The sequence below is a fragment of the Sphingobacterium sp. HSC-15S19 genome (assembly GCF_050433745.1).
Taxonomy (GTDB): domain Bacteria; phylum Bacteroidota; class Bacteroidia; order Sphingobacteriales; family Sphingobacteriaceae; genus Sphingobacterium; species Sphingobacterium siyangense.
In genome coordinates, this window is the sequence record NZ_JBNPWQ010000022.1 from 1 (window position 1) to 57,671 (window position 57,671).

A 57,671-nucleotide genomic window follows, 5' to 3' on the forward strand; every position below is an offset into this window, starting at 1 on the left:
TTGATGATCTGTGACTCGCTGAATTTGCTTTTTTTCATTGTCCCTAATTTATAAAACTACATTAATAATCGTAGCTATTTTTAGGGGAGATTACAGGTAGTTTTCTGATATTGGTAAACAAAGAATTTATGCCAAATTCTGTCACTTGGGGGAATTACTTTATTCAATTGGTCTTTTTAGCCTCTATTATCGGAGCTATTTTGGGTATCTTCTCTCTACTCTATTTTATTCGAAAAAAAGAACAGATGAAAGGAAGTGATGATGAGTTGTTGGCTCCTTGGCATACCACAAAAGGAGAAGTGCAAATTAGTTAACTATACTTTTTTATGATATTCTATTTATAAAGATGAAAACAAATACATATGATTTAATTATTGTTGGGGGTGGGATTTTAGGGACCTTTCATGCCTATCATGCGTTACAAATGGGATTACGCGTGCTCCAACTCGAAAAAGATAATTTCCCCGTGGGATCTACTGTTCGTAATTTCGGACAGGTAGTGCCATCGGGGATGGCAGGCGAATGGTTTGATTATGGTGTGCGAGGACTTGAAATATATCAGTCTATTCAGAAAGAGATGGATATATCCGTTAGAAATAACGGCAGCATCTATATTGCTTCGGATAGTGATGAAGTTCAGGTGCTTCACGAGCTATCTAAGCACTATCAGGGAAAAGGATATGATCATGAACTTTGGTCAAAGGAGCAAGTTCTATTGCAATATCCCGTAATGAATGCTGATTATGTTAAAGAGGCTATCTTTTTTCCGCAGGAACTCAGTGTAGAGCCCGAGTCAATGATTAGACAGCTGCATATTTATATGCAAAATAAGTTTGTGGACTATACGTTGAAATACGATACGACAATTGTGGCCTGCGAGGATAAAAATAATGCTGTTGTTGTCACGAGCAGTACGCTAGAAAACTTTGAAGGGAAGAAATTGCTTATCTGTAATGGATACGAGTTTAAAATTTTATATCGTTCCTTGTTTGATAATAGCGGGCTTGAAATTAGCAAGCTGCAAATGATGCGTACAAAGCCTTTGGCTCATATTTATCTTCCTGGGAATATCTTAACTGGGTTGACCATTCGTCGATACGAGAGTTTTGAAGAATATTGCCCTTCGTTTCAAACAATTCCAATGCCTGATTACTACCAGGAGCTGCGCAATTATGGAATTCATATCCTATTTAAACAGGCCACGGATGGTAGTATTATTATCGGTGATTCGCATGAATATGCAACGGGAAACAGACTGGATGAACTGGGCTTCTCAGTAAGCTCCTATATCAATGAATTGATGATTGCGGAAGCCAACCGTATCATGCCAATGGACCGTACCTGGATTTCATCTTCTTGGGCAGGTTATTATTCGCAGCACAAAGATCATATTCTTGAAATCGACGTTAGCCCAAGAATACATGTTAGAACCGGTATTGGAGGGAAAGGAATGACAGCAAGTGCTGGCTATGCCGAACAGAGTATTGAAAAACTTTTTTAATTTAGACATATTGAAGAGCCCCGCTATCACATCTAGCGGGGCTCTTTCGTTTTTAAGCTATTTATTTGATCAGTTTGTACAGACTTCCTAAAACGTACAGTTTGTCTTTCTTAATAAGGTCAAGCTTTATAAAATTCAATTAGTAAATAACTAAATTATGAAGAGGATGTCTGGTAAATCTTTTTATTGCATCAACTAATTGACCAGTTGTTTGTTCTTTATAAAACATTATCTGATCAATATTTCCTTATTGTTTAGGCGTTAAATAATGTTTTTATTAACTTCACGGTCACAATAAACCAGATCTAAATATTAGAAGTGAATGGCAAATAATGTTTTTCCTGAAAATGAGTTAAGAAGGATAGAAAAATTAAAGTCCTATGAGTTAATGGGACTCGGGAAAGACCCTGAGCTGGATGTTTTTGCGCAGGCAGCCTGTCTGATTACAGATTGTCCTGCAGCTTTAATTGCCATGATGGAAGAAGAAACACAACGTATTCAAAGTTGCGTTGGGATGGAGCTGGATACCGTTGAAAGGAAGAATACGGTCTGTCAATACACCATAATGAGTAAGGAGGTCCTTGTTATTGAAGATACTTTTGAAGATTCACGCTCGTCTTCCAATCCATTGATTCGCGAAGGAAATATCCGTTTTTATGCCGGAGTTCCTCTTTTGGATGATGATGGTGATGCTCTTGGGACAATCTGTGTCATTGATTTCCATCCGAAAAAGCTTTCGGATAAACAAAAAGACTCGTTGGAGGAGCTTGGCAAGGCGGTGACCAAAATATTATTGGGGAAAAAACGAAAAGTACAGGCTGGTTATTTCTCCGAAATTTTTCACCTGACGAACAATATTATTTGTGTATTGGATGAGGCGCGCAAGGTAAAAGAAGTTAACCCTGCATTTAGTAAAGTCTTGGGATTGTCCAGATCGAATAGTTTAGGCAAATCTATTTTTACATTATTGGGGGACACTGAAAGGGAGTTAGTGTCGGACTTAGGTCGAGTTGAGGAAACAAAGTACGGCGTTCAATCTACGAGTAGGACTAAAATAGAAAATGGTCAAGTTGTCGAAATTGAATGGCATTTCAAATATGATCCGATAAATCATGATATTCTGGCCTTTGGCAGAAACGTAACAAAAGAGCGCGAAGAAAAACTCAAGTTGGAGAATTCCGAACGTAGATTTCGTAGCTTTTTTGAAAATGCGATTGGCCTCATGAGTATGCATGATTTGGACGGTAATATTCTATCCGTCAATGAAAAAGGAAGAGAGGTGTTGCGGTATGCCAAAGAAGAGGTAAAAGGACTTAACCTCAAGAAATTGGTTCCGTCTCATCATGTGGGTCTGGTTGAAGAATATCTCAAGCGCATTGCCAGCAATAAAGAGGATTCTGGAATGATGGTTCTCCAAACAAAAGATGGTGAAGATATTTCTTGGCTATACCACAATATGTTGGAGACGGATGAGAATGGACGATCTTATGTTGTCAGTACAGCCTTGAATATGACGGATCGATTGCGACTTGAAAATGATCTTTTGCATACCAAACAGATCCTGGAGCAGACCAATGCTGTCGCTCAGGTTGGCGGATGGGAGGTCAACTTAGTTGAAAACAAGGTCTATTGGTCCGAGTCCACGAAGCTAATTCATGGTGTGGCTTCTGATTTTACACCTGATTTTGAACATGCAATCGGATTTTATGAGCCGGAAAGCCAGGTTATTTTGCGTGAAATTTTTGAAGACGCCATTACATCAAGAACACCTTACGATACCGAATTGCGCCTATTAAAGCAAAATGGCGAATCAATTTGGGTACGGGTAAAAGGTATTCCCGAATTTGAAAACGATGTGTGTAAGCGTGTTTTTGGAATTATTCAGGATATCGATCAAAGTAAATCGCTATTCTTGGAGCTGAAACGCAAAGAATCGATGTTACGTGCGTTTGTGGATTATGTTCCTGCTTCGGTTGCTATGTTTGACCGAGACTTTAACTATATTTCGGTCAGTAATCAATGGTTAGAAGATTTTCACGAAGGGGTAAGCTTGCCGCCAAGTAGTAACTTTTTCAATCTGTTTCCAAATATCCCAGAAAATAGAAAAAAAATCTACCTTGATGCGCTGGAGGGAATACCTTATAAGAATACGGATGAGGTCATACAGGCTGGCGGACTTGCCGAAGCGCAACATTTCAATTGGGAGGTAAGACCTTGGCATCTTGCTGATGGAAGTATAGGTGGGATCATTATTTTTACACAAAATATCACGGATTCGGTAAAAATAAATGATGAATTAAAGTTAGCGAAGGAACTGGCCGATCTGGCGAGTAGAGCAAAGTCCGAATTCCTCGCCAATATGAGTCACGAAATTCGAACGCCTTTAAACGGTGTGATCGGATTCTCCGATTTGTTGTTAAAAACACCATTAAATGATACACAGGTCCAATACCTCGGCTATATCAATGAATCAGGAAATAGCTTACTCAATATTATTAATGACATTTTAGACTTTTCAAAAATTGAATCGGGTAAACTCGAACTATTTGTTGATAAGTATAACGTATATGATGTAGCCAATCAGGTTATTAATGTTGTTCTCTATCAAGCACAACGAAAAGAAGTCGAACTGCTTTTGAACATTGAGCAGGGACTGCCGGCTTTTGTTTGGATTGATGAGGCACGTATTAAGCAAGTGCTGGTGAATTTATTAGGTAATGCAGTTAAGTTTACGGAAAAAGGCGAAATCGAATTTAAGATCAGTAAACTTCGCAATGATGAGAATAAATTAACCTTACGTTTTGCGGTTAGAGATACGGGGATAGGAATTCCGCCAGAGAAGCAACAACGCATCTTTGATGCCTTTACGCAAGAAGATAGCTCGGTAAGTAAACGATATGGGGGCACGGGACTCGGTTTGACCATCTCCAACAACCTCTTGAAATACATGGGAAGTAAATTGAATCTGGAAAGCGAACAGGGTGTCGGGTCGACGTTCTATTTTGATATCGAGGTCCGATGTGAAGAAATGGAGGATGAAGATACAGCTTTACCTTTAAATCGTGTCCTCGTTGTCGATGACAACGCTAATAATCGGATCATCCTGCAACATATGTTGGCCTATAAAAACGTCGAATCTGTCCTCGCAGAAAACGGCATGGAAGCCTTACAGTTGTTGATGAAAGGGGAACGTTTCGATGTTATTTTAATGGACTACCATATGCCGATCTTATCGGGCCTCGAAACAATAGAAAAAATCAAAGAACTCTTTAGAAAACAGGAAGAAGGTATCCCCTTGATTGTGTTGCACACTTCGTCAGAAGAGCATGAGGTGATTTCAGCATTTAGACAAGAAGAGCGGTCATTCTGTCTACTTAAGCCGATTAAATCCGAGGAACTGTATTCGACTTTAAGAAGGGCGATACAACAGAATAGGGAGGATGCAGTACAATTAAAGGCGAATGCAAACTTATCGTTATCATCGGATCCGTACGGTCAAGACGTTCAGGTGCTGTTGGCAGACGACAATGCCGTTAATATGGCCCTTAATTTACGCATGATGGCAAGTATAATGCCAGGGGCACTCTTAACCGAAGTTTCTGACGGAGCACAAGCCATTCATGCTTGCAAAGAAAAACAATTTGATTTTATTTTGATGGATGTTCAGATGCCCGAGGTCGATGGGATCGAAGCAACCAAACAGATCCGGCAAATGGCAGGTTATGCTGAAACACCTATTATCGGTGTTACCGCCGGTAATATTTCAGGCGAAAAAGAACGCTGTCTCGAAGCGGGGATGTCTGACTTTCTAGCTAAACCTATTCGGCAACAGGATTTATTCAAAGCCTTGGAAAAAGCGATGTTATCGGTGAAACCTAGTGCTGCCGAAGCTTCAGATCTGGAGGATTTGGATGAGCATTTGGATATGCAGCGCCTCGAAGAACAGGCGGGTGATGATCCTGCATTTTTAACCTTTTTTCTGGATTTGGTCGTTCGGGAAATCACGGGGTCCAGAAATCAGTTAAAGGAGGCAATTGATACAAACGATATTGTACGCATCAAAGAACTCCTTCATAAGTTACGGGGAACTTCATCGACAGCCGGACTGATCAAGTTGGCCCAAATGACCAAAGACTTGGAGACCAGCCCAACGATTGAAACTGAGCTCGCGACCGCTTTTGTGGCAATCGAACAAGAAATGGATATAGGATTGGAATTAATTACAAAAATCTTAAATAAATAATGATATGTTGATTTTAATAGCGGAAGACGACGAATTGATACTGCGTACTGTTGAACACAAATTAGTGAAAGAAGGACACGAAGTGGTGCTGACCAGAAATGGCCGTGAAGCCATCGAGAAGATTAATGAGCTAGATTTGGATTTAGTTGTAACGGATATTATGATGCCTTTTGCTTCTGGTATTGAAATTCTTTCGGCAATAAAGCGTATTGGAAAGAAAATCCCTGTCATCGTATTATCAAGTATGGGGCAAGAGGAGGTCGTGGTTGATGCATTTGATTTAGGCGCATCTGATTTTATGGTTAAGCCATTTAGTCCAAACGAACTGATTCTTAGAATAAAACGCCTAATAAATAAATAAAATTATGCATCACCATATCGAGCTACATGAGCTTATTCTGGCGATTGTTATCGTATTGATTTTAGTACTATTGTTGATTATCACGGTACTGGGATACAGCTTTTATAGCTATAGAATCCTTCATAATAGGCAATCGTGGCGACAGATCATCGAGTACAAAATTATGGAGACTATTGTCGGTGGCGATGAGAATAGCGATCGAGATTTGGAGTTTGCGGAGTATTTGAAAGAACCGTCTTTTCGAGCTCTTTTTTTAGATGTATTAGTTGACTCTGATAGAAAATTTTCTGGTGGAGCTAAACAATCGATCAATAGGTTGTTTCATGATTTTAAATTGGAGGATGAGGCTTGGCGGAAGCTTCGGCATAGAAAAGCTTATTTGGTTGCCGGTGGGGTTCAGGAGCTTGCTGCAATGAATGTCGAATCAGCAATCCCAGAGATAACAGCCAAGCTTAATGATTCCCGTACCGCAGTATATCAAGAAGCACAATATGCAATTGTAACTTTCAAAGGGTATGAGGGGCTTGGTTTTTTGGATCATTTCGATCGTCCCTTATCAGACTGGCAACAATTACGTTTATTGTTTTCTATTCATGAAATACCGGAACTTTCAGAGTTACACGTTGATACCTGGCTTAAGAGTTCAAATGATTCTGTTGTCATATTTACGTTGCGCTTGATCCGAAAATTTAGATTGATGACTTTTTATACGGAAGTTTTTAACCTATTGGATCATCTATCTACGAAGGTTCGTATACAAGCCATACGGACATTGCAGGCCATTGAGAATAGTGGGACGATTCAGCAATTTATACAAAATTTTGATCTGCAACCAATCGAAGTTCAGATAGAAATCCTTAAAGCGATGAAAATTGCCAAAAGTAGAGAAAGTGAGCATTTTCTGAAGGATCAACTTTGGAATCATAGTCAAGTGTCAATTAAAATTTCTGCCGCAGAAGTACTCGTTGTGCTAGGAGAAGAACAGTATCTGCGTGAAATTTCACAACGTGAAGATACATACGACGAACTTACACAAATTATTAAACACGCATTGCAAGAGAAAAAATGTTAGAGTTTTCCCATATCGTATACGAAATTATAGTTTGGTTATTTTTGCTTTATTCGGCAGCAGTATTCATTATCTATACTTGGATAGGGCTATACGCTTATGGAGCGGTGTTTCGTTACAAACATAATAATACGTTTACGGACTATAGTATTATTGCTACCAACCCCAACGCGCCTACATTCAGTCTGATTGCTCCAGCTTACAATGAGGGGATGACCATCGTTGAAAATGTACGTTCTTTATTGTCGCTATATTATCATAATCTGGAAATTATCATCGTCAATGATGGTAGTAAAGACGACTCAATTTTGAAATTGATCGCCTCTTATGAACTTGAACCCACGTCTTTTTTTGTTCAGGGAAATATTGAGACCAAGGATATAAGAGGGATCTATAAGAGCAAAAATCCGGCGTTTAAGAAGCTGATTGTTGTTGACAAGGAAAATGGCGGTAAGGCTGATGCGCTCAACGTCGGTGTTAATATTTCTTCTGGAGATTATATCGTCTGTATTGATGTAGACTGTATTTTGGAACAGGATGCTATTTTAAAATTAGCAAAGCCATTTTTGGAACAGACCGACAAACGCGTTATAGCCTGTGGCGGAGTTATACGTTTGGCCAATAACTGTAATGTCGTGAATGGTTCTGTCGTGGACGTTAATCTTCCAAAATCATGGTTGGGGCGTACGCAGGCTTTAGAGTACATCCGTGCTTTTATTTTAGGTCGAATGGCTTGGTCAAGGGCTTCGGGTTTAATTCTTATTTCCGGGGCATTTGGCGCTTTTGACCGGGAGATCGTATTGGCTTGTGGGGGGTATGACCGAAATACGGTGGGAGAAGACATGGAGCTTGTTGTTCGTATGCGCCGCTATATGGAGGAGCAAAAGCAAGCCTACGAGGTGGTTAACATTCCTGATCCATTGTGCTGGACCGAAGTACCCGAGTCAAAAGAAGTATTACGTAAACAGCGTAATCGTTGGATGCGGGGTACTATGGAAACCTTATGGAAACATCGAAAACTCATGTTCAATCCGAAATATGGCCGTTTTGGTATGGTCAGTATGCCTTATTGGTTTTTCTTTGAGTTCCTGGGGCCTATTGTCGAATTTACGGGCTATATTGTTTTTATAATCTTTTTTATTCTGGGAATCATCAACTGGCCATTTTTCTTTGCGCTATTTGCATTGGTGATTGCTTCCGGAATTTTGTATTCGATCTATGCGATCTTGGTTGATCTTGTTAGTCATCAGGTTTATTCTAAGAAACGAGATCTTTCCACCCTAATAACTACGGCGATACTAGAACCTTTATACTTTCACCCCATTGTTGTTAAAGCCGGGGTACAGGGGGTTGTTGATTACTTTCGAAAGCAGCATGGCTGGGGAGAAATGACACGACAAGGCTTTCAACAAAAAGATGCGAATGAGTCGGTTTGGAAATACCTCGGTCAGCGATTAAATCTTTCGTTACAGAGCTTAGGACCTGTTATGTTGGTTGTTTTTGCCTTGTATATGTTGTCCGTTGGTGTAGAATGGTGGTGGTACGGTCGTCGATTTGTTCAGCTTTCGGAGTCACATGCCGGGAAATACCTGTTTTTGGATAACGTCTTGTTCATCTTTCAAGCCTTGGCCTGTTTGGGAATCGGCTATTTATTGCTTCAGTTCATAAGCAGTTTTTGGGCGAGACTTCTTATGGTTATATCGTTCTCGTTTATTGTCGTTATGCAATTCATCTTGTTTCTGTATTTTGGCGAATCCAGAAATTTGCTTGGAGCTGATATGTTCTATTACAGTTCGGAAGAGATGAAGCAAATTTTGGAGGCTAGCGGTATGTTGAGTTTTACCAATATTGCTTTACTTTTATTATTGATCGTAATTTCTTGGGTTCCCCTTTGGATTGCCAATAAACAGACATTCAAAAAGCCCTATGCTAGTATTGCACTGTTATTTTTGGGGATTATATCGTTTTTCATCTCCTCGGCTTCGTTTTTGGGGGGTAGCGCTGAAAAAGATGAATTCGTAGCCAATGCAAGTCGGAGTAAATGGCGTTATTTTTTTGATTCTAATTTATCCAATTACGTGGATGATCACCCCGGGATGTTCGCTATGTTCAATAAAGACGATGATGATGCAAAAGTGTTGGATACTAAATTTCCTTTTTTGAAAAAAGAGGATACGAAAGATTTCCTGGGGACATACATGCAAAAAACGGCGAAAGTACCTAATTTGGTCATTCTTGTTATCGAAGGTTTAGGACATGCCTATAGTGCTGAAAATGGCTATATTGGCAACTTTACACCTTTTATAGGTACATTGAAGCAACAGTCTTTGTATTGGGATAATAATATGAGTTCCTCGGGTCGGACATTTTCCGTTTTACCGACCATAACAGGTTCGTTGCCTTTTGCGACACATGGATTCCTGGAACAAGACACCTTGCCAGACAACTTCAATTTATTTAATATTCTGAAGAGTAATGGATTCAATACTGGATTTTTCTATGGTGGTCATTCTAATTTCGATTTCATGAAAAAGTTCATGGATTATAATAAAATAGATATGCTCATGGACCAAGCGGCATTCGGACCTCCTTATAAAAAATTGCCCGAAAAGGGAGGGGAGAGCTGGGGATATGAAGATCAGGCTGTCTTTAGCAAACTTCTTGAAGTACAGAAAGTACAGGAACACCCTTATTTCCATGTGCTTTTGACGCTATCAACCCACAATCCGTTTTTGATTAATAATGCGGCTCATTATGAGCAATTGTTTGATCAACGTATAGCAACATTGAACCTTACACCGGAACAAAAAAAGTGGGCTTTGGAGAACCGTACCCAACTTGTTTCGGTACTGAATTTGGATGATGCGATGGAGCAGTTCTTTAAAGAATATAAAAAGAGACTAGATTTTGCGAATACTATTTTTGTCATAACTGGAGACCACGCGATGCCTGAGATACCATTGCAAAGCAAAATCGATCGTTTTCATGTTCCCTTGTTGATTTATTCACCACTTTTAAAAGGGCCAAAGACTTTTCATAATTTTGTTAGCCATTTTGATGTCGCGCCTACTATATTGGCCTACTATCGTGAAAATTTTGGGCTTAAAACTCCTAGCCAAGTTACATGGATCGGTGAAGGGCTCGATAAGGGGGCTTCGACACAGGGAGATGGTATAGCCATGATGCAGAGTAAAAATCAATTGATTGATTTTGTGAAAGGCAGTTACCATCTTTCCGATGGACAACTGTATAAACTGGATGGTGTGCTCAATGAAGATGCCGCTGCTGATAATGCGAAAGAAGAATTGTCCAAGCGCTTTGAATTATTTAAGCGCAAGAACAAACTTTTTTATACGCAAAAGCGACTTCTTCCGGATAGTGTTTATACAAATTACTTTAATCGAACAGAGAAGAACTAGAATTTTCGAATATAACCAAGGATGATGTCCAATTGATTTCCTCGCTCTTTCGGCCTGAATTCTTGGTTATAATAGGTGCCCGAAATTGAAAATAAGTTACTTTGCTTAACGGAGAAATTATACTCGGCACCTACTTTGAATGTTTTTAATTTATAGGAAGCGTTGTCCAATAGATTATTTCGGTTTTCCTCGGGGCTCAGACCCGTTCCGGCACTAAATCCGAAGTAATCATTTGCTCCTTTTGTATAATAGCGGACTGTTCCGGTATAGGATTGGGAAATATTCTTTTCGCCCGGTGTAAGGTAAGTCCTCAGATTGAACCAAAAGTTTTGGTAATATTTTCCGACTGAAGCCGTGTACATCCAGATGTTGTCACTAAAATAAAGCTGACGATATCCGATTTCCCCCTCAAAGCTGTTCGGAAGATTGGCATAGAGAGACACACCAGTTCTATATTTCGCAAAAATCCCCACATTATTGGAATATCCAGCACCGACATATAAGTAAAATATCTTTGAAATACGTGGGTAAGCCTCCATCTCAAATTGGACGCCATTTTCTGCAAATTTATTCGCATAGTTCGTTCTGAAAATAACTGATCCTATTGGTGTTGCCCGTTTATAACTTAATCCAACAATGTGCCAATTATGATCAAACTGTTTGTCAAAATAGACGAAATTATACGTCAGACCGATTGCATTTTTAGCCGTATATTCTTCAATATTTTTTGCCAGCGCTCTTGCTTCCGTATTTTTGGGATTAATTGCCAATAAATTATTAATTGCCTTTTCGGCTGCCTCATAATGATCATTGCCATAACTTATTTTACCTTTTAAAAGAAGTAAATCCTGAGACCGCGGATGTATGCTAAGCCCTTTGTCTATAATTGCAATCGCTCTGTCGGTCTGATCATTCCAATATTCCAATGAGGCGTAGGCTAAAAAGAAATCTTCATCACTTGTATTCTTTTTATCCAGTTCTGTAAAAATGGTTCGTGCCGAATCAATTTTATCCGACCAGGTATAAAGACGTCCGAGAAAAATGCTAATATCCGTGTAATCTGGTGCTTGAAGTAGGGCCTGTTTAGATAATTGAATGGCTTGCGGATAATCTTTTGAATCAAAAGCTACTTTTCGCGCTTTTACAAATAGATCATCAGCGGTGAGTTTCGTCTCTTGCGCGACAGAAAATAAGGGTAATAAAGAGAGGGAGAGTAATGGATAAATTACTTTTTTCATTCCAGATCGTAAATTTGACATTTAAGCTTGCTAATATATAAACTAAAATTAGGAAATTTTGTTTGTCGCTAGTTGTTTTAAAATAAATTTTTGAACTCTTTTAAAGCATTCTAACGATCATTTCGGAATGCATTCCGAAATGATCGTTAGAATGAAAGTTTTGAAAAACGCCAATGGAATGTGTCAACAACCGTTAACTGGTTGCTATCTACGGGTAATCCGGTTACTATTTTAAGTACCTGCATCGCCATCATGCTGCCGATAATACCGGGCAAGGGGCCCAGCACCCCATTTTTATCGCAATTTGGAACCTGCTCCGGATCGGGGGGCGTTGGAAAGATATCTAATAGGTTTTTACTACCCTGATAGTTAAAGACAGCCAGCTGCCCTTCAAAACCATAGATGCTACCGTATACCAAAGGTTTATCGAGTTGTAGGCACGTATGATTAAGCAGGTAGCGTGTCGTAAAGTTATCACAGCAATCGACAATGATATGATAGGGAGCGAGCATTGCTAGCGCGTTGTCAGCATCTATTTTTACCTGAAAGGGTTCAAAATCAATTGTGCTATTGTGCTGTCGTATATAGGCTGCGGCACTTTCTGTTTTTGCTTGGTTTATATTATCTTCGGAATGAATGATCTGTCTATTTAGATTGTGGATTTCAACCTGGTCAAAATCAATCAGGCCAAGTTTGCCTATACCGGCCGCGGCTAAATATTGAACGACAGGACTCCCGAGTCCGCCTGCACCAACGACCAATACCTTGGCATCCATAATCTTCCGTTGTCCGGCAACGCCAATCTCTTCGATAAAAATCTGTCTGCTATAGCGATCAAAAATGTTATCTTTTTTCATGTATTTAACGTACAATACCCGCGTAATTGCTTTCCCAGTCTTTCATCACTGGAGAATAGCCCATTTTTCGGATTTGATTTTTTATTGTTTCCATATCTCTTTCATCACTTACTTCAAATTGTTCCAAAGCTTGGGGATCGACAACATAGCCTCCCGGATTGGTTTTTGAAGCGGCACTCATTGTGGTTACGCCAATAGGTATGATATGATCTCTGAAGGTTTCGTTCTCTCGGGTAGAAATAGAGATTTCCAAATTTTCATTCCACAGACGATATGCGCAGATCAACTGCAGCAGATCACGATCTGCCAAATGAAAATTTGGCTCAACAGAACCCGCGGCTGGTCGTAAGCGCGGAAAGGAAATGGAATAGCGTGTCTGCCAATATTGTTTTTGCAAGTAGGAAATGTGTGCCGCGGTGAAAAAGCTGTCCACCCGCCAGTCCTCTAGCCCAAGTAATACCCCCAGTCCGATTTTATGGATTCCGGCCCGGCCTATACGGTCAGGCGTATCCAAACGATAGTCAAAATTGGACTTCTTTCCTTTCGGATGATATTGTTTGTAAACTTCCCGATGGTAGGTTTCCTGATAGACCAAAATTGCATAAACCCCTGCGGCCTGTAGTAGTCGGTACTCGGATTCTTCCAGCGGCTGTACCTCAATGGATATCTGTGAAAAATGAGGTTTTAAAAGCCGAATAGCGTTTAGGAAATAATTGATCTCGACCGTTTTGTTGGCTTCTCCGCTAACGAGTAAAATGTGGTTGATTCCCATGGTTTTGAGTGCCATTGCCTCCAGTAATAGTTCTGTGTTGTTAAGTGTTTTGCGTTTAATTTTATTGTCCATGCTAAAACCGCAATATGTACAGATATTTTGGCACTCATTACTCAGGTAAAGAGGGGCATAGAGCTGTATGGTTTTACCGAAGCGACGTTGCGTGATTTGTTGTGTTTTTTGTGCCATTTGTTCTAGATACGGTGCTGCAGCCGGTGAGATGAGTGCCCTAAAGTCAGCGAGTGTTAAATGGTCTTTTTCTAACGCATGTTGTACATCCTGATTGGTAGCGTCATAAATCTGCGTGTGGACGTCATTCCAGGAGTATTCATCGAGAATCGTTTTGAAATCTGTCATAAGAGAATCATCAATCAAATAAAAATGAAGTTAAGGGACTCGAACCGATTGCTTTTGATCCGATCTTTCCTAAACCGGCCTCATAAGCCTTTCGTCCCGCAATAACAGCCTCTTTGAATGCTTCGGCCATACGTATCGGATTATTGGAGACCGCAATTGCCGTATTGACCAAGACTGCATCGGCTCCGATTTCCATGGCTTTGGCGGCATCGGATGGAGCTCCGATCCCAGCATCTACAACCACAGGGACATTACTCTCCTCAATAATAATTTCGAGAAAGTCTAGTGTGCGAAGCCCTTTATTACTACCAATAGGAGCACCTAAAGGCATAACAACTGCAGTACCTGCATTTTCCAATCTTTTACAAAGTACTGGATCTGCGTGAATATAGGGCATGACAACGAAACCCAGTTTGGCCAGCGATTCAGTTGCACGCAGGGTTTCAATAGGATCGGGCAGTAAATAACGAGGGTCGGGATGAATTTCCAGCTTTACCCAGTTGGTTTCCAGTGCCTCCCGTGCAAGTTGGGCTGCGAGCACAGCTTCTTCAGCAGTTCGTGCTCCCGAAGTATTGGGAAGCAAATCGATTGCCGCCAGGTCGAGTGCACTGATGAGACTGTCGTCTGAGCTGGTCTGGTCGATTCGTTTGAGGGCAACGGTGACCAATTGGGAGGCCGAAGCCACAATGGCATCGCTCATTTCTGTGAGATTACCGAATTTGCCCGTACCCAGAAATAATCTGGATTCAAATACGCGATCGGCTATATGTAGGTTGTTCATAATAAAATTTTATTGATGGATGAAACAATGTTTGGAGTCTTGGTTACGATTCCGGAGAGTGCTACACCGTAAACTCCAATTTCTAATAGCTGTTGGATATCTTCAAGTTGGCTTATACCGCCAATTGCGAATATTGGAATAGGGGGCAAGTCTTCTAGGTGGACTTGTCGGATGATGTTTTCATATCCTGCAATCCCCAATAGGGGACTTAGTTTTTGTTTTGTTGTGGTATAGTTGAATGGTCCGAGTCCAATATAGTCACAATGTTCACTTATTCTTTGTTTTACATCCGCAAAGCTATTGGCAGTACCGCCGATTATTTTTCCTGCCCCCAATATGTTCCGGGCAGCTGTGACGCTGCAGTCATCCAGTCCCAAGTGCACTCCATCAGCATCTACAGCCGCTGCAAGCAAAGGATGGTCATTGATAATACAGCTGGCACCAAATTCGGAACAGGTTTGCTTGATCTGTTCTGCAAGCAGGTAGCGGCTCTTTTCATCGGCGTCCTTCCATCTGATCTGTATCCATTTGGCCCCCGCATCCAGCGCTTTCAGTATGTTATTTTTTTGTTCAGTTAATGTTTGTCCCTGCGATATATATTGGAGTTTTTCCATAGTTTTTGTTTGCATGCTATAAAATTTTGAACGGGATCAGGGTGCTTCCATAAAGTACCATATAAGGCAATTCCATCTGCACCTTGCTGCATCGGGATAAGACAGTTGCCTTGGTTTATCCCTCCAAGACCGATGAGACCAACAGTAAAGTTGGAGCGTGACGGGAGCTGATCCAACCTTGCATTATACACTCCATACCCCACTTTTGAGATGCTTGGAAATAATGGACTTAGAAAAGCATAGGCCCAACATTCATCAAGGTTATTGAATTGATCGATATCATGCACAGATGTCGAACAGATTGCTGTAGACAGCATTTGATTTGTAGATCTATCCTTTCTATTCTTTTCGTTCATATGAATACGTGCGATTCCGAGCTCAGCCGATAGGTGAGGGTGGGAATGTAGGACCAATCTGTCCAGGTACGTTGAATCTATAGATTCAACGTACCTGGACATTTGTAGGTCCGTAAAATGATACTTGCGCAAATGCAGGATATCAAGTCCTTCTTTGAACAAAGCATTTATAATCCCTTTTTCAGAAGGGATCGTTTCTGCTGCTGTCAAAGCGATGATCATAAATAGATCTCTTTTCCTTGTGCGATGAATTCCTGCGATTTTTCCAGCATTCCTTGTGCGGCACTATCTCTGATTTCCTGCGTAATTTTCATCGAACAAAATTTGGGGCCGCACATGGAGCAGAAGTGTGCCACTTTGGCCGCATCTGCAGGCAACGTTTCGTCATGATACTCCCGTGCGGTATCTGGATCCAGGGAAAGGTTGAATTGATCTTCCCACCTAAATTCAAATCTCGCTTTACTCAAGGCATTATCACGGTATTGTGCACCCGGATGTCCTTTGGCCAAATCGGCCGCATGGGCAGCTAGTTTATAGGTGATTACACCGTCTTTAACGTCTTTTTTATTTGGTAGGCCCAGATGTTCTTTGGGCGTCACATAGCAAAGCATCGCACATCCATACCAACCGATCATCGCAGCTCCAATGGCCGACGTGATATGGTCATAACCTGGAGCGATATCAGTTGTTAAGGGACCCAAGGTATAAAATGGAGCTTCGTCACAACAAGCCAATTGCTTGTCCATATTCTCTTTGATCAATTGCATAGGAACATGCCCTGGACCTTCGATCATCACCTGAACATCATGTTTCCAGGCGACCTTGGTGAGTTCGCCCAGTGTTTCGAGCTCAGCAAATTGAGCCGCATCGTTGGCGTCCGCAATGGCTCCTGGACGGAGACCATCGCCAAGTGAAAAAGCAACATCATATCGCTTCATAATCTCACAGATCTCCTCAAAATGGGTATAGAGAAAGTTCTCTTTGTGGTGGAAAAGACACCATTTGGCCATGATAGACCCACCTCTGGAGACAATGCCCGTTACTCGAGAAGCGGTGAGATGGATATAACGAAGCAGTACGCCGGCGTGTATGGTAAAGTACGAAACACCCTGTTCGGCCTGTTCAATCAAGGTATCTTTGAATATTTCCCAGGTAAGGTCCTCGGCCACCCCCTTCACTTTTTCGAGCGCCTGATAGATCGGTACCGTACCGATTGGAACGGGCGAGTTACGGATAATCCATTCGCGGGTTTCGTGAATATTTTTGCCAGTGGATAGGTCCATGATGGTATCGGCTCCCCAACGACAGGCCCATACCGCTTTTTCAACTTCTTCCTCTATACTTGAACTTACGGCGCTATTGCCAATATTGGCATTAATTTTAACAAGAAAGTTGCGCCCGATAATCATGGGTTCACTTTCAGGATGATTTATATTATTGGGGATGATCGCTCTTCCGGCAGCGATTTCCTCACGGACAAATTCTGGTGTAATAGCTTTATTATGTGTTCTAGCGCCAAAGTTTTGCCCTTTATGCTGATGATCCATTCCGGGGGTACTGGCCGTGAGCTGCTCGATACGTTGGTTTTCACGGATAGCAACGTACTCCATTTCTGGGGTAATGATGCCTTGCTTTGCATAATGTAATTGGGTGACATTCCTGCCGGCAGAGGCTACTTTCGGTTTATGGCTATACGCAAATCGGAGTTCATCTAACGTTGAATCAGAAAGGCGTTTTTGTCCATATTCAGAGCTTATGCCAGCTAGCTGTATGACATCCTGACGATCCAAGATCCACTGATCGCGAAGGCGAGGGAGGCCTTTTCGGATATCGATATGGACGGTATCATCCGTATAAGGTCCAGAAGTATCATAAATTGTTACCGGCGGATTAATTTCTACTTCTCCATTCGTTAATTTGGTTGGACTCAAGGTGATTTGACGCATGGCGACTTGAATAGGAAATAGTTTTCCGGATACAAAAATTTTCTTTGCATTTGGAAAGGGTGATTGCGTAATTGTTTCAGCTGTCATTTTTTTCTGTATTGGGTGAATTACTCGGTTGATTTTTTGGAAATGGCTATCCGCCCTGAGATGCGGTAATTAAGATAATCTGATCGTAAGGTTTAAGTGTTGTCGTAGCCCAGTCCTTTTTGGGGATGACTTTGTTGTTGATGGCTACAGCCACACCCTGAGTTTTGCCAGATAATTCCAAAAGCAACAAGCCTTCAAGTGAAGTAAGTGTGGGATCGAAAAATCGAATCTGATGGTTTATTGTAAGTTCCATTCCTTAATTTTTTTGGTAAAACTTTAGGAATGGCTACACAAAGGCACAGCAATGCACCTTGTAGACAGCTCACTTTTCCCTACGCCAGTATGATCCGGATCAGGTTCTAAGGGTAAAATCTCAGCCTGCACGAGCAGACACCCCTAAAGTTGCGACTAAGATAAGGTTATTTTTATGAAAGTTGCAAGAAATTTATTTTACAGACTTAGGCATATTGTGCAGGAAAGTACAGGTCAGTATGTGGGAAATATTTGATATATTAGTTTTTTGAATCAGCTAAAACAATTTAACAACCACCAAGAATAGTATCTTTTAATGCGTAGGATTTTATTGACAACACTGTTGTGTATCGCTAGCAACACTTATGCCCAACCTAAACACAACTGCAGCGCCGTGCAGTTGACATGCGAACATTTGGTCAATCCGTTGGGTATTGATGCAATTCACCCGAGACTTAGCTGGCGACTTGAGGACCAACGTAAAGGTGCGGTACAACAAGCTTATCAGATCCTTTTAGGGCAAGATTCGCTGGCATTACTGAAAGAGACAAAAGATAGCTGGGATAGTGGCAAACAGTTCAGCTCGGCTATGTTAGTGTCCTATAACGGCGCACAGTTAAAGCCACAGACTAAGTACTACTGGAAGGTTAAAATATGGGATAAGGATGGTGTATCAACACGTTCTGAAATAGCATCTTTCGAAACAGGAATGATGGGAATGGACCTTTGGAAAGGAAAATGGATCAGCGACAATAAGGATATTCATGCACGGGAAACGCCTTATTTTAGAAGAGAATTTAAGGCAAATAAGCAGATAAAATCTGCCCGCGCGTATATTGCCACAGCGGGATTATATGAACTTTCCATTAATGGCCAGCGCGTTGGCGACCACCGTCTGGATCCAATGTATACACGATTTGACCGACGCACGTTGTATGTCGTGACGGACGTAACCCAGCAGCTTCAAAAAGGAGAGAACGCTATTGGCGTTGTTTTGGGGAATGGCTGGTATAATCATCAACCAATGGCCGTTTGGAACTTTGATAAAGCACCATGGCGGGCCCGGCCAACATTCTGTTTAGAACTGAAAATTGTTTATACAGATGGAACGACGGAAACCATTGTTTCGGATAAGCAGTGGAAGACTGCTTCGGGGCCAATCACCTATAATAATATTTACACTGGTGAGCATTACGATGCAAGACTGGAAATACCTAACTGGGATAAACCAAAATACGATGATTCGGCCTGGCCGGCTGTTCAGTATAGAAATGCGCCATCAGCGCATATCGTTTCCCAACAGATGGTACCGATTCGGCTCGTAAAGTCCTATAAGCCAAAATCAGTGACAAAGATAGACCAACGTACCTATGTGTTCGATATGGGCCAGAATATGGCCGGGATTACAAAAATTAGAGTGAAAGGAGCTGCGGGTACTATGCTGCGTATCAAGCATGGTGAGCGATTGCAGGCCGATGGGCATCTTGATCAGTCCAATATTGATGTTTATTATCGCGGCGATAAGGAAAAGGAGCCTTTTCAGACCGATATATTGACCTTAAGTGGCCGCGAGGATGAGTTTATGGCCAAGTTCGGTTACAAAGGGTTTCGTTATGTCGAGGTTAGCAGCAGTGCCGCAATTGCATTGGATAGTTCGGCTGTGACCGCCTATTTTATGCATAGTGATGTGTCTGCTATTGGACAGCTCAAGACATCATCAGCGTTGGTCAATAAACTATGGACAGCGACCAACAATGCCTACTTGTCCAATTTGATGGGCTATCCTACAGACTGTCCGCAACGGGAAAAGAACGGCTGGACAGGGGATGGGCACCTTGCGATTGAAACAGCTCTATACAATTTTGACGGGATAACAGTTTATGAAAAATGGATGGCGGATCATCGTGATGAACAACAGGAGAATGGTGTCTTACCCGATATTATTCCAACTGGCGGATGGGGCTACGGTACCGCAAATGGTTTGGATTGGACAAGCACCATTGCCATCATTCCATGGCAGATCTATCAGTTTTATGGAGATCCACGTGCATTAGAAGAATGCTACCTAAATATCAAACGCTATGTCGATTATGTAGACGGAATCAGCCCGTCTGGATTGACAACGTTTGGGCGTGGAGACTGGGTGCCGGTGAAGTCACAGTCCAATCTGGAGTTGACCTCATCTGTTTATTTTTATGTGGATGCGACCATCTTGGCTGCTGCGGCCAAATTGTTTGGATACACAGCAGATCAACAAAAATATGAACTGCTAAGCGAAAAAATTAAGACGGCCATCAACGCTAAATTTTTAGATGCTTCCAAGGGTGTTTATAGCAATGGAACACAGACCGAACTGAGTGTACCACTCTATTGGGGGGTTGTACCCAATGAAATGAAAGCCCGTGTTGCAGCCAATCTGAATAAGAAAGTGGAAGAGACCAACTTTCATTTGGATGTAGGCGTATTGGGTGCTAAAGCATTATTGAATGCGTTAAAAGATAACGGTTATGCAACGACAGCCTATAAGGTCGCGGTACAAGATACCTACCCGTCTTGGGGATGGTGGATTGTAAATGGAGCGACAACATTGTTGGAGAACTGGGATTTAAAAGCAACACGGGATATTTCAGACAACCACATGATGTTTGGCGAAATCGGTGGTTGGTTTTTTAAATCTATCGGCGGGATTCTGCCAGATCCTGAACAACCTGGATTTAAACATGTACTCTTAAAACCTATCTTCCCCCAGGAACTGAAAGAATCTTCTATTTCTTACGATTCACCCTACGGTAAAATTGTTTCTGAATGGAAGTTAAAGGATAAAATGATCGTATATAATATCCAAATACCTGCTAATGCGACGGCAACATTTTATCCACCGGATAATGTTAGAGGCAGCGATATCGTCCAATTGGAGGCTGGTAAACACAGGCTGGTGCTGGAACTCAAGTAAGCATAGGCCCCGACTTGTTGTTTCGTTGTCTTGACTGTTGGTTTTATTCTTTTATGTTATAATCTATTGGAGGGCTTTTGCGAGTTTACCAAGCTGTTTTAACTTTAAGGCGAGTTCATTGCTCCAGGGTAAGCCAATACAGAGACGCATGCAATGGTGAAATTGATCCTGCAAGGTGAAGATCCTTCCCGGTGAAATGCTAATCTGTAGTTTAAGCGCATAGTTGTATAGTTTGCCTGTATCGATGTGTTTTGGAAATTCAACCCATAGGGCGAGTCCGCCCTGTGGGCGGCTTATTTTAGTACCTTCCGGAAAATGGTCCGCGATGATAGCGGCATACTGCCGGTAGTTTTCTGTTAATGATCTACGGAGTTTACGTAGGTGATTTTCATACTTTCCTGTTAATAGAAAATTTCCCACTGCCTCGTTGATGATCGCTGTAGATGATAGGGAATGGATCAGTTTTAGTTTGATAATCTGTTCCTTGTATTTTCCAGGAGCGACCCATCCGACACGGAAGCCCGGAGCCAATGTCTTTGAAACTGACCCGCACCAGAGTACATTGCCATCTAGGTCAAAAGATTTGCAACATTTGGGGCGTTGGGTGCCAAAATGGAGGTCGCCGTAAGTGTCATCTTCGATCAGCGGGATATGATGTTTTGCTAGCAGTGATACAATTTCCCGCTTGTTCTCATCCGGCATACAATAGCCCAAAGGGGTGTTAAAATTGGGAACCAGTAAGCAGAGTTTGATTTCGGGCAATAGCTTTTTGAGGGCTTCAATGTTTATTCCCGTAATGGGGTCCGTGGCTATTTCCAGCACCTTAAGTCCCAGGCTAACGGCAAGTTGGAGGATACCCGGATAGCAGGGGCTTTCAAGAGCCAGTGTATCTCCAGGTTTGGTTAAGGCCATCAGACATAAAACCAACGCATTCATACAGCCGTTGGTGGTAACGACCTCATCTTCGTTTAGATTTCCACCCCAGGCCAATGAACGTACAGCTACCATACGACGTAATTTTATATTGCCCTGCAAGGGCTCATATGCTGTGCCACCATCGCTGAGCTCCTGTGTAGCGAGAACGATTTCTTTTTTCAATTTTGCGGTAGGCAGGAGACTTCCCGAAGGAACACCGATGGAAAATAAGGTTAAATCCCGGCGCCCCATGGTTGAATACACCTTATTCATTAATTGATCTGGTTCTCGGTTATTGGCGATTGGAATAGGTTGACTGGCTGCGGCCAAAGGAAGCTGCAAATAGTTTGGAGGACTAACGAAGTAGCCGGACTGAGGTTTGGACCGTATAAGTGAACGTCCTTCAAGCTCTAAAAATATCCTTTTTGCGGTATTTATACTGATACCGTGTTCAGCACTTAGATTTCTCACTGAAGGTAGTTTCTCGCCAGCTTTTAAGACACCTGAATTAATCTTATTCGCAATATTGTCTGCTATTTCATTATACAAATAATCTTTTTTCATAAAATAAGGATTAATATCTGTCTTCAAAGGTAACTGTGTCCATTGAATTATCAAAAACTGTGACTGTGCTTAGTTCTTGTAATGGACGAACTTTGTGTAAAAGGTTGAAACATGGCAGAATTAAGTATAAGTAAATTACAAGAAAATACCGCAAGCGGTTGGTTAAACGGTTTTATTGGGGTGGTATTATTTAGTGGTTCGTTGCCGGCAACACGAATGGCGGTTTTAGCATTTGACCCCGTATTTGTGACGCTAGCCAGAGCTTCGATTGCAGGTATATTGGCACTGGTAACATTGATCGTTTTTAAGGAAAAACGCCCAGAAAGAAAACAATTGGGTTCGCTATGCATCGTTGCAATAGGATGTGTCGTTGGATTTCCCTTACTGAGTGCTTTAGCCCTGCAGCACATCACGTCTGCGCACTCTATCGTTTTTATCGGTATTTTGCCCGTATCGACAGCCGTATTTGGTATTATACGCGGTGGCGAGCGTCCGAAGCCAATCTTTTGGCTGTTCTCTGCTTTAGGGAGCCTACTGGTGATCGGCTATGCGCTGGCACAAGGACTAACAGCCTCACCTTTAGGTGACGTTTTAATGATTTTATCGGTCATTCTCTGTGGTTTGGGCTATGCTGAAGGCGCTAAATTGACCAAGACACTGGGTGGTTGGCAGGTCATTTCCTGGGCCCTGGTTTTGTCGCTGCCGCTGATGTTGCCACTTACTTTTATCTATCTTCCATCCACTTTTGATGCTGTACCTATGGGCGCCTGGGCTAGTTTAGCCTATGTTTCTTTGTTCAGTATGTTTATTGGCTTTGTTTTTTGGTATAAAGGACTTGCCCAAGGTGGCACGGCGACTATCGGACAGTTACAGTTATTACAGCCATTCTTTGGTTTGGCTTTAGCCGCCTGGCTTCTTCATGAACAAGTCAGTGTTGGCATGCTTGCTGTAACAGTTGGTGTTATCCTCTGTGTCGTAGCGACGAAGAAATTTGCCCAATAAATGCATTAGAAAAATAGAACTGGTTTATAGGTTCTCTCGGAAAACCATAAATTTATTAACTTTAACTTTTAGGGCATCGTTCGAGGTGTATTTGATCGAATGATGTCTATTATCTTGTATTGACAAAGACAATAGCGTATGATTTTACCGTTTGAACCTTATAATCCGATATGGAAAGCGAATTTCGACAGCATTCAAAATGAACTTCTTGCATTGTTGAAACCTATAAGGTCGAGGGTAGATCACATAGGCAGTACGGCCGTTGAGGGATTGTCTGCCAAACCAATCATTGATATATTGATCGGTCTTGAGGAAGAAAATGACCTTGATCGCATTCCGTTCCTGTTGCAGGGTAAATGCTATGTATATTATGAAAAATATAATGAGGATATGCCTTACAGACGTTTTTTTGTCGCCCTGATTGATCGGCCTGAAGTATTGGGGTTGCCAGAGCACATTGCACCCGACGATGAAATTCCAGTACGATTGCATGATCATTCGCTACGGATAGCGCATATTCACAGCATACCGTTGCAATCAGAACACTGGTTGCGCCATATCGCGTTTCGCGATTATCTGCGTGTACATGAAGAAGTAAGAGATCAGTATCAGGCGATCAAAGAAAAGTTGGTACTCCAGCAATGGAAAGATGGGAACGACTATAATGACGCCAAAGATGAATTTTTGAAAGAGCACGAAGCAAAAGCTGTGGAATGGTACAAAAAAGTTTACGGAACAATAAAATAGTAGAACAATGGAACGTTGCACAATAGCGTGGAGGCAAGGGATTACATTGTTAAGAAATTAGTGCAATAAGAGATAGATTTAGGTATGAGTACATTTTTGTCAGAATTTGAGGATATTATCCATGATTTTACCCAGCAAATTATGGAATTAAACGAGGACGATTTTAATATGAAATTGGGACAAAATAAGTGGAGTAAAAAAGAAATTCTAGGTCATTTAGTCGATAGCGCTTTTGTAAATTACGGACGGTTTATAAGAGCTCAATTTGAAGAAAATCCAAAAATATACTATGATCAGGTAGCCTACTGTTCATCTGCTGACTATCAACATGCTGAGACCGTTAAATTATGCAATCTATGGCGATCGGTAAACGAGCAATTGTTGTTTTTGTTTCAGCATATAATTGCGAATAAACTGACACAAAGGACTTGTAATGACCATAGCCTCGAATTTTTAATGCATGACTATGTGATGCATTTGAAGCATCACAGAAATCAGATTTTGCCTGAATGATGAAATTTAATCCCTGATGAGTGGTGTCCTTACTTCTCAAGGACCTTTTTGATAATATCAATTAAGAATTAAAGTATTTCTTTTATAATTAATAACTGCAAAACAATTGTCAGTGTAAACTTGTTGTCTAATAGGTGGTTCTATAGTTTTTACGCTAAGACTACCCAAAATAGATCGATGTACTGGCATATCCCACGAAAATACGAAGAGACTCTCTGCTACACTTCAAAAGGACACTAATTTTTAAAATATATGAAATCGAAGTCATTTTTAACCGCAATTGTCTCAAGCTTCTTATTGTTGGCTTGTAGTACCTCCACAAGGATAACAGATGTCTATAAAAATAGAGATCTGACTCCAAAACAATACCAAACAATATTCATTATTGCGATGACAAACCATGCTAAAGCACAGGAAGTCATTGAATCCAATTTGGCTGAAGCGGCTTCCATGCATGGCTACAAGGCTATTAAAAGTACTGATGTTTTTAAACGCACGTTCACCAAAGATGAAAGTCAAAATAGAGATTTAGTGATGAAAGCAGTACACAGTCTGAATGCGGATGCTATTTTTACTGTTACCCTGATCGACAAAACCAGCGAAACCCGATATGTACCGGGAAGTGGACCTTATATGCCTTATCCGAGGTTTGGATGGTATGGTAATTTTTGGAGCTATTACTCCCATTGGTACCCGATTGCATACGATCCTGGATATTATACCACGGATAAAATGTACTATCTGGAAAGCAATCTATATGACGTTAGTTCCGAACAACTGGTTTGGAGTGTGCAGTCTGAAACAATCAACCCTTCCAGCTTAGCTGATTTTTCTAAAAGTTATACGAAAGCCCTTATTAAGGCTCTAGAAAAGGATATGTCCACTAAATAACCATCGATAAAAGTATATTTAAAAGCTAGCTTTAAATTAAATCGTTATATTGGTATATAATTATTCTTTATGATAATAATATAGCCTCGTTAAATGTTTTTTATAGTATATTTGTAAACTAATTTGTGGTAGTGTTGTTATATTGACAAGCAATAAAGTTAGTTCAAATAAGATGAGGTAATGAGGTACAAAATATATAGAGAACAACAATTGGCCTGCGATTTGGATACCGCTTGGTCTTTTTTTTCTTCACCCATGAATCTTTCAGAAATTACACCAAAAGATATGGGGTTTGTTGTCGTCTCAGACTTTCGTCGGCAAGAAATTTCTGAGGGAATGATCATTGATTATTTGGTATCTCCGATCCTTCGGTTTCCGCTGAAGTGGAAGACCAAAATAACGCAAGTGGAAAAGAATAAAAGTTTTACTGATTTTCAACTAGAGGGACCTTATGCCTATTGGAATCATTTTCATGAGTTTATTCCGAATGAAAAAGGAGTGCTCATGAAAGACAGGGTAGATTATGAATTGCCTTTGGGAATTCTAGGCACAATTGTGCATGGAGTTTTTGTTAAAAAAAAGTTGGAGCAAATCTTCGATTACCGTTATCAGGTTTTAGAAAAATTATTTAATCAAACTAAGAATTAGTGATAACGAGTCTATTGCAGTTCACGTGACCGGCGGAAGGAGGTCAAATGAGCTTTTAAACATATTTTATGCTGTATACAATGAAGAAAATCTATCAAATAACCAATGGAGTTGCTTTGGTCATTACGGTGATTATTAATTACCTATCCAATACGGGAATTTTTAATGGGGAGACCATGGCAACGGTTTCTGCTAAATATCAAAATCTATTTACACCCGCGGGATATGCCTTTACCATATGGGGCCTCATTTATTTGGGGTTGTTTGGATTTGTAATTTATTTTGGTCCTTTTGTCAGACAGACAAACGAAAAGGAAAAAGTAGTTTTAAAAGTCGGATGGTGGTTCTTGATTTCTTGTCTAGCAAATAGTCTATGGGTCATTACCTGGTTGTATGACTATACCTTTTTGACTATTTTATTAATGATCTTACTTTTTGTGTCGCTATTAAAGATAATTCACCATACACAATCTATTGTGTTTCATGCTGCACGCAGCAAGCGTATATTTCTTAAGTTCCCTTTTCAACTTTATGCAGGATGGATTTCAGTGGCTTTGATTGCCGACATTGCAGCCTATCTCACGAAGATAGGCTGGGACGGTTTTGGATTATCAGCTACAACATGGGTTATTATCATGTTTGCAATTGCATTAATCATTCACTTATTGATGATATGGCAACGTCATATGCCCTTATTTGGACTTGTAGCTGTATGGGCTTTAATAGCAATTTCAGTTGCTAATAAATTAGTTAATAGCACTGTATATATAGCGGCTATAATAGCGGCTCTTATTGTTTTGCTAAATGTAATTGTATACTATATCCAATATCGTAAGCGACTGCCTGTCTAGTGCTTACTGGTAAATTATAGTGGTTTAGCAATCAAAGTTTAAGCTTTCCATAGTATTGTAGCCAGCTGCTATTTTATTGCTGATTCAGCAATCAATAGCTTTTGAAATTCTTTTCCGATAAATGGATTGATGACATGCTGAAATCCTTTTTGCAGCGTAAAGACAGTGATAGTCGCATCAGACTCCGGTGAATAGATGACATCTGTTCACCACCAACCGCCATGATAGTAAGCGTTGAACCCCATGTCAAAATGATAAATTCCTAAACAGTATTTAGATTTATCTGGTGGTAAGACGTAGGTATGCATCGCTTCAAGAAGTTGTTTATCCTGAATGATTTTTCCGTCAAATACATATTGGAAAAATAGGGCTGCCTCTTTGGCTGTCGCTGCTATCCCACCGCCTCCGTACAGATCCCATGAAGGATCAATGGCATACGAGTCCCAGTTGTACTTGCTTGCGTACTGATGGGCGAGAGGCAGGGGTTTTCAGGATATTGTTCTACGTTTATAAACCATGTCTTTGTTAGGTTTAATTCTTTGTATCTAAGTAAGTTTCGGATGGCTGCATAGAATGGCTGCTGTGTTTTTTGCTCAATAATTTCGGTAAGAAGTAAATAATTAATATCAGCGTAACTAAATTTTTCACCGACAGGCTGAGGGTTTCCGATATCGATGGATCTTTTGATCTGCTCGTCTTTTTTCCACTTATATTTAGGATGTTGATTGACGAATTCAAAATAAGCTTCATCTACATAATCTTGAATTCCCGAAGTGTGTGAGAGCAAATTCTTTATCGTAATTACCGCTAGATTATAACCATCGCTTTCAAATAAATGACGTGTTTTTTTTGATAATAAATTTGCAATTGGTTGATCAATAGAAAGTTCACCTTTTTCTACCAATCTTAGGATTGCTGCAGCGACATAGGGTTTCGTGTTGCTTGCAATCAAAACAGGCTGTTGGTCTTCTAGCGCTTGGTTCGTGCTGGTGTCTGCTACATCTTTTGCATAGCTCCAGGAAATATTATGTTTCGGTGCTTCTACATGAACAATAATCCCCACAGCATCCTTATTTTTATCATAAATAGAATCTACTTTTTGTTTAAAAACGGTCTGTAATTGAGCAAATCCGATCAACGGAGTAAATAAGGTATTTAATAACACTATTTTTTTCATATGTTCTTTTCTAAACATTGTGCCTCAGACTCAAAAACTCTCTTAGCATTTGCTAAGTATATTTCTTTGCTACTTCACTAGCAATCGCCTCTGCACCTGCAAATGCATCGACTTCGCAGTAGGGGTAACGGATTTCGTTGCCTGTTGCGCTTGTGAAAATAAGAATTAAAATAATAATCTTGATGGTTAAATATGTGAAATAGCACATCGAGCTTATTTAATAAACTGAGTCTGTATTTATTGATGTTCTATTTTTGAAGCGAAATGCCTTCGATTTGACAATAGGAGTTTGATTTTTACACATTATTTATTTTAATATCTTTGCGGTGTCAAATTATTAATTATTAATGAAAAGAAATTATTTTACACTCTTTATGATGGTGGCTTTTGCCTCGATGTCTTTTGCACAAACGAATACAGCAGTTGAAGCCAAAGTTGAGGATCACCAGTTTGCCTACAATATCCTGACCAATATGTCTTACGAAATGGGGATCGGAAATAAAACAACATTGCGCTTTTCAGGACCTTTATCAGGAAGTTTATTATACAGTAAAACATCGATAACGATTAACGATTATCATCATGAAGATTCTGAGTGGGGATATGCATTTCGTCCAGCGGTCGATATGCAAGTGCGGCATTATTATAATTTAAATAAAAGGCTTCAGAAAGGAAAAAAAATAGCACACAATTCCGGCAATTATATTGCTGGGGTGCTTGGAGCCGCTGGTCCGTCCATATTGAAAAGTGATAATATGTATGTTGCTGATTTCACCCTAACTTTAGGCGCAATGTGGGGTATACAGCGCACTTATGGCGAGCGTTTTATGATGAATGTAGGTATCGGGCCAGGTGTGAGTTTTTATGACAGCCAAAGCGAATTTACACCTATGGGCGGTATAACGGTTGGATTTAGATTGGGAAAATAGATAAATAATTCCCATTTCTTTCCCAAATTGATGGATAGGTTTAGATTATTATAACATTTTAAATCTTAAATCATATGGTCAATTGGAATTTAGTAACCGGCAAGGGTGAAAAACTTTCTTCCCAGGATGTCAGAAGGAGTATTTTAACTTTTATCATAAAAAATCATCCTGGGAATCAGGTTGAGTTTATCGAAAAAAAACGCAGTTCATATCGAATAGATATTAGGGGTGGAGATGCTCTTATTTTCGATTTCAATGGACAATTTGTGAGAACAGATCGTGACTAGCCTGCTTCGATGATCTGAAATAGACTTCATATTTTAAAAAAGGGGCGGGAGCTCAGCTTTATGCTCCCCCCTTCAACGGTAATTATCTTTAGTGGTTTGACTTTTTTGTTTTAATTCCTTCCACCTGCAATTTTATTCGGTGGCTATTATTTATTCTTTGAAACGTTAGCTTTCTTTTCTATCATTACCCCGGTTTATTTCTTGTCTTATGCAAAGCCTATTCAATGTGTAAAATGTTAGATTTACGGTGTAAAAGAAGCTTATTGGAAGGACATGAGAAAAGTAATTGCAGCATTCAATATGACCCTTGACGGGTTTTGTGATCATACAGCAGGCATTCCCGACGAGGAAATACATCTTCATTATACGCATCTGTTAAATAGCGCTGATGTCATTTTATATGGTAGGATTACCTATCAGCTTATGGAATATTGGCGGCCTTTTGTGAAAAATCCCTCAGGTGAACAATCAATGGATGACTTTGCATTGGCTATCGATAAAATTCCAAAAGTTGTTTTTTCAAACAGCCTGAAAAATATAGACTGGGCGAGTGCAAAATTGGCCGAAGGGATGCTTAAAGATGAAATATTGAAATTGAAACAGCAACCCGGTAGAGATATTTTGGTTGGGAGTCGAAGCTTAATTGTCCAGCTGATGAATCTCAATTTGATCGACGAACTTCAATTGTGCATTTATCCCGTTGTGGTAGGACAGGGGCTTTCACTATTCGAACATATAAGCGATAGAATAGTTTTTAAACTATTAAAAACAAGGTGTTTCTCTAGTGGTTCAGTCCTCCTGTACTATCAGTACAGTCCAACATCTACTTCCTCATAAATTATTCCCTCGGGAAATATCGGCAACACAGCGGGAAATTCAGATACCTACAGCTCCTCCCATGAAATTTACATTTGTAATGTAATTTAAAAAGAATTCATTATGAAACATAAACATTCAATTTTGTGGGCTATGGCAGCAATCCCTTTGCTAATTATCGCTTGCAATAAAAATGATGCTATGCCATCAACGTCGGCGACAACTATTACGATAGAAAATGTATTGGATTCAAAACTATTGGTCGAGTCCGGTAGCTTTAAAAACACTGGTGCTTCGCCAGTGGTTATGCCTGGCGAAGCAATTTCCATTAAGTTTTCTGCAGCCAAAGGACAAGCGCTGAGCTTTGCAACGATGTATGGTTGGTCGAATGACTTGTTTTTTGCTCCCGAAAATCCTGGCATAAAGCTGTATCAGGACAATGGAACTCCGGTTGAGGGCGATGTTTCGGCACAGATTAAATTATGGGATAATGGTACTCGTATCAATCAGATGCCAGGTGCAGCTGTAATTCACCCGGGAACAACAGAAACTGCTCCAAGAGCTATTACGGAAGTAAACGGAACCGATGCACAGGGCAATACTTATGCTCCAGCTTCTACTTTAATGAAAGCAACACTTCATTATGAAGGTAATTCCAATTTTACACTTATAATCACTAATGTCTCGGGCGGTACGACCAATCCGACCCCCTTCAGTCCCGGAGTTTGGGCAATTTCATATAGCGTGGGAGGGAACCTGTTAAATCCTAATCCATTATTTGAAGTAGGAAAACCAAGTGTAAATGGCTTGACAAATATTGCGGAGATGGGAGACAATAGCGTGTTGGGTAATTACATTAATACACAAACAGGTATTTTTACACCATTATCTCCAGTTTTGGTGGTGCTATATAAAGGCATCGAAAACCCAATATATAAAATCGGTGAAAATGACCGTGGTAAAGGACTGAAAGATTTAGCGCAAAAAGGTGATGCATCGGGCCTGGCGGCTTATCTTAAAACACTCTCCGGTGTAAAAGCGGTGTATATCCTTCCGGCGGCTAGCTCAACAGTATTACTTCCTAAAATCGGAGCGCAGGCAGGAAGTAGCGTTTCACAGCAGTTAAGTATAGCGAGTGGAGATCGAATTGCCATTGCAAGCATGTACGGCCTTTCCAACGATTGGTTCTTTGCAACAAAAGATAATGGAATTGATGCAACAGTAAAAGGAGATGTATCCTATTCAATCGGATTGTTTGACAATGGGACAGCGATTAATCAGTTTCCCGGAGCTGGCAATGAGCAGGCAGGATTAGGTGGCACTCCTGTGACCGAACGTAAACCAATTGGAGAAGTGCCTAATCCAAATGGGTTCACCACACTGCCATCAATTTCTAGCATTATTAAAGTAACAATCAACTAATTTTTGAGGCCGGTTATACGAACGAAAATCTCGTGGCTATTATTGTCCTTATTAGAGACAGGACGATCAGCAACCTATTACATGCAGTGGCTAAAGTATCGATTGAGTTTCCACGGGCAAAAAGTATCGATTCAATATTTATTAAGTAATAAACGTGTTATAAAATGAAAAATCCTATAAAAACAAAATTAGCTGCGTTTGTTGCGCTGCTGTTGTTCACGACCTGCATCGCAAGCATAGCCAATGCGCAGGCGCGGTCCAGCATGCGGAGAGCTGACAGCAGGATAGATAAAATGGATATGAAGCAAATCCCTTATCGAATTCCGCAAAATCCGGAAGACATCAGTCCGTTATTGTGTGGAGAAAAAATACCGATGGCAGGATTGGTAGACGTTTCAGGTAAAAGGTTTGATCTCAATAGAGCGATTTCCCAAAAGCCGACCATTTTGGTTTTCTACCGCGGTGGCTGGTGTCCTTATTGTACCAGACAACTTTCGGGCTTACAAGAGGCCTTTCCCGGCTTGGAAGAAATGGGGTATCAGTTGATTGCCATAAGTACAGACGAATCCGAGGGATTAATGAAAGCTGTAGCGAAAGAAAAATTAAGTTATACACTTTTATCGGACGCAGATCTTTCACTGTCGAAACAAATGGGGATTGCGTATAAAGCTCCGAAAGACTACTGGGAGATGCTACCGAAAACAACTGGAGGCAAAGACACCGACTTGCTGCTTCCGGTTCCATCAGTATTTATACTTGATCAAAAGGGAACAATTCATTTTGAATTTATCAATCCCGATTTTAAACAAAGATTATCCTCCAATCTGCTGCTTGCTGCTGCAAGCAGCATTAAAGAAGATCTGTAAATTTCTAGCTTGTGGGCGTTAGGCTCTTACAAGAAAATGATTAAATTTAAGCGTATTGAAATGTCGTAAGTAAATGACAACATGATTAGGGAGTATAGCGATAACGCAACAGCAGCACTGTTTGTGATGCACAGTGACAACAACCAGTTTTCAGGCAGGGGACTTCGTAATGCGAATTCCCTGCCAATCAATACATTTATTTATAATAAGGGCGGCGAACAAAAAGTGACGATCGATGAGATCAGCTATACGATGCCATCAAGGTGTATACTTCCTTTGGTTTCCAATCAACATTTTGTATTTGAACAGCCCGATGTGCTGACTGCCTGGCAGTTTAATAGGGAGTTCTATTGTATCGTTGACCACGATGCTGAGGTCGGTTGTGTTGGTTTTCTGTTCTATGGTATTCGACATCCAATGTTCATTGTATTAAATGAAACTGCTGTGGAAGAAATGTCTCATCTGGAGAATGTGTTTTCAAATGAGATGATGGTAAAAGATAATTTCCAGGGTGAAATGCTGCGCACCCTTCTTAAGAGAGTGATTATCAATACCACAAGGATAGCAAAGCTCCAAAGTGAAAGTTATCAGCTATTCCCCGACGAAAGAATGGATATTGTGAGAAAATTTGCGTTGCTACTGGAATGTAACTTTAAAGAGGAACATGAAGTCAGGTTCTATGCCGCTGCACTCAACAAATCACCAAAAACGCTAAGCAATGTATTTGCGCTGTTGAAACAGTCGGCGCCATCTATTCTAATCCGCAACAGAATAATTCTTGAGGCTAAAAGGTATCTCCATTATACCGAGAAGTCAGCGAAAGAGATAGCTTACGAACTTGGTTTTGAAAGTCCTGCTCATTTTAGCCGGTTTTTCAAAATGTACTCCGGAACAAATATTTCTGCGTTTAAGAACCTTTGATCATTATTGCGTTTAAATACAGACGGTCATGTTGACCATGAATAAGAGGTGCTATAAATAATATAAAAAAACGGCAAATACTGCCCTATAATTTTCTTTGTTTTCAACAATTTGTGTGCTAACTTATGACCTATAAAATCTTCAAAAATAGGAATCGATTCATTGGTCAAAAGCTTCATATGTTTAAACTTTCTATAGCCCGTATCAGGATTGAATCAAAGTAATACGACGGTTTTGTTTTAGTTAATTAGAATATAAAAAATAACTAGCATTGTCCGGGCTAAATGAGTATCTTTCAAAAAATAGATAATGAAAACCAAAATCCTAATTTTAACCCTATTTATTGCCAATTTCGGTCGTGCACAAACCTCATTAATGGATAGTTTAATTCAAAATAACTATTCGACCTTTAAAAAAAACAATAAGAACGCTTTTGACGGCAAAGGATGGACTACTTTGCTAGATGAAATCAGAAAAAACAACTCCGTATTATTGGGCGAGCAGCATTTCACCAGCGAAATTCCTTATTTCACAAACGCGGTTGTCAATAATATTAAGTTCGACAACTATATTCTGGAAATTGATCCCTATACAGTCAATACAATATCAAAGAAAATTAAATCCTTAACTCCTCCTGAACTGGACAAATTTCGCAATGAGTCGGGTTCTGCCTTATCTTTTTTACAAGGTGAGGCTGAGTTTGACTTATTTAAAAACATAGTAGATCAGAATGTCAAAACCTATGGCGCTGAACAAATTAGTTTATTTTCAGATCGTTTGCTTTTTTCGGAATTAAGTATGCAATCCAGAAGTGCTAAAGCAAAAGAAATTTATACACAGATGATTGCTAATTCTGCTGCTTTTGACACAAAAAATAACACCAGATTCTATTTGTTCTCTGATGATTGCTTAGAAAAAATAAATGCATTGACCGCTCTCAATTTATCCGCCATTGAGAAAGAACAGCTTGAAGCGCTAAAATTAAGCAGAGATCTATATTTAAATCGAATTCATCGTTTAAGGATTCAATATATCAAACATCTGGTTTTTGAGAAGCTTCCCGAATGGAAAGACAAGAAGAATCTTTTCAAATATGGCGCTAATCACATGCCTAAAGGAGAGAGTTTAATGGAAGTATTCGATGTTGGTAACCTGGTTGCCAATATTGAAGAGGCAAATTACCGGAAGTCATTACATATTATGCTCATCGGAAAGGGGGAGGGTGAAACATTGGCTGATTTGGATCAATATAAATCGTTTTTAACCGTTGTAAAAGATGACAATTGGTATGCTTATAATTTGAGACCTTTGCAACAAGCAATCTCTAAACAGAAGCTTAAGGTAGAGGATTTGGAGCTGGAAAGAATTATAAAAGGTTACGAATATTTGGTTTTCATCCCCAATATTACCAAAACACCCAAAAGCGGTAAACAGGATCATTAAATCCTTTTCAAAAGCCGGCTTTTTATAATACAGCCGGCTTATTTGTTTGATTCATATAGATCCTTCCAATTTTTGTCTATAAAATTGACATGCTTATTAAGTATACATTTTCTAACCGATATTGAATGCCCACTTTCGTTTATTCAGGCCGAAAAGGATGAATATATTACTATCGAGAAAAGAGATCTTATTTAGGTTAATTGTTATACTCTTGATCTGTCACAGGTTTAAGCCATACTGTTTCTCCCTTTTCCCTGCCTGTAATGGCAATCTGTACAAAAGCAGAATCAGCGCTCGCGCCATGCCAATGAGGAACATCTATTGGGCATTTTACAACTTCTCCTTTACGGAGGATTATTTTTTCCTTACCTTCTTCCTGATAGAAGCCGACACCATCCAATGCCAGAATAATCTGTCCCGCCGGATGAGAATGCCACTTGGTCCTGACACCAGGCTCAAAGGTCACACTTCCAACAGCATTCTGATTGATCCGATCTGCGGTTACTAGATTATTTAACCACACTGTTCCTGTGAAATTGTCATTTGTAATCCTTTCACCTTTTGAAAAAATAGGATCATGCGTTCTGTGCTGTTCAGTTTTTTGTGGTTTGATCTGTTGAGTACATGAAATTGCCAAGATTCCCGTCAGAAATAGTATCGTTGTATTGTTTAAATTCATGATTTTAAATTTTTAAATAAAGTTTATCCCCAAGTAACCCATTTTAGGCTCGTTTATTTTTTTGTTATAGTCGCTTTAATGACCGCAAATTTTATAGTAGCAGTTAGATTACTTTCTATTCGCTAATACTTCATCGAATATTTTTTGTGCAACTATAGCCTCTTTTTTGCCCACAGTAGATTTAATAATAATTATAAACTGCTGTAATTGTTCTTTCGATAAACCTACATTTAAACAAATTGCCAAATGCGATTTCAGCATCGGTTCCACGCCGCCTATGCTGGCTAGTACAGAGATTGTTACCAGTTCTCTTTCAGCGTAGGTAAGAATATCCCGTTCAAAAATATCAGCAAATAGATGTTCCTTTAAAAATAGTTCAATAGTTGGAGCAAAAGCAGCATAACCAGTTTTTGGATCTTTTTCGGTTACTCCTGTAAGCTGTTCCAAAATCGCTTTGCCACGATCATATTTTGGCTGGTCATTTTGAATAGGTGATGCTTCAGGGCCTGTTGGATCATTGATGCCCTTTGTCTTGCGCTCCTCAAGTACGGCCATCAGGGTTTGCAATCCACGTATACTACGAGGAAAGCCGGCATAAGCATAGAGCTGTATGATGCTTTCCTTAATCTGATTACTTGTCAGTCCGGCATCGAGTCCTTTGTTGAGTGCATCTTTTAATGTTGACAGGTCACCTTTGGCCGCGGTGGCCGCAATGGTAATAAGACAACGTTTTTTGTTATTTAATGGCGGATTTTCGCGATTCTGACTTGCGTATAACACGGAATAAAAGCAAAATAAAGTGAATAATAACGCAATAATATACTTTTGTTTCTTCATGATCATTCTCTATTAGTGATTCTTTCTATTTCATCTCTTTTTGGAGTAGAAAGACTAGCGATGGCATTCTTTACGAAGATATCACTGGTTGAATCGTTATTAGTTCCCAGGAGTAAGTAGTTTGGTGAACGACAGTGATCCTAGTTTCCAAGTGCCATTTTGTTTTACGTAGACTTCCGTAACCATAAAGGGATTGGTTACCTCGTTACCACCAACGATAGCAAGTAGGTCGATTCTATTGAGTAGGATAGCTGTATTGTCAATGATATTGACTGATACTTCATGGATATCAGCCTTTTTATACCAGATTCCGCCACTTTTTATGACATTAAGTTCCCTTTGTTTTCCCCAGGATCCCCCCATGTGGACAAACATTGAATTTTCATGAAAAAGGCTGTCCAATGTACCGACATTTTTGTTGGCCATCCATTGCCATTTATCTTTTGAAAGTTTGATGATTTCCTGATCAGCAGGCGATTGTGCAAATGAGATCTGAATTCCGAAGAGGGCCAAACAGAGGCCGAGTAATAATTTTTTCATAATCATAATAAAATATAGTGTATTTTTTATTGAAGGTTCTGGTGATAAAACTCAACCAATTTATTTACAGCTTTTGTGACGTATTCCTTTTTCCAGTAAGTTTCAATGTGTGTAGCTCCTTCTAGTAAAAAGAGCGCTTTGTTTTTTGCGTTTTTAGCCTTTGAAAAAGCCTCATCGGTCATATACTTGGTATCTGCCTTGCTTCCAGCGATCATCAACAAGGGCTGATCGATTAGTTCGATACCATCGGTCGCATCTCATGTCATCAGATCCATCAAGCTGCTGGTTGTATATAAAAACGTTGAATTCCGATGGGCGTGCGTCCGATAATAATATTCAAATCCTTGCCGATAGAGATCTGTTGGAGTTTTGGCGATCTCTTCGTCGGTTATACTAGCTACGCCAGAATACTTGATTTCTCCGCCTGCTGCCTCCTGTGCCCGGGCATCTGATGCCTGTTTCAATCGTTGCTCGATTGTATTTTGCTGGGAATTTTGAAAACCGTTGCGTCTCACTTCACCAGAGTTGAACATGCTCAGTGTAGCAACAGCTTTTAGCCGTTTATCAGACTGTGCTGCTTTGAGGGTATAACCACCGCCGCCGCAGATCCCGAGTGCACCGACACGATCCGGGTCGACACCAGCGTAACCAGCGATATAGTCTGCCATGCCATGGATATCCTCTGTTCTGAACTGGGGTTTGTCGGTATGGCGGGGTTCGCCACCGCTGGCTCCCTGATAGGCGGCGTCTGCGGCTATTGTAATGTAACCCGCTTCTGCAAGTCGCTGTGCATAAAGACCGGCAGTTTGTTCTTTGACCCCGCCATTGGGATGTGCGACTATAATGGCAGGATATCTTTTTGAAGGGTCATAATTCGTCGGAGTATATACATTAGCAGCGATAGCTATTCCGTTTAATTTATAGCTCACAGGATGTATATTTACTTTTCCCTTTACATTTTCCTTTATAGCATCACCATACACAAGGCCAAATGGATTTTTTGATTTGTCCTGTGCTTCTGTAATGAGCCCCGTTGCCATAAACATGGCTACGATGATATACTTGATTTGTTTCATTGATTGTAATTTTATGCTTTCCACTTCTTATTATTTTGTGAATCCAAGTTTTTCAAGCCATTGGGCAAGTTGAATGGTAAGCTGTTTTTCTTTTTCACCTGATATCACAAAGAGGATTCCGTCCCGTTCTTTCCCTGCTTTTGTTGTAAACCCTTCCAATATTTTGCTTTTGGAACAAAGTTGTTTGATCGTGTCAAAGCTGCTCCCAACGCCATATCCGGCATTTGTATTAAAAGGGACAATCGTCTTTCCTGCTAGATCATACTGTTTTAGAAAACTCTTTATGGGGGGAGGGAGCTGCATCCCCCAAGTTGGAAACCCCACAAAGATGAAGTCGTATTTTCCTATGTTGTCTATTTTCGTTTTTAGTGGCGGCAGATAACCCGTTTTATTTTCTTCGGCAACCTGGTCGACGGTGGTTTGATAGTGAGCGGGATAAGGATTTTCGAGTTCAAGACCAACTAGATCACCGCCTACCTGCCGATGGATAATCTCTGCGACAGCTTTGGTATTTTTCGTCCGCGATAGGTAAACGACCAAAACTTCCTGATTATTTAGCGAATCACAGGGAGCTATCGGGAAACCTTTGTTTTCAAATGTGGCTTCATTTGCTCCCGAACAGGAAGTTACCGCAAACAACAGGCAAAGTAGTAGGCAATATAAATATCTAGTTTTCATTTGCATCGTTTTTGATTTATACAAAGTTCCCTAAATCAACTTTCTTTTTAGGTAGACGGATTACGGATAGTACTACCATTATTACTTATCCAGTCCTTTTTGTTTTAACCATTTGTATAGTTCATCCGCAACTTGCAAATTGTTGAGATCCGAAAAAGGAAAATGAGTATTTCCCGTGATTCCAACTTCAGGAAGATGGATTACCGTCGCATTTCCGCCATGTTTATTAATTGCCGCGGCCCATAGTCTGGCCATTTCCAGCCCCGAACGCCAGTGGTCTTTGTTCCATACATTGGTCGGCTCTTTGGCAATATTATCCCCATAGTAAATGACAATTGGGATTTGGGTCAGCTTTTTAAAATCAGAGAGGGGGATTGTAACCCCTTTGAGTTCACCAAACAACCCCGCGGATTTTATGGGAGGCGGAAGTTCGCCCTCTGGAAATACAAATCCACTGTATGGTTCGTATGCGACGACCGCTTTGACTTTATCATTTTTGATCGCGGTCAGCCAACCTGGGCCTCCGCCCTGGGAGTGGGTGACCAAGATTCCGGCGTTAATCTTATCAAATAGACTGGATACCGCTGCGGTAATAACGGTTGCATCGAAAGCACCCGTATTGGGTGTCATCTGTCTATAGAACTGTTCTAATGCTATACTATCCTTTGGAAACTGAACATTCGGGAAATAGTTGGGGTAATTGCCTATACGAAATTGTGTAAACCAGAACTGCTCATCTGCCATAGGCTTGATCGTTGCTTCTACCATGCTTTTTCCGGCTTCCCCACGTCTGGGTTGGTCGATGAGGTACACTGAGAATTTCCGGCGGAGGAAAATGTTCTGAAAACCTTCTCTACCATCTGCTGTTGTTTCCCATGTTTTTTTTGATTGGCCTGCACCATGCAGAAATACCAAAGGATACTTGTGGGCTTTTACCGGTTTTTGATAGAAAACGTAGGCATGATCACCATGGAAAGTTTGTCCTTGAGGATTCAGGGCATCATTTACGTTCAAGTGCCCAGCTTCGGTCTTGATAGTACCACCAACTGCAAAGCTACCTTGATCATCAATGAGTAAAGGCTTTTGCTTTTTCTGGGCATGTACGGTCATCGATAAAATGAATAGGGCAGCAGAGGCTGTAATATTTCGTATTATTCTGTTCAATCGCATAGCTTATTTTTTATTTACCGACTCTGTTCTGTAAAGCAGCAGGATATCGTTCGCCTTGGATGGTAATTGCTGAAGCAGCCTGGTTGATCTCCCGTATTTCCTTTGTATCTAGCTGAACAGCAATGGCGTCAATATTTTCCTTCAGGCGATGTAGTTTTGTCGTTCCCGGGATTGGGGCAATCCATGGTTTCTGAGCAAGCAGCCATGCTAATGCAATTTGCGCTGGAGTGGCATCTTTTGCACTTGCTATCGTTTTTAGGAGATCTACAAGAACCTGATTCGCTTTGCGATTTTCTTCCGAGAAACGTGGTACGATGTTACGGAAATCCGTCGGGTCAAATTTTGTCGTTTCGTTGATTGCGCCGGTTAAGAAGCCTTTTCCCAAGGGGCTAAAGGGCACAAAACCGATCCCAAGCTCCTCCAGTGTAGGGATGATCTCATTTTCAGGTTCACGGTAAAAGAGCGAGTATTCGCTCTGCAATGCCGCTAGGGGCTGCTCTGTATGTGCTCGACGGATCGTTTCAGTTCCCGCTTCAGAGAGTCCCCAATGTTTTACTTTACCTTCAGCAATCAGATCGCGGATGGTTCCGGCCACCTCTTCAATAGGGATATTGGGGTCGGTGCGGTGTTGATAGAACAGGTCGATTCGGTCCGTACGCAGACGTTGGAGGGAAGCTTCAGCAACTTTTCTGATTCTGGCAGGACTGCTGTCCAAACCTTTTTTTGAATCGCCATCTTCGAAACCAAACTTAGTCGCGATCACCACATGGTCTCTGAATGGCTCCAATGCTTGTCCAAGTAGGGTTTCATTGGTAAAAGGGCCATAACATTCAGCGGTATCGAAAAAGGTGATTCCAGATTCAAAAGCAGCGCGGATTAATTGAATTGCCTCTTTTTCGTCCGTAGCCGGACCATAGCCAAAACTCAAACCCATGCAGCCTAATCCAAGTGCGGACACTTCAAGTCCACTATTTCCCAGTTTTCTTTTTTCCATTTTAGTATCAATTTAATGTTTTAGATATCAAGTTTTCTTTCACTCAGCGATCTGACCACCTTAGGGTCCCGGTGATCAAAAAATAGACTTTCTCCAGTGTCCAGGGATCTTATGGCATCCATTTCCTTCTCTGTCAGTTCGAAATCGAATAGCTGGAAATTTTCGCCTATTCTTTCTTTACGAACAGATTTGGGGATAGCAATGATGTCCCGTTGCACAAGCCATCGGAGGATGACCTGTGCAACAGTTTTATTGTAATTTTCTCCTATTGACTTAAGGACTCTATTATGGAAAATATCGTTTTTCCCCTCTGCAAAAGGACCCCAGGATTGGGTCTGGATATTATTTTCGTTCAGGAAAGCTTGATTTTGAATTTGCTGTTGAAAAGGATGTGTTTCGATCTGGTTGACAGCCGGAGTGAAACCACTATTGACAATGAGATCCATCACCCTGTCCGGCTGGAAATTAGCAGTCCCGATAGCCCTTATTTTACCGGCTTCATAAAGTTCCTGCATCGCTTTCCACGATCCAAAGATATCGCCATAAGGTTGGTGGATCAGATACAGATCGAGATAGTCCAATTGCAGTCTTTCCAACGAGCGGTGAAAAGCGGTCTTGGTTTTCTCATATCCCGTATCCTGAACCCACAGTTTGGTCGTGATAAATAATTCTTCACGTTGGATAGCGCAATTTTTTATCGCTTTTCCTACTGCTTCTTCATTCAAATAAGAGGCCGCGGTATCAATTAGCCGGTATCCAGTTTCGACGGCATCAATAACAGCACGTTCGCATTCTAAGGCATCTTTTATCTGGAAAACACCGAAACCAAGGATAGGCATTTCAATTCCGTTATTTAGTTTTACTTTATACATCATGAAAATCGTTTATGTAGTATACAATCCAATGATAACAAAGTTCGGTTTTGCAGGCTAAGGTTTTGGTAGATGGATTACGGATAGTTCTACCAATATTACGGATTCAATACATTATTGGATTTCAGTTTTGTAAATTTGTTTCATAGCATTCAGGCAAATGGAAGAGATCATCAATTTTAAGAGTATTAGCGAATACAATAATTTCAATAACAATGAAACATTGCATCCTTTGGTCAGTGTTGTCGATTTGAGCAAAGCTGATCCTCGTAAACTGTCAAAGCTCAGGTATGAGTTCTATACCGTGTTTTTTAAAGAAATAAAATGCGGAGATCTCCGGTATGGACTTAAGAATTATGATTATGAAGAGGGAACATTGATATTTTTGGCTCCGGGGCAGGTCATTGGGGAGAATGGCACGGAATTCTACCAGCCTCAGGGGACAGCATTGGTATTTCATCCAGAGCTGCTTTATGGTACTTCGTTGGCAAAGGAGATTGCCAACTATACGTTCTTTTCCTATTCAGCTAGCGAGGCGCTTCATCTTTCCGAGCAGGAGAGGAGGGTCATTATGGATTGCCTCAACAAAATAAAGCATGAACTGGTTCATAGTATCGACAAGCATACCAAAAAGCTCATTGTCTCCAACATCGAGCTTTTCCTAGATTATTGTCAACGGTTTTATGACAGACAATTTATAACGCGCGAAAATGTTAATAAGGGTATTATAGAAAAATTCGAAGAGATTTTGAATGCTTATTTTCAGTCAGATGAACCACAACAATACGGTCTGCCAACTGTGGCCTACTTTGCTGAACAATTATTTCTTTCTGCCAACTATTTTGGTGACCTCGTTAAGAAAGAAACAGGGAAGACTGCGCAGGAATATATTCAGAATAAGTTAATCGAGATTGCCAAGGAAAAAATATTCGATTCGAATAAGACTATTAACGAAATTGCATTTGAACTTGGTTTTAAATATCCGCAGCATTTTAGTCGCTTATTTAAAAACCGTGTCGGTTATAGCCCAAATGAGTACCGGAATGTCAATCTGAATTAGTTTTAAAATGAGAAGCCTTGATATTCTGCTCATTTAAAAATTACAAGAATAGCAGAGGCTATGGTATATCCTTCGTCTTGACCATCAAAAGTGAGGAGGAGCCAGTGTCTGTTCAATTAGAAGCTATTTCTTGCGACAGGTTATCATATTTAGGGCGCCATCCCAATTCTTTTCTGGCTCGGTCAGAATTGACAAGGATATTTGAACCTAATCCAAAATGTGCCATTATTGGTCCCCAGAGAGCAATGGCATCCATTATTGAAATTTGTTCAATAGTGTCCTGTTTATAGCCTAAACCATAGACCCTGAAGCGTAAGGATAGCAATAAATGAGCTTTTCAGAAATGTTAATTGAGCTTCAGCGTAAAGAACTTACTTTGCTTATTTACTACTTTTGTGAAAAAAATAGCATATTATTCGATGGAACACGCTGATAAATTAAAAACGATAAGTTATTGGGGTATCTTCCTTTCTTGCTTTTCAGACTTTAGCGAAAAATGTATTCATGCTGCGCCTGAACATGTATTAGTGTATGTATATTCAGGTGAACAGATTATTGAAGATCGAAACAAGAAAATTAAGATAAAAGCTGGAGAATGTGCGTTTATTCGGCGTAACCATCGTTTGTTGATGTATAAAAATAGCAAGGGGAATGATCTGTATAAGGGGATTTCATTAACATTCAACCGAAGTGTTCTAAGGGAGTTTTACAGCCGGCTGAATAAATCTAAGCTTCCTAAACAAGAAGCATTTTCAGATAAAAATGTATTTAAGATAGAACCAAAGCCAGATATTGCGAGTTTGTTTAATTCGCTTACTCCATATTTTGAGGAAAATGTAAAACCGACGGAAGAAGTGACACATTTGAAACTGCTCGAAGGTATTTATGCTCTACTCAATAACGCTGATGTTTTCTTCCCGATATTATTTGATTTCGCTGATCCTTGGAAGATAGATATGTTGGAATTTTTGAATGATCACTATATGGATGATCTGACAATGGAGCAAATTGCGGCCTATACCGGTCGAAGCCTGGCAACATTTAAACGTGACTTTGCAAAAATTAGTACGCTAAGTCCTCAAAAATGGTTGATAAAAAAGCGGTTGGAATCGGCGTATGTCAAATTAAAAGAAGAAGGTAAAAAGGTGCAGAATGTATACGTTGAAGTAGGCTTTAAAAACCCGTCCCATTTTTCAACTGCATTTAAAAAACAATATGGTATAACACCTTCTGAAATCTAGTTTGATGAATTAATCTATTCCATTTAGGGATCGACAATAGGGATGAAGAAATATTTTATTATTTCCTAACAGGCCAAAAGATTGAAAAGCAATCGAACAATTGCCAAAAACAACATACTCCGAAGAGCAAGCAGTGTAAGACTTGAACAAATAAAATTCTTCAGAAAAAAGTAATAGTGCGAAGAATTACTGAAATAGATCATCTTTTTTCTTAGAACAACAACGTCCAATCTTTATCGGATTGGGCGTTATTGTTCTATTTGGGTACCTACTGTATCTTGATCTTAGTAGATATTCTGATACCGTTGACCATTCAGATTCGAACAGCCATAATTACTAAACACTAATATATTTTTTGAGTACTTCAAGAAGGTCTGCCCGCCGTATCGGTTTGGGAAGAAAGTCATTCATTCCGGATTCAAGGCATTTTTCTTTTTCCCCCAGCACATTTCCAGCGGTAACGCCTATGATAGGTATATGTTGATATGCAGACAGCATTCTAATATGTTGTGTTGCCTCAATACCACTCATGATCGGCATTTGTACATCCATAATAATAAGGGAAAACTGCTTTTTTTTGCATTCTTCCAAAGCCTGTAAACCATTAGCTGCTTCCGTTAGAAGTATATTGGGAGCAAGAGACTTCATTATCCTATTGTTCAGGACCATATTCACTGGGTTATCATCAACCAAAAGTACGTCTAACTCTCGCGCAAATGCATGCGAATCTTTCTCAGTCTGATCCTGAATAATTTCTATTACTGTACTTCGGTCTACCTTTTTAAGGGTTTTGTATAGATCATGTGATTTTATAGGCTTCAATAGCAAATGTGTATTTTCTATTTTCCTAACCGATGTAAGTATATCCAATTCTTCCGAAGAAGACGAAAGTACTATAAATGGAGCAACTTCTTTTCGCTGATTTAACAAGCCTTTTATTTTTTCTATTGTTTCCAATCCGGACATGATAGGCATATGATAATCCATCAGAATGACATCGAACCGCTCACCTTTCAACATGATATCCAAGGCTTCCATTCCATTAGAAGCTAACGTGGATTTGATATTTTTATAGGTAAGCATGTGTTCAAGAATAATCCTGTTGCTTTCATTATCATCCACCACTAAGGCAGTTTTAATTGTCGTTTCATCCTCTTCTTTCCATTCAGACATTTCGTAAGGAACCTCAAGATCGAAGAAAAATACAGAACCGCTGTCCATTTCGCTGGTCAGCGACAAATGACTTCCCATATATCCCAAGATATTGTTCGAGATGGTTAGTCCCAGTCCTGTGCCGCCAAATCGTTTACTGATTGAACTGTTTTCCTGGGTAAAGGCATCAAAAATATATTTCTGTTTCTCTATAGGAATGCCGATTCCAGTATCTCTTACCGAGAAGCGCAAGGCAATCGTATGATCATCCATGCGCAATTTCTCTACTTTTAGTTCGATCTCGCCCTTTTCTGTGAATTTTACAGCATTTCCTAACAGATTGATCAAGATTTGTTTTAATCTGACTTCATCAATGAAAAGTATTTTTGGGAGGCCAGGCTCAACGTTGAGAAGAAGTTCGATGTTTTTTTTCTGGGATTGATAAAGAATAACATTGATGACTTGGCTTAACATATCATACACATCACTTTTTTCAATCAAAAGGTCCATTTTTCCGGATTCTATTTTAGAAAAATCCAGTATATCATTGATGATGCTAAGGAGGTTTTCCCCTGATTCATTGATGTAATTTAGATATTGCGTCTGTGTTTCATTCAGTGGTGTCCGGAGGAGGAGGTCTGAAAAACCAATAACTCCGTTCAAGGGAGTACGGATCTCATGACTCATATTGGCCAGGAATTCGGATTTTGCCCTGCTGGCTATATCTGCAGTTTCCTTGGCATTTTTCAGTTCCTCGTTTATTTTTACGGCATTTGTAATATTCTGTATGGAAATAATTATACCTCCAACCTCATCTTTTGTAAGATACCAGGGTCCGACTTTAAGATCGTAATGTTGAATTTCTTCTTTTCCTTCCACCTTTAGTGCAAAATCCCCGTCGATGTACGTTTCTCCCAAAAGCGCATTCCTGTAAATCTTTTTTCTTTCTTCGGGAATATTGGGCGATATTGTAAACAGGTTATTGCCGATAAGGTCGACATTATTCATACTAAATTCATCTCGCCATCTGCTGCTGACGGCAACGTAGTTAAGGGCTTTGTCAAGCATCGCCAAAGGAATAGGAACATCTGTAGCACAGGACTGCATCATAGCTTCCTTCTGAGCAACTTCCAGAAACATTTTTTTGAAGGCATCAATGTTCTGAATAATTCCAAAAACCCTGTGGCAAACTTCATTTTCAAATTCGGGAATTCCTTTTACTCTTACCCAGATGGTGACACCGTCATTACGCAGAAGTTGTAGCTCCTCATCAAAAGAGATCCCTTGTTGTACTGCTCTGTTGAATAGAAATTCTATTCTCTCTCTGTTTTTTCCTTCGTAAAATCCAAGGGCATTTTCAAAGGTTGGTTGGAAATTAATGTTAGTTTTATGAATTTCTCGTACACTTTGAGACCAGGTGAGCTTTCCGCTCTTTATATTGACTTCCCAGCCTCCCACTTGGGCAACCGCGCTTGTTTCCTCGAGCATTTCCTTCGTATAAAACAGATCTTTTTCCAACTTATCGCGGCGCATAATGTCCGATTTTAGTTGAATATAAACGAAAATGGTGACGCCAATGGCCGCAACCGCTGAAAAGATAATGAATAAAACGGTCCGTTTGGTGGAGTTATTCAGATCTTCATTTTTTAGGGCAAGCTGAACTTCCTCGTGTTTTACAAATTCCTGAACGAGCATTCGGCATTTATCCATGGCCATCTTGTTTTGAACAAGTTCCTCTGGAGTCATTACTATTCCCTTAGTACGATTATCAATCAACAAGACATATTCTTTCATCAACCTGTCTGAGGTATGCAGCAGTTCATGAAGGATATTAATCTGGCGTTTATCGTTAAGATTAAATTTATCTTTGTTAGCAACAAGCAGCGGATATTCATTCCTGCTTTTATTGAAAGGTTCAAGAAAATTTTCACGGCCGGTAAGCTGATATCCCCGATTGCCTGTTTCGGCATTTAACAGCGTGTTTACAATATCTTTTATTAAACTGATAGACTCCTTCGTTTTTAAGAGGCTTTTCCTGCTCTCCATCTGGTTATGTATGCTAATATAAGATGCTATAGAACCCGCAATCAGTAGTATCAAAGAAAGCATTACACCTATCTGGAGATTTCTTATAATTTTTTTTGGCATTGGTCGGTAGTTTACTGTTAAGATACTAAAAAAGTAGAATTGTATCTCTAATCAGTCAGTAATATTTGATGGCTTTCATCATGTTTCTACGAGATAGCTGATATTGGAGATTTCACCTATTGAGATCATGCGATTCCACTTTAGCTAGCCTGAAACAACAGCTTTTCTGCCGATAGCGTTTATTATTTTTTGTATTTTGTTATTGCATAACCGTCAAATCTTATTAATTCTAATTCTTCCTTTCCTTTCGGTATGTTGTAATAAAAGTTATAAAATTGAACAACTTTACCGCTAGGGAAACCTTTGGTAAATTTTGAAGTTATTGCCGATTGTTTGATTATTTCTGAATTCTTTTTCACAAGAGTTGCCATTGTTCCGTTTCCATAAATTTTGACGTCGCAACTATCCTTTGGTAGCAATGTAAAAGTATTTGATAGAAGAGCTTCTCTTTCTTTTAATATCCATTCTTTTTTCATCCCTCGTAATTGTGCCACCTCAAATTCTGCGTTTTGGATAATTTCCAAAACGTTATTGCTATTTTTATCATTTAAATCTTTCGTCAGGTTGGTAAGAGCACTATACAGGTTGTCAAGTAGTTCTGTTGAATTCTTTAATTGAACTGATTTATTTAAGGAAGATAGTTCGACAGGAATTTTGGCATTAAACTTTATCGTTTTCAAGAAGTAACCACTTTTAATGTTTTCTTGAGTAATATCATCATCTGATAATTCATAATTTACTAAAATATTTTCTTTGGGAAAATCTGATTCATTGGAAATGATTGATATTCCTTGGGCTGACCTGACTAATAGAATTTTTAAAATCGGATTTCCTTGCTTTTTATAATTGGATAAGTCAATTAGTATTTTTAACTCTTGTTCGCCATTTTTGTTGATCGCAATGTCAATAAAGTTTGGAATTGTGTTTCCAAAGAATTCAAGCCCTTTGACTACAGGATAATCATTTATTGAGATTTCAGTAGGATAATAAAACGTCGGTTGGATACCATAGTTGCTCTTGTCCGCATTATATTTTAGTTTATCCAAAATTTCTGTCTTACTTTCTTGTCCTTTACAAGAGGCTAAAGTCAGTAAAACAATAATTGATAACATATATTTTTTCATAAGTCAATTTTGTTGGAGCGTGTTGGTTTAATATTTCGGCCAACGCTATTCAACAGCTTTCCGATATACTAGCCGTATTGCTTAAGAAGTATTGGTAATTGTCAAATGTAAAAATATCAATTTTTGCAGTGTAAACCGTTTACAATTCGCTGACTATCGTTTAAAATTCGTTAAAAAGGATGTTATTCAATTTCATATGTTGTTCTGTGATAACATACTTATCGATACAATACACATAAATAATAGCTTACGAACCCAGGAAATTCCCATTGTATTTCTATATAACTAAGTAGCTAATTTACATAACTAATTTGTATCTTAATGCAACAGTTCTCTGTGAAAAAATCAATAAATACTATTTTTTTGATGATACTAATTATTAGACTGTCTTGCTTCTCATGCATGATTTACGGACAGAAATATTTTGATTTAGACCTTTCAGGACGATATGAGTCTTATATAGGACGATATATTATGCGATAAAATGAGGTATACTTAAGTTTTATTATAAGTTCTTAGGCCATTGTCAATTTAAAGGGGCATAAAAGCCCCAGTGAATTGCAGCATAAAATACCAGATGCCTCTAGACGGTTTTAAATACCCAGCTGAAAGAACTGGAAGACCATGAACTTATCAGCAAGAAAATTTATCCTGTTGTACCACCAAAAGTAGAATATTCACTCACAGATTTTGGAATGACGCTGATCCCAGTAATTTCCGCACTTGGATATTGGGGAGACCAGAATGAAGATAGACTGAGAAGAGTAATTTTAAAAAGAATTTCAGAATGATAAAAAGGGTGAGGATAGTCGCCTTTTTCAGAATAGGTGGGTATGCAAAATTTACCACTGTTCAGCGAATCGTAATTTTCTGCTCACGGATTTTAAATAGAGGGCCATGGGTATTGTCGAATACCTTATTTTTATTTTGGAATAATAGAGAGCTGCAACGGAATAAACTAAAAAAGTTATTGCTATGCTTAGTGCTTACATCTGAACAAAGGGTTATGAAATCAATTGGCAAATTTCTTCAATGGTCTGTGGCTGCTGCCTTCATCTTTGTCATCGTTTTCTGGGGCAACAGTTACCGTTATTTTGTTTACGCGCTGGTATGCTCTTCTCTGCTTTATTTCCCTTTGCAAAAAATAATCCTTAGCAAATTAGGTAAAGGAGATGGTCGGGATGAAGTCCGCTATAATGTGAATGGAAAGCGCATAACAATGCGAAGTGGCAATCGCATAGCGTTTGTTGTTCTGTTGGCAGCAGTGTATGTTTTAATAATTTCCGTTTTTTCTGTAAGTCCATCTTTGGAGCGTAAAGAGTTTGCGCGGACGCATCCGAGCTGGATTGCAACAGCGCCCGCTATCATAAACTTCGAATCTAAAATACATAGAGGCAAGACAAAATACGCCTATTTAAATGTCGAATACCGATATACTGCCAATGGACAGCTATACTTGCGGAAATTAGATAAGGCGGAAAAGCAGTATGCATTTTTACCTATTGTGAGCCAGCGACGTTTTGAGCAGATGCGAACCGAACTGCTGGATAGAGCAAATGGAATAATAACTAATAAGGAATACATATTGTTTTACAATCCACAAAATACTGAACAGCAGAAGTTTTGCCTTGCAGACGATTCTTTTTATCTGCAGGGATCTTGGCTGTACGATATATTGTTTGTCTATTTATTACTATTCTTATTCATTGTAATCATCGCGTTTTTGTTTAGAAAAGACTACAATAATAGGATGAAAAAATCTAATTCGACCATTCATTATTACCGTCGTACAGATTATTATGAAAACAGGTAAAGTTTGCGTACTACAGGATTAATTTAGAATGTCTAAACTGGTTTCTGCTTGGAGATTTCTACTTAAAAAGCAGCTGTTTGTAAAAATTGTCTTATATTTCATTTCAATTTTTACCGTCGGCCACTTTGATTATGGAAATTAGATCCCTGGAAAAAATAGATCCTGAAATTTTGTTTTATGCATTTCAGAGAGCTTTTGCCGAATATGAAATGCAATTGGATAAAAGTCAGCTCTTGGCTATGCTCAAGAGGCGCGGTTTTAGGCCTGATCTTTCCTTTGGGGTTTTTGACGGTGATGCTATCGTATCTTTCACCTTTAACGGGATCGGTGATTTCGATGAGGTTTTAACGGCTTATGATACGGGGACAGGTACTCTTAAAAATTATCAGGGACAAGGACTTGCCACATCGGTATTTAATTATTCGATTCCCTATCTGAAGAAGGCTGGAGTCCATAATTATCTGCTGGAAGTACTGCAGCATAATAAAAGTGCCGTATCGGTTTATAAAAAGATCGGCTTTACTGTGGTCCGAAAGTTCTTTTATTTTAAGCAAAAGATTGAGGCAATTACTTTATTGGCCAAAAGTTCAACCTTTAATATAAAACCAATAGATATTTTTGAATATACTGAAATTGAAACTTTTTGGGATTTTAAACCATCCTGGCAAAATAGCATTGAATCAATTCGTAGGTCTTTCGACAATTTTATTTGCACAGGCGTTTTTTCAGAGGATAAGCTGATTGGATATTGCGTATTTGAGCCAGGATCAGGAGATATTACACAACTGGCGGTAAATAAAGAACACAGAAGAAAAGGTGCTGGTACCCTATTGCTTCAGCATATAATAGAGACTATGCAAACTGACGCTATAAAAATTATCAATACAGACATTAGCTGTGAATCTATGACAGCTTTTCTGAAATCCGTGAATATTGAACCAGTTGGAAAGCAATATGAAACGATCAAAAGGCTGTGACAAATTTCCGATTCCTTTTTTCTTTTCTCACGATCCCATTTTCTTTTTTGTTTAAAAAAAGGAAATTAATAGGGATGCAAAACTACTTGTTGATTTAAATATCAGGTAACGATGCAGATGATTTTTTTATTGTCTTTTCTAAAAAATTAACGTTGATGAGTGAGGATTTGAAATAGGAAACTATTTACCAAGTCTAATTATTTCATTTTCAATATCATGGTAAAGCAGGATTTTCCATTGTTCTTCTTGTGCTCTTTGCTTCCAAATGATCCGTTTTTCCATTGCTTTTTTGCCATCATAATCAGTTTTAAATGCTATTTGATAGTTTAGATATCCCATTTGAGGAAGATTGTCTGCACCATAAAAAGCGGTTTCTCCATCTTCCTTAATCCAGAAAACCTGATGATAAGGGGTATGTCCGCCAGTCACTTCGAAATCAATTTCTGAAGTAATACTTCCTTTATCAGAATCCATCCAGACAATATTGGCATTCTCAACAATGAACTTCAAAACATCCAAATCAAAAGAAGGACTCCCTTCTTTTGAGAGCGCAAAATCATATTCACGCTTTTGCAGATAGACTTCGGCATTTGGAAAATTAAGCGTCCAATCATTTTTCTCTCTATTCACAAGTCCGTCAATGTGATCTTTGTGCAAATGAGAAAGCATAACTAGCTTGACATCTTTTGGTTGGAAACCTGCTTTTATCATGTTGCTATGAATTTTTGGGATACCGTTTCCCATCCAGCCTAATCCTGCATCTAGTAGCACTAGATTGCCAGCTGTTTCAATAAGAAAAGGCTGCACCGCCATCTTTAAATTTTTATCGTTTTCCGTATCTTCTAGATAGGTGAAATTTTTGTTCTTATCTACACTGAAATCACCGTCTTTTAAAGGATATATTTTCATTTGTTGTTATTTAATCTCACTTATGCTATTGACCGATAAAGCGTATTAAACAAAACTAAACATCCCAAAAGCAAAATCCTCATTCTATTGAATTAATTACGGTTCCCGTAGAGATATCAACGAAATTTCAAGACGGAATACCCAATTCTTGATTTTTCAACATTTACCCTTAATACATGTTTAAGAATGGTCTAAAAAGCTATTGGATTTGAAAGTTTATTGAATTTTCCAAATCATCCTTTTCTAACTCAAGAAAGTAACTAGAGAGAATTGCAGCGATTGAATAGCAGATTATTGGTTACATAACTCCAACGGTATTAAATAAATAGATTGTGGCGCCAATGCCAAGAATTGTGGTAGAAACCAAAATTAGTTGTAACCATTTTGTGCCCATTTTACTATGTTTGTTAAGCCCGTAGATGACTAAAATAGATAAGTAGGGTGGGTAAAGAGAAGACAAGACTTACCGCAGGTAGCATGAGTGTAACCACCACTACTTGATCTGACTTTGGCTACGCCTAAAAATTGTCAGATATCATTATCGTCCAAATAATTTTGATAAAAATCCTTTTTTAATTGGCTTCTCAATTCCCCAAATTAATTCCGTTTCGTGTCGTTTTGCTTTGTCAATGTTCGGCCCGAATTTGCCCCACGCAAATCCGCTCTGAATTTGTTTGTTTCTCAAGTCTGCAATTACAAAATTGTCAGGAAGTGATAGTGCAAAGTTTTTCAAAGTTGTGTCTTTAGATTGTCTTGCATTTTCAAGTTCAATAAATCCATCTCCTTTGCTCCAAATATCCATAACCACTTTTTCGTGAATAATATCAAGGTTTGACTTATTCCCATTTTTTCCAAAATCGTCGATTTGTTCTATAAACTGAGTTAAGTTGTCCGAGTGTTTTACGATTACAGCTGGGGCGTGGCACACATAAAACACGCTTCCCCAACTTCCACTGTTGTCAACATCTAAAATCCAAAAATTTCCGAGTCCGTCTCCCGCAAGTTGAACTGAATTAGGAAAAAACTCTTCAAATCCAAATTGACCTACTCCGTCAAATGTGACTTCTTCAAATCCGAAAAATTCAAAACCGCTTGCAAATTTTAGTAATTCTCTTATCTCTGGCGGAATTTGTCCTGTCGGCAGTCGTCTGACTAATTCGTCAATCTGCTGGTTGGTCAAACCTTCTTTTAGTTCTACTTTATATTCGTCACCATCTTCTGAAATATATTGTTCTGTCAAAATGGACGTCAGTCTTTCTATTGGTGTCATAAATTCAATTTTGTTGTCTTGGTGTGTTTTGTTATGCTTGCAGCTAACTTTTTGCTAATACCTTGTTGGTGGTAGTTTTTTATTTAATCCACTTTTCTATTATTTCAATGAATGGGTTTTGCTGGTCAACAAATGGATAATGCGAGCAATTGTCAATTGTCTTGAAATTCTGTTTTCCAACTATTTTCTTCATATCACTTAATTGCTTTTCTGAAAAGATTTTGTCTTGCAAACCATAAATTGCAAATAATTTTACATTCTCTTTTTCTAGTTTTTTTAAAATAGGTTTGGTGTCAATATTATTTTTGTTTTCATTTTTATAGAACAAAATAGGGGCGTCGTCATTTCGGATATTGCTTTTTCCATATTCACTATTTTCATAATTTTCCCGCAATTGGTTTGCTTCATTTGTCGGAAATGGCATTTTGAAATAGTTGTTCATACTTGCAATTTCATAACATTGCTTTCTGTATTCAGCCGAATTTTTAGCTAATCTTTCAATTTCAGAAATTTTGGAAAGCATTAAAGTGTCATTCTTTTTTTTGTAGATTTTTCGTGTCGTTTCCAAAATATGGTTATACGTTTCTTGTTGGGAAAAAAGTGCACCTGCAAGAATTAATGAACTTACTTTTTCAGGATTTTGTTCTGTAAAAAGTGTTCCAACCAAACCACCAAAACTATGAGCAATGATATTTGCTCTTTTGATGTTATATTTTTCGTAAATGCTATTTAAATCACTAATTGCTTCTTGAAAAGTAAATGTTGCAGTTGTGTCGATTGAACGACCTTCACCACGTCTGTCATAAACGATAACATAAAAACCTTTTCCGGCTAAATTTTCTGCAGTTGTTCCCTCGAAGAGTGTCGAGTTTCCTCTTGGTCCGCCGTGAATGAAAATTATTGTCGGATTTTCACTCTTTCCGTATGTTTTTGAGTAAATCTTTTCCGTTTGAGCTTTTCCAATTATTGATGTTAGCGTACAAAAAAGTAGTAAAAAAATTTTTTTCATTTTAAGGTGCTATGTTCAGTTATGAATTCAGATAAAATTATCGGCAATGGGGCAACGACTTGGCGAAGTAGTGTAGCCGTATCGAAGATACGAAAGAGGAGCTGTTTTGCCAAGACGCTTATTGTAAGTTTATCTTCGTAAGTCAATCATCACCGCATAGATCCACATCGGCTCTGTTTGACCTGCTCGTTCAAAAGCGTTCTTTTTATAAAAGTCGATTGCCTTTCAGGCGGCAGTAAGTGTTATGAAGAAATGTTACTGTGTTAAAGAAAACTGCTGTAGAGTGTTATATTTAACGTTTTACCCTTAGCTACCTGGTAAGAACCAAACCCCCAGCCATAGTTACCATATGTCTTGTGGTGAACAATAAAATCAAAAATTTGGTTAGCTGGTACTTTTAGGCTTACGCATCCATTTTTATCCGTCAGCCCTTTCAGCGTCGAGCTTTTTACTATATCCGCGATATTATCAGAGGTGACATGGATCTTATTGACAGGAAATGCCACGACTCCCTGATCTTGGATAGGGGTGCGGGTTTCGTACGATAGTAACTGAATTATCAGGGTGCCCGAAAAATCAGTTACCTTTGTTGTCTTTTTACGTTCTATACCCGCTGTAATCTGTACATATTCATCGACGCTGTAATCGTTGTTATTTAATTTTATAGAATCTGTCCTTAGTTGATAATTATTAGGTAACAAATCCGTAAAATTGATTTCGCCAACACTGCTCGTAATAGCTGAATCTATCGGTGAATTAGGATCTTGCTTGCTCCCAGGGTTATAAATGTAAACTTTGAGACCAGACAATCCCTTACCAGTATCGTCTGTCAATTTGTAGTTTAGTTTTCCCGTAATTTCCCCTTCCGCCAGTTTGACAACGACCTCCTTCTGACAGGAGACTGTTGCAATCAACAGTGTGAGCACAATAAAAAAATAGCCTTTCATATCATTAAAGTTTTTTATCAGCTAATTATTGATAAAAACCTGCAAAATAGTTCATCGTCATACCTTTTTGAATGGATGTTGTGCCCCAGTTAAGGTTTGACAAGGTTGTTATATTATAGAGTAAGACGACATAATCTTTGCCAGATGCGATCTTTAATGTAGCAATTCCATTTTCGCCAGTCACACCTTTAAATTCTGCGTTAGCTAAGTTTTTTGAAATATATTGCTCATATTCGTAGTTATTAACAGGAATGATGAGAACACCTATATTTTTTGCGGGTTGATTCGTGTTATAGGAAGTTACTTTAACGACTAATGTTCCTGAAAAGTCTGTCACTTTGGTCTCTTTGTTCTTTGTCATACCAGTGGTGACCTGAACATAATCTCTAACAGTATAATTTACATTGTTTACTTTTGCCGAATCAGCGACTATTAGATAACTTTTCGGATTTAGATCACCAAAATCAACTTGGCCGTTTCCGTCGGTGCGACGCTCATCGATTAATATACTGTTGCTTGCATAATAGCTGTCCAAGTGATCAAACAAGGATATCTTTACATTAGATAGGCCTTTACCGTTTGCGTCAGTTAATTTGTAAGTAAGTTTTCCACTATTGGAGAGAGACATCTCTACCTCGGTTGTTTTCTTACAAGATACAAATGCTATCGCTATAAGCATTAAATAGGCTAATTTTAATTTCATAAATATTAGTTAATTGTTTAAGGTTGCAAATATATCACTTTGGTTACTATGTTGTGCTTTTTAAACGAAATAGTGTAAAATAGTTTTGCCGACAATAGTCGGTAAATTTCCAACTATCTTTAGCCAAAATTTTAATAGAATTTTAGTAGATGAAGTATAAGATATCAGAAAAAAGAGCAGCTTTTCTAAGCAAAGCATTTTTTGAATACAGTTTTAAAGAAAATGTGCTTGATAGGGAGCTGTTGGAGGAAATCAACGAACCTATCGAACTTGATTTTATTGCAAAAAATCACAATTACGACGATGGGAATGATCTGCTACTTGCTATTGTAACCCATCCTTACTGTGATATTTCGACTGTTAAGATGATCTTGCATAGAGCTGATGTTGAAGGTTATTTAACGGATGCTGAGAGGTCAGGTGATTTCGAACTGATCAAGGCTATTATTACCCATTTAGATAATGGATTCTACAAGCATGAAAAATTCTATTATGATCCCGTTAGTGACCCTGGTGCTTTATCTTTTGATGTAGAAGAGTTAAAAAAATACATTAAGGAGGATGCTGTTCTGTTTAATAAACCCAGGGGAAAAAAACTCGAAACATCATTTGCAGATAATTTTCACCGCAGGGATCTGAAGTTCTATAATGGCACAATAAAAACTGTAAAATCATCTCAAGCTCTAAAGCTGATAACTGACAGATGTAATTTTATTTTTAAGGTACCTGAAGGAGATTTTAGGATAGTAAAGGACAATACGATAAAGAGTTTTATAGATTGTTATACTTTTCCTTCGGTTATAAAAGACCGTTTTGGAGCAAATGAAAAGAAACTAAGAAAGGTCATTATGCAGCCGGATCTTGTCATTGAGAATGATGATATTCTAGTGGTTCTTTTTCTATTTAATAGCCAAGCATTACAGCTGGAAAATGCGGCCACCAATGTTTCTACAATGATGCGCAATGAGTTTTTCTATATTCCGGCTTTTATTGAAATAGTTGCTGTTGAAGAAAATTTTGATAAGATAGCCCGCATCAAACATAGTGATACTTGGTTTGCTGTCAGTAAAGGCATGCAGGTCAAAATAAATGATGTCGGAAATTTAAAATTCCTGAGGCTCATCTTAGTGGAAAAAGGCGGCGTTTTATTTTCATTCTCAGTTGTTTCAGATCAGCAGCAAAATCTGAATAACGAAGTGATTAAAAATTTGATCAGCAATTGTTCATTGGAGTAATCGCTATGAATTGAAATATTACAGTGACTTTAGTGACTTAGCTGGATATTTCGATGCCATTGACCCTCCAGATTCGAAAACTGATGACCAATCAATTCGCTTCGGAATCGCATGGTCTCAATGCTTGAAATCTCCAGCTAAACTACGGACTATAATAAATATCAATATTCTGCAACATTCCGCCACAGTACAATATTAAAGTCAGTCAACAGCTGACAAATTGTACCCTCGCTGTCCTTTCCGATGTAAGTCGCATAAAAACCATCTCCATACCCCGTGGAGAAAAAGATGGCATTGTGATTTTGAAAGCTGTAATTTAAATAATCCTCGAATTTTTCGGAGAATATAATGTCCCAATTTTTACCGAGCAGCGTATTCAGACTATTCTTAGCTGCCTGATCAACGAAAAGACCTAGTCCTGCGTCTACTCCATATCCAT

General features: G+C 39.3%; 54 protein-coding genes and 1 riboswitch (1 of these 55 running past the window's edge). Of the genes, 26 read left to right on the top strand and 28 right to left on the bottom strand.

Annotation, left to right across the window (positions count from 1 at the left end; translation table 11 throughout):
• Positions 1–104: 104 nt before the first annotated feature.
• The 6 genes from L1283_RS17635 to L1283_RS17660 all read left to right on the top strand — a co-directional run bounded on the left by L1283_RS17635 (position 105) and on the right by L1283_RS17660 (position 10,593).
• Positions 105–314: a hypothetical protein gene (locus L1283_RS17635; RefSeq protein WP_429626371.1), complete on the top strand. Its 210-nt coding sequence runs from the start codon at positions 105–107 to the stop codon at positions 312–314.
• Between the two features lie 32 nt (positions 315–346).
• Positions 347–1,501, top strand: a complete 1,155-nt coding sequence (locus L1283_RS17640) for a TIGR03364 family FAD-dependent oxidoreductase (protein ID WP_088162012.1) — start codon at positions 347–349, stop codon at positions 1,499–1,501.
• A gap of 322 nt (positions 1,502–1,823) precedes the next feature.
• Entirely contained in the window at positions 1,824–5,744 is a 3,921-nt protein-coding gene (locus L1283_RS17645; protein ID WP_286851986.1) for a response regulator, read from the top strand.
• A 4-nt stretch (positions 5,745–5,748) separates the two neighbouring features.
• Positions 5,749–6,105, top strand: a complete 357-nt coding sequence (locus L1283_RS17650; protein ID WP_088162010.1) for a response regulator transcription factor — start codon at positions 5,749–5,751, stop codon at positions 6,103–6,105.
• A 4-nt stretch (positions 6,106–6,109) separates the two neighbouring features.
• Positions 6,110–7,177 carry a hypothetical protein gene (locus tag L1283_RS17655; RefSeq protein WP_145327113.1) on the top strand — a complete coding sequence of 356 codons (1,068 nt, stop codon included), beginning with the start codon at positions 6,110–6,112 and terminating at the stop codon, positions 7,175–7,177.
• On the top strand, positions 7,171–10,593 hold the full coding sequence (locus tag L1283_RS17660; protein WP_088162008.1) for a sulfatase-like hydrolase/transferase: 3,423 nt from the start codon (positions 7,171–7,173) through the stop codon (positions 10,591–10,593). The genes L1283_RS17655 and L1283_RS17660 overlap by 7 nt, the downstream gene beginning before the upstream one ends.
• Here the strand turns inward: L1283_RS17660 and L1283_RS17665 are convergent.
• The 8 genes from L1283_RS17665 to thiS all read right to left on the bottom strand — a co-directional run bounded on the left by L1283_RS17665 (position 10,590) and on the right by thiS (position 17,854).
• Positions 10,590–11,831, bottom strand: a complete 1,242-nt coding sequence (locus L1283_RS17665) for a YaiO family outer membrane beta-barrel protein (protein WP_088162007.1) — start codon at positions 11,829–11,831, stop codon at positions 10,590–10,592. The genes L1283_RS17660 and L1283_RS17665 overlap by 4 nt on opposite strands.
• 146 nt (positions 11,832–11,977) lie before the next feature.
• Positions 11,978–12,688 carry a HesA/MoeB/ThiF family protein gene (locus L1283_RS17670; RefSeq protein WP_088162006.1) on the bottom strand — a complete coding sequence of 237 codons (711 nt, stop codon included), beginning with the start codon at positions 12,686–12,688 and terminating at the stop codon, positions 11,978–11,980.
• A gap of 4 nt (positions 12,689–12,692) precedes the next feature.
• Positions 12,693–13,817: a 2-iminoacetate synthase ThiH gene (thiH, locus tag L1283_RS17675; RefSeq protein WP_088162005.1), complete on the bottom strand. Its 1,125-nt coding sequence runs from the start codon at positions 13,815–13,817 to the stop codon at positions 12,693–12,695.
• 10 nt (positions 13,818–13,827) lie between these two features.
• Positions 13,828–14,598: a thiazole synthase gene (locus tag L1283_RS17680; RefSeq protein WP_088162004.1), complete on the bottom strand. Its 771-nt coding sequence runs from the start codon at positions 14,596–14,598 to the stop codon at positions 13,828–13,830.
• Positions 14,595–15,227, bottom strand: coding sequence for a thiamine phosphate synthase (locus L1283_RS17685; protein WP_244294322.1), 633 nt, complete (start codon positions 15,225–15,227; stop codon positions 14,595–14,597). The genes L1283_RS17680 and L1283_RS17685 overlap by 4 nt, the downstream gene beginning before the upstream one ends.
• Complete coding sequence (locus L1283_RS17690) at positions 15,173–15,790, bottom strand: thiamine phosphate synthase (protein ID WP_145327116.1); 618 nt, start codon at positions 15,788–15,790, stop codon at positions 15,173–15,175. The genes L1283_RS17685 and L1283_RS17690 overlap by 55 nt, the downstream gene beginning before the upstream one ends.
• Positions 15,787–17,601, bottom strand: a complete 1,815-nt coding sequence (thiC, locus tag L1283_RS17695) for a phosphomethylpyrimidine synthase ThiC (protein WP_429626367.1) — start codon at positions 17,599–17,601, stop codon at positions 15,787–15,789. The genes L1283_RS17690 and thiC overlap by 4 nt, the downstream gene beginning before the upstream one ends.
• A 46-nt stretch (positions 17,602–17,647) precedes the next feature.
• Positions 17,648–17,854 (bottom strand): sulfur carrier protein ThiS, encoded by a 207-nt coding sequence (thiS, locus tag L1283_RS17700; protein WP_088162000.1) that lies wholly within the window; start codon positions 17,852–17,854, stop codon positions 17,648–17,650.
• A gap of 59 nt (positions 17,855–17,913) precedes the next feature.
• Positions 17,914–18,009: riboswitch (TPP riboswitch) on the bottom strand.
• 160 nt (positions 18,010–18,169) lie between these two features.
• On the opposite strand from thiS, the gene L1283_RS17705 reads away from it, so the two are divergent.
• On the top strand, positions 18,170–20,806 hold the full coding sequence (locus L1283_RS17705) for an alpha-L-rhamnosidase (RefSeq protein WP_286851873.1): 2,637 nt from the start codon (positions 18,170–18,172) through the stop codon (positions 20,804–20,806).
• A 63-nt stretch (positions 20,807–20,869) separates the two neighbouring features.
• Here the strand turns inward: L1283_RS17705 and L1283_RS17710 are convergent, their stop codons facing one another.
• On the bottom strand, positions 20,870–22,285 hold the full coding sequence (locus L1283_RS17710; protein ID WP_088161998.1) for a PLP-dependent aminotransferase family protein: 1,416 nt from the start codon (positions 22,283–22,285) through the stop codon (positions 20,870–20,872).
• 111 nt (positions 22,286–22,396) lie between these two features.
• On the opposite strand from L1283_RS17710, the gene L1283_RS17715 reads away from it, so the two are divergent.
• The 6 genes from L1283_RS17715 (at position 22,397) to L1283_RS17740 (ending at position 26,937) form a co-directional block, all read left to right on the top strand.
• On the top strand, positions 22,397–23,287 hold the full coding sequence (locus L1283_RS17715) for a DMT family transporter (RefSeq protein WP_088161997.1): 891 nt from the start codon (positions 22,397–22,399) through the stop codon (positions 23,285–23,287).
• A gap of 138 nt (positions 23,288–23,425) precedes the next feature.
• On the top strand, positions 23,426–24,034 hold the full coding sequence (locus L1283_RS17720) for a GrpB family protein (RefSeq protein ID WP_088161996.1): 609 nt from the start codon (positions 23,426–23,428) through the stop codon (positions 24,032–24,034).
• Between the two features lie 84 nt (positions 24,035–24,118).
• Positions 24,119–24,547: a DinB family protein gene (locus L1283_RS17725; protein ID WP_145327121.1), complete on the top strand. Its 429-nt coding sequence runs from the start codon at positions 24,119–24,121 to the stop codon at positions 24,545–24,547.
• Between the two features lie 252 nt (positions 24,548–24,799).
• Positions 24,800–25,438: a hypothetical protein gene (locus tag L1283_RS17730; protein WP_088161994.1), complete on the top strand. Its 639-nt coding sequence runs from the start codon at positions 24,800–24,802 to the stop codon at positions 25,436–25,438.
• A 180-nt stretch (positions 25,439–25,618) separates the two neighbouring features.
• Complete coding sequence (locus L1283_RS17735; protein ID WP_088161993.1) at positions 25,619–26,086, top strand: SRPBCC family protein; 468 nt, start codon at positions 25,619–25,621, stop codon at positions 26,084–26,086.
• An 80-nt stretch (positions 26,087–26,166) separates the two neighbouring features.
• Positions 26,167–26,937: a hypothetical protein gene (locus L1283_RS17740; protein WP_088161992.1), complete on the top strand. Its 771-nt coding sequence runs from the start codon at positions 26,167–26,169 to the stop codon at positions 26,935–26,937.
• A 391-nt stretch (positions 26,938–27,328) separates the two neighbouring features.
• Here the strand turns inward: L1283_RS17740 and L1283_RS17745 are convergent, their stop codons facing one another.
• Together L1283_RS17745 and L1283_RS17750 are read right to left on the bottom strand one after the other, a co-directional pair.
• Positions 27,329–28,132 (bottom strand): serine hydrolase domain-containing protein, encoded by an 804-nt coding sequence (locus tag L1283_RS17745; RefSeq protein WP_429626368.1) that lies wholly within the window; start codon positions 28,130–28,132, stop codon positions 27,329–27,331.
• A gap of 34 nt (positions 28,133–28,166) precedes the next feature.
• Entirely contained in the window at positions 28,167–28,322 is a 156-nt protein-coding gene (locus L1283_RS17750; protein ID WP_157698503.1) for a hypothetical protein, read from the bottom strand.
• Positions 28,323–28,461: 139 nt separating this feature from the next.
• On the opposite strand from L1283_RS17750, the gene L1283_RS17755 reads away from it, so the two are divergent.
• The 7 genes from L1283_RS17755 (at position 28,462) to L1283_RS17785 (ending at position 34,798) form a co-directional block, all read left to right on the top strand.
• On the top strand, positions 28,462–29,043 hold the full coding sequence (locus L1283_RS17755; RefSeq protein ID WP_088161990.1) for a hypothetical protein: 582 nt from the start codon (positions 28,462–28,464) through the stop codon (positions 29,041–29,043).
• Positions 29,044–29,117: 74 nt separating this feature from the next.
• Positions 29,118–29,330 carry a PepSY-like domain-containing protein gene (locus L1283_RS17760; protein WP_075993143.1) on the top strand — a complete coding sequence of 71 codons (213 nt, stop codon included), beginning with the start codon at positions 29,118–29,120 and terminating at the stop codon, positions 29,328–29,330.
• Between the two features lie 273 nt (positions 29,331–29,603).
• Positions 29,604–30,167 (top strand): dihydrofolate reductase family protein, encoded by a 564-nt coding sequence (locus L1283_RS17765; RefSeq protein ID WP_088161989.1) that lies wholly within the window; start codon positions 29,604–29,606, stop codon positions 30,165–30,167.
• A 102-nt stretch (positions 30,168–30,269) separates the two neighbouring features.
• Positions 30,270–31,568 (top strand): spondin domain-containing protein, encoded by a 1,299-nt coding sequence (locus L1283_RS17770; RefSeq protein WP_088161988.1) that lies wholly within the window; start codon positions 30,270–30,272, stop codon positions 31,566–31,568.
• Between the two features lie 164 nt (positions 31,569–31,732).
• The gene (locus L1283_RS17775) at positions 31,733–32,434 is read left to right on the top strand and encodes a peroxiredoxin-like family protein (protein ID WP_286848478.1); all 702 of its coding nucleotides are present in this window, start codon (positions 31,733–31,735) and stop codon (positions 32,432–32,434) included.
• 81 nt (positions 32,435–32,515) lie between these two features.
• Entirely contained in the window at positions 32,516–33,355 is an 840-nt protein-coding gene (locus L1283_RS17780; RefSeq protein ID WP_145327124.1) for an AraC family transcriptional regulator, read from the top strand.
• Between the two features lie 309 nt (positions 33,356–33,664).
• Entirely contained in the window at positions 33,665–34,798 is a 1,134-nt protein-coding gene (locus L1283_RS17785; protein WP_145327125.1) for a hypothetical protein, read from the top strand.
• Positions 34,799–34,994: 196 nt separating this feature from the next.
• On the opposite strand, the gene L1283_RS17790 is transcribed toward L1283_RS17785, so the two are convergent.
• From L1283_RS17790 to L1283_RS17830, 9 genes are all read right to left on the bottom strand, one after another.
• A complete protein-coding gene (locus tag L1283_RS17790; protein WP_088161984.1) occupies positions 34,995–35,477 on the bottom strand; it encodes a cupin domain-containing protein in 483 nt (160 codons plus the stop codon).
• Positions 35,478–35,585: 108 nt separating this feature from the next.
• Positions 35,586–36,314 (bottom strand): carboxymuconolactone decarboxylase family protein, encoded by a 729-nt coding sequence (locus tag L1283_RS17795; RefSeq protein ID WP_145327126.1) that lies wholly within the window; start codon positions 36,312–36,314, stop codon positions 35,586–35,588.
• 99 nt (positions 36,315–36,413) lie between these two features.
• Complete coding sequence (locus L1283_RS17800; protein ID WP_145327127.1) at positions 36,414–36,854, bottom strand: nuclear transport factor 2 family protein; 441 nt, start codon at positions 36,852–36,854, stop codon at positions 36,414–36,416.
• A 26-nt stretch (positions 36,855–36,880) separates the two neighbouring features.
• Positions 36,881–37,069 carry a hypothetical protein gene (locus L1283_RS17805; RefSeq protein WP_429626369.1) on the bottom strand — a complete coding sequence of 63 codons (189 nt, stop codon included), beginning with the start codon at positions 37,067–37,069 and terminating at the stop codon, positions 36,881–36,883.
• Positions 37,070–37,111: 42 nt separating this feature from the next.
• Positions 37,112–37,930 (bottom strand): alpha/beta hydrolase, encoded by an 819-nt coding sequence (locus tag L1283_RS17810; RefSeq protein WP_244294324.1) that lies wholly within the window; start codon positions 37,928–37,930, stop codon positions 37,112–37,114.
• A 30-nt stretch (positions 37,931–37,960) separates the two neighbouring features.
• The gene (locus L1283_RS17815) at positions 37,961–38,608 is read right to left on the bottom strand and encodes a flavodoxin (RefSeq protein ID WP_088163593.1); all 648 of its coding nucleotides are present in this window, start codon (positions 38,606–38,608) and stop codon (positions 37,961–37,963) included.
• A gap of 81 nt (positions 38,609–38,689) precedes the next feature.
• Positions 38,690–39,778 carry an alpha/beta hydrolase gene (locus tag L1283_RS17820; RefSeq protein ID WP_145327128.1) on the bottom strand — a complete coding sequence of 363 codons (1,089 nt, stop codon included), beginning with the start codon at positions 39,776–39,778 and terminating at the stop codon, positions 38,690–38,692.
• A gap of 10 nt (positions 39,779–39,788) precedes the next feature.
• The gene (locus tag L1283_RS17825) at positions 39,789–40,772 is read right to left on the bottom strand and encodes an aldo/keto reductase (protein ID WP_088161981.1); all 984 of its coding nucleotides are present in this window, start codon (positions 40,770–40,772) and stop codon (positions 39,789–39,791) included.
• Positions 40,773–40,792: 20 nt separating this feature from the next.
• Positions 40,793–41,647 carry an aldo/keto reductase gene (locus L1283_RS17830; protein ID WP_232475549.1) on the bottom strand — a complete coding sequence of 285 codons (855 nt, stop codon included), beginning with the start codon at positions 41,645–41,647 and terminating at the stop codon, positions 40,793–40,795.
• A gap of 157 nt (positions 41,648–41,804) precedes the next feature.
• Between L1283_RS17830 and L1283_RS17835 the strand changes: the two genes are divergently transcribed.
• Together L1283_RS17835 and L1283_RS17840 are read left to right on the top strand one after the other, a co-directional pair.
• The gene (locus L1283_RS17835) at positions 41,805–42,704 is read left to right on the top strand and encodes a helix-turn-helix domain-containing protein (protein ID WP_088161980.1); all 900 of its coding nucleotides are present in this window, start codon (positions 41,805–41,807) and stop codon (positions 42,702–42,704) included.
• A gap of 419 nt (positions 42,705–43,123) precedes the next feature.
• On the top strand, positions 43,124–43,945 hold the full coding sequence (locus L1283_RS17840; protein ID WP_088161979.1) for a helix-turn-helix domain-containing protein: 822 nt from the start codon (positions 43,124–43,126) through the stop codon (positions 43,943–43,945).
• Between the two features lie 336 nt (positions 43,946–44,281).
• On the opposite strand, the gene L1283_RS17845 is transcribed toward L1283_RS17840, so the two are convergent.
• Complete coding sequence (locus L1283_RS17845) at positions 44,282–47,143, bottom strand: response regulator (protein WP_208734102.1); 2,862 nt, start codon at positions 47,141–47,143, stop codon at positions 44,282–44,284.
• 284 nt (positions 47,144–47,427) lie between these two features.
• A complete protein-coding gene (locus L1283_RS17850; RefSeq protein ID WP_088161977.1) occupies positions 47,428–48,369 on the bottom strand; it encodes a hypothetical protein in 942 nt (313 codons plus the stop codon).
• 644 nt (positions 48,370–49,013) lie between these two features.
• Here L1283_RS17850 and L1283_RS17855 point away from each other — a divergent pair.
• From L1283_RS17855 to L1283_RS17865, 3 genes are all read left to right on the top strand, one after another.
• Positions 49,014–49,160, top strand: coding sequence for a winged helix-turn-helix transcriptional regulator (locus L1283_RS17855; RefSeq protein WP_232475804.1), 147 nt, complete (start codon positions 49,014–49,016; stop codon positions 49,158–49,160).
• A 215-nt stretch (positions 49,161–49,375) separates the two neighbouring features.
• The gene (locus tag L1283_RS17860; protein ID WP_075993134.1) at positions 49,376–50,182 is read left to right on the top strand and encodes a hypothetical protein; all 807 of its coding nucleotides are present in this window, start codon (positions 49,376–49,378) and stop codon (positions 50,180–50,182) included.
• Positions 50,183–50,313: 131 nt separating this feature from the next.
• Positions 50,314–51,159: a GNAT family N-acetyltransferase gene (locus tag L1283_RS17865; RefSeq protein WP_145327130.1), complete on the top strand. Its 846-nt coding sequence runs from the start codon at positions 50,314–50,316 to the stop codon at positions 51,157–51,159.
• A 180-nt stretch (positions 51,160–51,339) separates the two neighbouring features.
• Here the strand turns inward: L1283_RS17865 and L1283_RS17870 are convergent, their stop codons facing one another.
• The 5 genes from L1283_RS17870 to L1283_RS17890 all read right to left on the bottom strand — a co-directional run bounded on the left by L1283_RS17870 (position 51,340) and on the right by L1283_RS17890 (position 55,997).
• The gene (locus tag L1283_RS17870; RefSeq protein WP_075993132.1) at positions 51,340–52,068 is read right to left on the bottom strand and encodes an MBL fold metallo-hydrolase; all 729 of its coding nucleotides are present in this window, start codon (positions 52,066–52,068) and stop codon (positions 51,340–51,342) included.
• Positions 52,069–52,606: 538 nt separating this feature from the next.
• The gene (locus tag L1283_RS17875) at positions 52,607–53,338 is read right to left on the bottom strand and encodes an SMI1/KNR4 family protein (RefSeq protein WP_145327131.1); all 732 of its coding nucleotides are present in this window, start codon (positions 53,336–53,338) and stop codon (positions 52,607–52,609) included.
• A gap of 79 nt (positions 53,339–53,417) precedes the next feature.
• Positions 53,418–54,347 (bottom strand): alpha/beta hydrolase, encoded by a 930-nt coding sequence (locus L1283_RS17880; protein WP_088161934.1) that lies wholly within the window; start codon positions 54,345–54,347, stop codon positions 53,418–53,420.
• A 263-nt stretch (positions 54,348–54,610) separates the two neighbouring features.
• The gene (locus L1283_RS17885) at positions 54,611–55,294 is read right to left on the bottom strand and encodes a hypothetical protein (protein ID WP_075993129.1); all 684 of its coding nucleotides are present in this window, start codon (positions 55,292–55,294) and stop codon (positions 54,611–54,613) included.
• Between the two features lie 25 nt (positions 55,295–55,319).
• Positions 55,320–55,997, bottom strand: coding sequence for a hypothetical protein (locus L1283_RS17890; RefSeq protein WP_088161933.1), 678 nt, complete (start codon positions 55,995–55,997; stop codon positions 55,320–55,322).
• A 149-nt stretch (positions 55,998–56,146) separates the two neighbouring features.
• On the opposite strand from L1283_RS17890, the gene L1283_RS17895 reads away from it, so the two are divergent.
• A complete protein-coding gene (locus tag L1283_RS17895; RefSeq protein ID WP_075993127.1) occupies positions 56,147–57,232 on the top strand; it encodes a DUF4274 domain-containing protein in 1,086 nt (361 codons plus the stop codon).
• Positions 57,233–57,393: 161 nt separating this feature from the next.
• Here L1283_RS17895 and L1283_RS17900 read toward each other — a convergent pair whose 3' ends face one another.
• Positions 57,394–57,671, bottom strand: partial view of a DUF4241 domain-containing protein gene (locus L1283_RS17900; RefSeq protein WP_083663668.1) — the 3' portion only. It continues 502 nt past the right edge of the window; only the last 278 of its 780 coding nucleotides appear in the window; the start codon falls outside the window, past its right edge; the stop codon is at positions 57,394–57,396.

Excerpts from the sequence above, each read along its gene's own strand:
- L1283_RS17790 (WP_088161984.1), bottom strand. The coding sequence starts at position 35,477 with ATGAATTTAAACAATACAACGATACTATTTCTGACGGGAATCTTGGCA.
- thiC (WP_429626367.1), bottom strand. The coding sequence starts at position 17,601 with ATGACAGCTGAAACAATTACGCAATCACCCTTTCCAAATGCAAAGAAA.
- L1283_RS17830 (WP_232475549.1), bottom strand. The coding sequence starts at position 41,647 with ATGATGTATAAAGTAAAACTAAATAACGGAATTGAAATGCCTATCCTT.
- L1283_RS17760 (WP_075993143.1), top strand. The coding sequence starts at position 29,118 with ATGGTCAATTGGAATTTAGTAACCGGCAAGGGTGAAAAACTTTCTTCC.
- L1283_RS17840 (WP_088161979.1), top strand. The coding sequence starts at position 43,124 with ATGGAACACGCTGATAAATTAAAAACGATAAGTTATTGGGGTATCTTC.
- L1283_RS17850 (WP_088161977.1), bottom strand. The coding sequence starts at position 48,369 with ATGAAAAAATATATGTTATCAATTATTGTTTTACTGACTTTAGCCTCT.
- L1283_RS17680 (WP_088162004.1), bottom strand. The coding sequence starts at position 14,598 with ATGAACAACCTACATATAGCCGATCGCGTATTTGAATCCAGATTATTT.
- L1283_RS17890 (WP_088161933.1), bottom strand. The coding sequence starts at position 55,997 with ATGAAATTAAAATTAGCCTATTTAATGCTTATAGCGATAGCATTTGTA.
- L1283_RS17685 (WP_244294322.1), bottom strand. The coding sequence starts at position 15,227 with ATGCAAACAAAAACTATGGAAAAACTCCAATATATATCGCAGGGACAA.
- thiS (WP_088162000.1), bottom strand. The coding sequence starts at position 17,854 with ATGGAACTTACAATAAACCATCAGATTCGATTTTTCGATCCCACACTT.
- L1283_RS17740 (WP_088161992.1), top strand. The coding sequence starts at position 26,167 with ATGAAGAAAATCTATCAAATAACCAATGGAGTTGCTTTGGTCATTACG.
- L1283_RS17660 (WP_088162008.1), top strand. The coding sequence starts at position 7,171 with ATGTTAGAGTTTTCCCATATCGTATACGAAATTATAGTTTGGTTATTT.
- L1283_RS17845 (WP_208734102.1), bottom strand. The coding sequence starts at position 47,143 with ATGGAGAGCAGGAAAAGCCTCTTAAAAACGAAGGAGTCTATCAGTTTA.
- L1283_RS17670 (WP_088162006.1), bottom strand. The coding sequence starts at position 12,688 with ATGAAAAAAGATAACATTTTTGATCGCTATAGCAGACAGATTTTTATC.
- L1283_RS17640 (WP_088162012.1), top strand. The coding sequence starts at position 347 with ATGAAAACAAATACATATGATTTAATTATTGTTGGGGGTGGGATTTTA.
- L1283_RS17705 (WP_286851873.1), top strand. The coding sequence starts at position 18,170 with ATGCGTAGGATTTTATTGACAACACTGTTGTGTATCGCTAGCAACACT.
- L1283_RS17645 (WP_286851986.1), top strand. The coding sequence starts at position 1,824 with ATGGCAAATAATGTTTTTCCTGAAAATGAGTTAAGAAGGATAGAAAAA.
- L1283_RS17750 (WP_157698503.1), bottom strand. The coding sequence starts at position 28,322 with ATGTGCTATTTCACATATTTAACCATCAAGATTATTATTTTAATTCTT.
- L1283_RS17885 (WP_075993129.1), bottom strand. The coding sequence starts at position 55,294 with ATGAAAGGCTATTTTTTTATTGTGCTCACACTGTTGATTGCAACAGTC.
- L1283_RS17745 (WP_429626368.1), bottom strand. The coding sequence starts at position 28,132 with ATGTTTAGAAAAGAACATATGAAAAAAATAGTGTTATTAAATACCTTA.
- L1283_RS17650 (WP_088162010.1), top strand. The coding sequence starts at position 5,749 with ATGTTGATTTTAATAGCGGAAGACGACGAATTGATACTGCGTACTGTT.
- L1283_RS17795 (WP_145327126.1), bottom strand. The coding sequence starts at position 36,314 with ATGAAGAAACAAAAGTATATTATTGCGTTATTATTCACTTTATTTTGC.
- thiH (WP_088162005.1), bottom strand. The coding sequence starts at position 13,817 with ATGACAGATTTCAAAACGATTCTCGATGAATACTCCTGGAATGACGTC.
- L1283_RS17730 (WP_088161994.1), top strand. The coding sequence starts at position 24,800 with ATGAAATCGAAGTCATTTTTAACCGCAATTGTCTCAAGCTTCTTATTG.
- L1283_RS17800 (WP_145327127.1), bottom strand. The coding sequence starts at position 36,854 with ATGAAAAAATTATTACTCGGCCTCTGTTTGGCCCTCTTCGGAATTCAG.
- L1283_RS17785 (WP_145327125.1), top strand. The coding sequence starts at position 33,665 with ATGAAAACCAAAATCCTAATTTTAACCCTATTTATTGCCAATTTCGGT.
- L1283_RS17655 (WP_145327113.1), top strand. The coding sequence starts at position 6,110 with ATGCATCACCATATCGAGCTACATGAGCTTATTCTGGCGATTGTTATC.
- L1283_RS17875 (WP_145327131.1), bottom strand. The coding sequence starts at position 53,338 with ATGACACCAATAGAAAGACTGACGTCCATTTTGACAGAACAATATATT.
- L1283_RS17715 (WP_088161997.1), top strand. The coding sequence starts at position 22,397 with ATGGCAGAATTAAGTATAAGTAAATTACAAGAAAATACCGCAAGCGGT.
- L1283_RS17720 (WP_088161996.1), top strand. The coding sequence starts at position 23,426 with ATGATTTTACCGTTTGAACCTTATAATCCGATATGGAAAGCGAATTTC.
- L1283_RS17780 (WP_145327124.1), top strand. The coding sequence starts at position 32,516 with ATGATTAGGGAGTATAGCGATAACGCAACAGCAGCACTGTTTGTGATG.
- L1283_RS17665 (WP_088162007.1), bottom strand. The coding sequence starts at position 11,831 with ATGAAAAAAGTAATTTATCCATTACTCTCCCTCTCTTTATTACCCTTA.
- L1283_RS17870 (WP_075993132.1), bottom strand. The coding sequence starts at position 52,068 with ATGAAAATATATCCTTTAAAAGACGGTGATTTCAGTGTAGATAAGAAC.
- L1283_RS17895 (WP_075993127.1), top strand. The coding sequence starts at position 56,147 with ATGAAGTATAAGATATCAGAAAAAAGAGCAGCTTTTCTAAGCAAAGCA.
- L1283_RS17765 (WP_088161989.1), top strand. The coding sequence starts at position 29,604 with ATGAGAAAAGTAATTGCAGCATTCAATATGACCCTTGACGGGTTTTGT.
- L1283_RS17820 (WP_145327128.1), bottom strand. The coding sequence starts at position 39,778 with ATGCGATTGAACAGAATAATACGAAATATTACAGCCTCTGCTGCCCTA.
- L1283_RS17810 (WP_244294324.1), bottom strand. The coding sequence starts at position 37,930 with ATGAAACAAATCAAGTATATCATCGTAGCCATGTTTATGGCAACGGGG.
- L1283_RS17735 (WP_088161993.1), top strand. The coding sequence starts at position 25,619 with ATGAGGTACAAAATATATAGAGAACAACAATTGGCCTGCGATTTGGAT.
- L1283_RS17805 (WP_429626369.1), bottom strand. The coding sequence starts at position 37,069 with ATGATCGCTGGAAGCAAGGCAGATACCAAGTATATGACCGATGAGGCT.
- L1283_RS17825 (WP_088161981.1), bottom strand. The coding sequence starts at position 40,772 with ATGGAAAAAAGAAAACTGGGAAATAGTGGACTTGAAGTGTCCGCACTT.
- L1283_RS17690 (WP_145327116.1), bottom strand. The coding sequence starts at position 15,790 with ATGATCATCGCTTTGACAGCAGCAGAAACGATCCCTTCTGAAAAAGGG.
- L1283_RS17710 (WP_088161998.1), bottom strand. The coding sequence starts at position 22,285 with ATGAAAAAAGATTATTTGTATAATGAAATAGCAGACAATATTGCGAAT.
- L1283_RS17880 (WP_088161934.1), bottom strand. The coding sequence starts at position 54,347 with ATGAAAAAAATTTTTTTACTACTTTTTTGTACGCTAACATCAATAATT.
- L1283_RS17755 (WP_088161990.1), top strand. The coding sequence starts at position 28,462 with ATGAAAAGAAATTATTTTACACTCTTTATGATGGTGGCTTTTGCCTCG.
- L1283_RS17725 (WP_145327121.1), top strand. The coding sequence starts at position 24,119 with ATGAGTACATTTTTGTCAGAATTTGAGGATATTATCCATGATTTTACC.
- L1283_RS17865 (WP_145327130.1), top strand. The coding sequence starts at position 50,314 with ATGGAAATTAGATCCCTGGAAAAAATAGATCCTGAAATTTTGTTTTAT.
- L1283_RS17815 (WP_088163593.1), bottom strand. The coding sequence starts at position 38,608 with ATGAAAACTAGATATTTATATTGCCTACTACTTTGCCTGTTGTTTGCG.
- L1283_RS17835 (WP_088161980.1), top strand. The coding sequence starts at position 41,805 with ATGGAAGAGATCATCAATTTTAAGAGTATTAGCGAATACAATAATTTC.
- L1283_RS17770 (WP_088161988.1), top strand. The coding sequence starts at position 30,270 with ATGAAACATAAACATTCAATTTTGTGGGCTATGGCAGCAATCCCTTTG.
- L1283_RS17775 (WP_286848478.1), top strand. The coding sequence starts at position 31,733 with ATGAAAAATCCTATAAAAACAAAATTAGCTGCGTTTGTTGCGCTGCTG.
- L1283_RS17860 (WP_075993134.1), top strand. The coding sequence starts at position 49,376 with ATGAAATCAATTGGCAAATTTCTTCAATGGTCTGTGGCTGCTGCCTTC.